General features: G+C 62.1%; 53 protein-coding genes and 2 pseudogenes (2 of these 55 running past the window's edge). 29 read left to right on the top strand and 26 right to left on the bottom strand.

The genetic code is table 11. The annotated features are described in order from the left end of the window. Window positions 1–527 carry the 5' portion of a TatD family hydrolase gene (locus tag KI242_RS22375; protein ID WP_015636549.1) on the bottom strand. It extends 280 nt beyond the left edge of the window, so 527 of the gene's 807 nt are visible here — the first part of the coding sequence; it begins with the start codon at window positions 525–527; its stop codon lies off the left edge, out of view. Window positions 528–762: 235 nt separating this feature from the next. Between KI242_RS22375 and KI242_RS22370 the strand changes: the two genes are divergently transcribed. The 3 genes from KI242_RS22370 (at window position 763) to KI242_RS22360 (ending at window position 3328) form a co-directional block, all read left to right on the top strand. Continuing rightward, window positions 763–2184, top strand: a complete 1422-nt coding sequence (locus KI242_RS22370) for a transglycosylase SLT domain-containing protein (protein WP_011062557.1) — start codon at window positions 763–765, stop codon at window positions 2182–2184. 103 nt (window positions 2185–2287) lie between these two features. Continuing rightward, on the top strand, window positions 2288–2722 hold the full coding sequence (locus tag KI242_RS22365; protein ID WP_053153111.1) for a DoxX family protein: 435 nt from the start codon (window positions 2288–2290) through the stop codon (window positions 2720–2722). Window positions 2723–3007: 285 nt separating this feature from the next. Continuing rightward, on the top strand, window positions 3008–3328 hold the full coding sequence (locus tag KI242_RS22360) for a hypothetical protein (RefSeq protein WP_011062555.1): 321 nt from the start codon (window positions 3008–3010) through the stop codon (window positions 3326–3328). 131 nt (window positions 3329–3459) lie between these two features. Here KI242_RS22360 and KI242_RS22355 read toward each other — a convergent pair whose 3' ends face one another. Next, complete coding sequence (locus KI242_RS22355) at window positions 3460–4089, bottom strand: response regulator transcription factor (protein ID WP_011062554.1); 630 nt, start codon at window positions 4087–4089, stop codon at window positions 3460–3462. Between the two features lie 292 nt (window positions 4090–4381). On the opposite strand from KI242_RS22355, the gene greB reads away from it, so the two are divergent. Next, window positions 4382–4855: a transcription elongation factor GreB gene (gene greB / locus KI242_RS22350; RefSeq protein WP_011062553.1), complete on the top strand. Its 474-nt coding sequence runs from the start codon at window positions 4382–4384 to the stop codon at window positions 4853–4855. A gap of 33 nt (window positions 4856–4888) precedes the next feature. On the opposite strand, the gene KI242_RS22345 is transcribed toward greB, so the two are convergent. Together KI242_RS22345 and KI242_RS22340 are read right to left on the bottom strand one after the other, a co-directional pair. Further along, window positions 4889–7393 (bottom strand): ABC transporter permease, encoded by a 2505-nt coding sequence (locus KI242_RS22345; protein ID WP_053159707.1) that lies wholly within the window; start codon window positions 7391–7393, stop codon window positions 4889–4891. Next, window positions 7393–8076, bottom strand: coding sequence for an ABC transporter ATP-binding protein (locus KI242_RS22340; protein ID WP_053159705.1), 684 nt, complete (start codon window positions 8074–8076; stop codon window positions 7393–7395). Before KI242_RS22340 ends, KI242_RS22345 begins: the two co-directional genes overlap by 1 nt. Before the next feature lie 10 nt (window positions 8077–8086). Between KI242_RS22340 and KI242_RS22335 the strand changes: the two genes are divergently transcribed. From KI242_RS22335 to KI242_RS22325, 3 genes are all read left to right on the top strand, one after another. Further along, window positions 8087–8692, top strand: a complete 606-nt coding sequence (locus tag KI242_RS22335; protein ID WP_019092884.1) for an arylesterase — start codon at window positions 8087–8089, stop codon at window positions 8690–8692. A 56-nt stretch (window positions 8693–8748) separates the two neighbouring features. Further along, window positions 8749–9042: a hypothetical protein gene (locus KI242_RS22330; protein WP_007931378.1), complete on the top strand. Its 294-nt coding sequence runs from the start codon at window positions 8749–8751 to the stop codon at window positions 9040–9042. A gap of 134 nt (window positions 9043–9176) precedes the next feature. Next, window positions 9177–10151: a L,D-transpeptidase family protein gene (locus KI242_RS22325; RefSeq protein WP_015636545.1), complete on the top strand. Its 975-nt coding sequence runs from the start codon at window positions 9177–9179 to the stop codon at window positions 10149–10151. A gap of 126 nt (window positions 10152–10277) precedes the next feature. Here KI242_RS22325 and oprI read toward each other — a convergent pair whose 3' ends face one another. Then, window positions 10278–10529, bottom strand: coding sequence for an outer membrane lipoprotei OprI (gene oprI / locus KI242_RS22320; RefSeq protein WP_003448337.1), 252 nt, complete (start codon window positions 10527–10529; stop codon window positions 10278–10280). Between the two features lie 641 nt (window positions 10530–11170). On the opposite strand from oprI, the gene KI242_RS22315 reads away from it, so the two are divergent. Then, a complete protein-coding gene (locus tag KI242_RS22315; RefSeq protein WP_011062548.1) occupies window positions 11171–11452 on the top strand; it encodes a GNAT family N-acetyltransferase in 282 nt (93 codons plus the stop codon). Window positions 11453–11512: 60 nt separating this feature from the next. Here KI242_RS22315 and KI242_RS22310 read toward each other — a convergent pair whose 3' ends face one another. Together KI242_RS22310 and KI242_RS22305 are read right to left on the bottom strand one after the other, a co-directional pair. Beyond that, window positions 11513–12589: a 3-deoxy-7-phosphoheptulonate synthase gene (locus KI242_RS22310; RefSeq protein ID WP_210672397.1), complete on the bottom strand. Its 1077-nt coding sequence runs from the start codon at window positions 12587–12589 to the stop codon at window positions 11513–11515. Window positions 12590–12729: 140 nt separating this feature from the next. Then, entirely contained in the window at window positions 12730–13164 is a 435-nt protein-coding gene (locus KI242_RS22305; RefSeq protein ID WP_011062546.1) for a PilZ domain-containing protein, read from the bottom strand. Here KI242_RS22305 and KI242_RS22300 point away from each other — a divergent pair. From KI242_RS22300 to cysB, 5 genes are all read left to right on the top strand, one after another. Continuing rightward, window positions 13163–13549 (top strand): thioredoxin family protein, encoded by a 387-nt coding sequence (locus KI242_RS22300; RefSeq protein ID WP_011062545.1) that lies wholly within the window; start codon window positions 13163–13165, stop codon window positions 13547–13549. The two genes, KI242_RS22305 and KI242_RS22300, sit on opposite strands and share 2 nt — an antisense overlap. Next, a complete protein-coding gene (locus tag KI242_RS22295; protein ID WP_212805583.1) occupies window positions 13549–14505 on the top strand; it encodes a putative 2-dehydropantoate 2-reductase in 957 nt (318 codons plus the stop codon). Before KI242_RS22300 ends, KI242_RS22295 begins: the two co-directional genes overlap by 1 nt. Before the next feature lie 31 nt (window positions 14506–14536). Beyond that, the gene (locus KI242_RS22290) at window positions 14537–15442 is read left to right on the top strand and encodes a 5'-nucleotidase (RefSeq protein ID WP_015636544.1); all 906 of its coding nucleotides are present in this window, start codon (window positions 14537–14539) and stop codon (window positions 15440–15442) included. Window positions 15443–15537: 95 nt separating this feature from the next. Beyond that, window positions 15538–16038, top strand: coding sequence for a universal stress protein (locus tag KI242_RS22285; protein ID WP_212805582.1), 501 nt, complete (start codon window positions 15538–15540; stop codon window positions 16036–16038). A gap of 111 nt (window positions 16039–16149) precedes the next feature. After that, on the top strand, window positions 16150–17124 hold the full coding sequence (cysB, locus tag KI242_RS22280; RefSeq protein WP_011062541.1) for an HTH-type transcriptional regulator CysB: 975 nt from the start codon (window positions 16150–16152) through the stop codon (window positions 17122–17124). Between the two features lie 12 nt (window positions 17125–17136). Here cysB and KI242_RS22275 read toward each other — a convergent pair whose 3' ends face one another. Continuing rightward, the gene (locus KI242_RS22275) at window positions 17137–17619 is read right to left on the bottom strand and encodes a GreA/GreB family elongation factor (protein ID WP_015636543.1); all 483 of its coding nucleotides are present in this window, start codon (window positions 17617–17619) and stop codon (window positions 17137–17139) included. Window positions 17620–17621: 2 nt separating this feature from the next. Further along, window positions 17622–18020, bottom strand: coding sequence for a hypothetical protein (locus KI242_RS22270; protein WP_011062539.1), 399 nt, complete (start codon window positions 18018–18020; stop codon window positions 17622–17624). Window positions 18021–18143: 123 nt separating this feature from the next. On the opposite strand from KI242_RS22270, the gene earP reads away from it, so the two are divergent. Then, window positions 18144–19277 (top strand): elongation factor P maturation arginine rhamnosyltransferase EarP, encoded by a 1134-nt coding sequence (earP, locus tag KI242_RS22265; protein WP_123472843.1) that lies wholly within the window; start codon window positions 18144–18146, stop codon window positions 19275–19277. A 48-nt stretch (window positions 19278–19325) separates the two neighbouring features. Beyond that, entirely contained in the window at window positions 19326–19898 is a 573-nt protein-coding gene (locus tag KI242_RS22260; protein ID WP_007931398.1) for an elongation factor P, read from the top strand. 71 nt (window positions 19899–19969) lie between these two features. Here the strand turns inward: KI242_RS22260 and KI242_RS22255 are convergent, their stop codons facing one another. The 3 genes from KI242_RS22255 to KI242_RS22245 all read right to left on the bottom strand — a co-directional run bounded on the left by KI242_RS22255 (window position 19970) and on the right by KI242_RS22245 (window position 22097). Further along, complete coding sequence (locus tag KI242_RS22255; RefSeq protein ID WP_072450622.1) at window positions 19970–20389, bottom strand: organic hydroperoxide resistance protein; 420 nt, start codon at window positions 20387–20389, stop codon at window positions 19970–19972. Between the two features lie 219 nt (window positions 20390–20608). Further along, a complete protein-coding gene (locus KI242_RS22250; RefSeq protein ID WP_011062536.1) occupies window positions 20609–21070 on the bottom strand; it encodes a MarR family transcriptional regulator in 462 nt (153 codons plus the stop codon). Window positions 21071–21146: 76 nt separating this feature from the next. Continuing rightward, on the bottom strand, window positions 21147–22097 hold the full coding sequence (locus KI242_RS22245; protein ID WP_011062535.1) for a LysR family transcriptional regulator: 951 nt from the start codon (window positions 22095–22097) through the stop codon (window positions 21147–21149). A gap of 105 nt (window positions 22098–22202) precedes the next feature. Here KI242_RS22245 and KI242_RS22240 point away from each other — a divergent pair, with 105 nt between their 5' ends. Then, the gene (locus KI242_RS22240; protein ID WP_011062534.1) at window positions 22203–22952 is read left to right on the top strand and encodes a sulfite exporter TauE/SafE family protein; all 750 of its coding nucleotides are present in this window, start codon (window positions 22203–22205) and stop codon (window positions 22950–22952) included. Here the strand turns inward: KI242_RS22240 and KI242_RS22235 are convergent. Next, the gene (locus tag KI242_RS22235; RefSeq protein ID WP_011062533.1) at window positions 22942–23796 is read right to left on the bottom strand and encodes a LysR substrate-binding domain-containing protein; all 855 of its coding nucleotides are present in this window, start codon (window positions 23794–23796) and stop codon (window positions 22942–22944) included. The genes KI242_RS22240 and KI242_RS22235 overlap by 11 nt on opposite strands. Before the next feature lie 72 nt (window positions 23797–23868). After that, window positions 23869–24438, bottom strand: a complete 570-nt coding sequence (locus KI242_RS22230; protein WP_011062532.1) for a peroxiredoxin — start codon at window positions 24436–24438, stop codon at window positions 23869–23871. Between the two features lie 416 nt (window positions 24439–24854). Here KI242_RS22230 and KI242_RS22225 point away from each other — a divergent pair, with 416 nt between their 5' ends. Then, window positions 24855–25022: a hypothetical protein gene (locus tag KI242_RS22225; RefSeq protein ID WP_015636538.1), complete on the top strand. Its 168-nt coding sequence runs from the start codon at window positions 24855–24857 to the stop codon at window positions 25020–25022. 96 nt (window positions 25023–25118) lie between these two features. Here KI242_RS22225 and KI242_RS22220 read toward each other — a convergent pair whose 3' ends face one another. Continuing rightward, window positions 25119–25361, bottom strand: coding sequence for a hypothetical protein (locus KI242_RS22220; RefSeq protein ID WP_123472842.1), 243 nt, complete (start codon window positions 25359–25361; stop codon window positions 25119–25121). A gap of 108 nt (window positions 25362–25469) precedes the next feature. On the opposite strand from KI242_RS22220, the gene KI242_RS22215 reads away from it, so the two are divergent. The 4 genes from KI242_RS22215 (at window position 25470) to KI242_RS22200 (ending at window position 29457) form a co-directional block, all read left to right on the top strand. After that, window positions 25470–26927 (top strand): hypothetical protein, encoded by a 1458-nt coding sequence (locus KI242_RS22215; RefSeq protein ID WP_212805581.1) that lies wholly within the window; start codon window positions 25470–25472, stop codon window positions 26925–26927. Next, the gene (locus KI242_RS22210) at window positions 26924–27826 is read left to right on the top strand and encodes a hypothetical protein (protein ID WP_053153090.1); all 903 of its coding nucleotides are present in this window, start codon (window positions 26924–26926) and stop codon (window positions 27824–27826) included. The genes KI242_RS22215 and KI242_RS22210 overlap by 4 nt, the downstream gene beginning before the upstream one ends. A gap of 130 nt (window positions 27827–27956) precedes the next feature. Next, on the top strand, window positions 27957–28178 hold the full coding sequence (locus KI242_RS22205; protein ID WP_015636535.1) for a DUF1127 domain-containing protein: 222 nt from the start codon (window positions 27957–27959) through the stop codon (window positions 28176–28178). A gap of 64 nt (window positions 28179–28242) precedes the next feature. Continuing rightward, window positions 28243–29457 carry a winged helix-turn-helix domain-containing protein gene (locus KI242_RS22200; RefSeq protein WP_015636534.1) on the top strand — a complete coding sequence of 405 codons (1215 nt, stop codon included), beginning with the start codon at window positions 28243–28245 and terminating at the stop codon, window positions 29455–29457. 67 nt (window positions 29458–29524) lie between these two features. Here the strand turns inward: KI242_RS22200 and KI242_RS22195 are convergent, their stop codons facing one another. Then, a complete protein-coding gene (locus tag KI242_RS22195) occupies window positions 29525–30871 on the bottom strand; it encodes a 3-deoxy-7-phosphoheptulonate synthase class II (RefSeq protein WP_011062528.1) in 1347 nt (448 codons plus the stop codon). A gap of 162 nt (window positions 30872–31033) precedes the next feature. Here KI242_RS22195 and KI242_RS22190 point away from each other — a divergent pair. After that, window positions 31034–31788 (top strand): annotated as a pseudogene (locus tag KI242_RS22190) (spermidine synthase). 49 nt (window positions 31789–31837) lie between these two features. Here KI242_RS22190 and KI242_RS22185 read toward each other — a convergent pair. Further along, complete coding sequence (locus KI242_RS22185; RefSeq protein WP_019092873.1) at window positions 31838–32629, bottom strand: crotonase/enoyl-CoA hydratase family protein; 792 nt, start codon at window positions 32627–32629, stop codon at window positions 31838–31840. 386 nt (window positions 32630–33015) lie between these two features. On the opposite strand from KI242_RS22185, the pseudogene KI242_RS22180 reads away from it, so the two are divergent. Next, a pseudogene (locus KI242_RS22180) lies at window positions 33016–34723 on the top strand (DEAD/DEAH box helicase). 91 nt (window positions 34724–34814) lie between these two features. Here KI242_RS22180 and KI242_RS22175 read toward each other — a convergent pair. Then, window positions 34815–35582, bottom strand: coding sequence for a class III extradiol ring-cleavage dioxygenase (locus tag KI242_RS22175; RefSeq protein WP_053159698.1), 768 nt, complete (start codon window positions 35580–35582; stop codon window positions 34815–34817). A gap of 102 nt (window positions 35583–35684) precedes the next feature. On the opposite strand from KI242_RS22175, the gene KI242_RS22170 reads away from it, so the two are divergent. Further along, window positions 35685–36353, top strand: a complete 669-nt coding sequence (locus KI242_RS22170; RefSeq protein WP_011062523.1) for a thiopurine S-methyltransferase — start codon at window positions 35685–35687, stop codon at window positions 36351–36353. Window positions 36354–36416: 63 nt separating this feature from the next. Here the strand turns inward: KI242_RS22170 and htpX are convergent, their stop codons facing one another. Together htpX and KI242_RS22160 are read right to left on the bottom strand one after the other, a co-directional pair. Next, entirely contained in the window at window positions 36417–37304 is an 888-nt protein-coding gene (gene htpX, locus KI242_RS22165) for a protease HtpX (RefSeq protein WP_015636531.1), read from the bottom strand. 301 nt (window positions 37305–37605) lie between these two features. Continuing rightward, window positions 37606–38817, bottom strand: a complete 1212-nt coding sequence (locus tag KI242_RS22160; RefSeq protein ID WP_011062521.1) for a pyridoxal phosphate-dependent aminotransferase — start codon at window positions 38815–38817, stop codon at window positions 37606–37608. Window positions 38818–39041: 224 nt separating this feature from the next. On the opposite strand from KI242_RS22160, the gene msrB reads away from it, so the two are divergent. From msrB to KI242_RS22145, 3 genes are all read left to right on the top strand, one after another. Beyond that, window positions 39042–39434 (top strand): peptide-methionine (R)-S-oxide reductase MsrB, encoded by a 393-nt coding sequence (gene msrB / locus KI242_RS22155; RefSeq protein ID WP_011062520.1) that lies wholly within the window; start codon window positions 39042–39044, stop codon window positions 39432–39434. Between the two features lie 103 nt (window positions 39435–39537). Continuing rightward, the gene (locus KI242_RS22150; RefSeq protein WP_015636530.1) at window positions 39538–40023 is read left to right on the top strand and encodes a glutathione peroxidase; all 486 of its coding nucleotides are present in this window, start codon (window positions 39538–39540) and stop codon (window positions 40021–40023) included. Then, complete coding sequence (locus KI242_RS22145) at window positions 40020–40481, top strand: MarR family transcriptional regulator (protein ID WP_053153076.1); 462 nt, start codon at window positions 40020–40022, stop codon at window positions 40479–40481. Before KI242_RS22150 ends, KI242_RS22145 begins: the two co-directional genes overlap by 4 nt. Here KI242_RS22145 and KI242_RS22140 read toward each other — a convergent pair. Continuing rightward, window positions 40465–42786 (bottom strand): response regulator, encoded by a 2322-nt coding sequence (locus KI242_RS22140; protein WP_011062517.1) that lies wholly within the window; start codon window positions 42784–42786, stop codon window positions 40465–40467. The two genes, KI242_RS22145 and KI242_RS22140, sit on opposite strands and share 17 nt — an antisense overlap. A gap of 165 nt (window positions 42787–42951) precedes the next feature. On the opposite strand from KI242_RS22140, the gene KI242_RS22135 reads away from it, so the two are divergent. After that, window positions 42952–43842: an ATP-binding protein gene (locus tag KI242_RS22135; protein ID WP_019092871.1), complete on the top strand. Its 891-nt coding sequence runs from the start codon at window positions 42952–42954 to the stop codon at window positions 43840–43842. Next, window positions 43839–44321: a GAF domain-containing protein gene (locus tag KI242_RS22130; protein ID WP_011062515.1), complete on the top strand. Its 483-nt coding sequence runs from the start codon at window positions 43839–43841 to the stop codon at window positions 44319–44321. The genes KI242_RS22135 and KI242_RS22130 overlap by 4 nt, the downstream gene beginning before the upstream one ends. A gap of 5 nt (window positions 44322–44326) precedes the next feature. On the opposite strand, the gene KI242_RS22125 is transcribed toward KI242_RS22130, so the two are convergent. The 5 genes from KI242_RS22125 to KI242_RS22105 all read right to left on the bottom strand — a co-directional run. Next, a complete protein-coding gene (locus KI242_RS22125; RefSeq protein ID WP_053159694.1) occupies window positions 44327–47275 on the bottom strand; it encodes an HD domain-containing phosphohydrolase in 2949 nt (982 codons plus the stop codon). 121 nt (window positions 47276–47396) lie between these two features. Beyond that, a complete protein-coding gene (locus KI242_RS22120; RefSeq protein WP_053159722.1) occupies window positions 47397–49139 on the bottom strand; it encodes a response regulator in 1743 nt (580 codons plus the stop codon). A gap of 43 nt (window positions 49140–49182) precedes the next feature. Next, a complete protein-coding gene (locus KI242_RS22115; protein ID WP_015636524.1) occupies window positions 49183–49809 on the bottom strand; it encodes a response regulator transcription factor in 627 nt (208 codons plus the stop codon). Between the two features lie 202 nt (window positions 49810–50011). Continuing rightward, window positions 50012–54970, bottom strand: a complete 4959-nt coding sequence (locus KI242_RS22110; RefSeq protein ID WP_212805580.1) for a hemagglutinin repeat-containing protein — start codon at window positions 54968–54970, stop codon at window positions 50012–50014. Window positions 54971–55074: 104 nt separating this feature from the next. Beyond that, on the bottom strand, window positions 55075–55111 hold the 3' portion of the coding sequence (locus KI242_RS22105) for a ShlB/FhaC/HecB family hemolysin secretion/activation protein (RefSeq protein WP_202602773.1). 1631 nt of this gene lie beyond the right edge of the window; the window shows 37 of its 1668 coding nt (coding positions 1632–1668); the start codon falls outside the window, past its right edge — the gene reads right to left on this strand; it ends in the stop codon at window positions 55075–55077.

Genomic DNA, 55111 nt, shown 5'->3' with positions numbered 1-55111 from the left:
TGCAGGTCCAGGTCGAGGTAGCTGAACAGGGCCTTTTGTTCACCGGTAAAGCAGTGGACTACAGCAGCCGGCAAGCGATCACGGAAATCCCGCAGGATATCCAGCAAGCGCTGGTTGGCGTCACGTTCGTGGAGAAACACTGGCAACTGCAACTCGACAGCCAGGGCCAGGTGTTCTTCCAGGACTTTTTCCTGTTGCGGGCGGGGAGAGAAGTCCCGGTTGAAGTCCAGGCCGCATTCGCCCACGGCGCGTACCCGTGGCTCTCCAAGTAGAGCGCGCAAGCGTCGCGGGCTGTCGGCATTCCAGTCGCTGGCGCTGTGGGGATGCAGCCCGGCGGTGGCAAACAGTCTCTGCCCGTCGGCGTCCAGTTTCTGGCACAACTCCAGGGCCTGTTCACTGCCTTCGACGCTGGTTCCGGTGAGGACCAACTGGCACACCCCAGCCTCATAAGCACGATTGAGAACGGCTTGGTGTTTTTCGGCAAAACTGGGATTGGTCAGGTTGACGCCGATATCGATGAGTTGCATGGTGCTATCTCCGCCTGCGGCCGGAAAGCATATCAGAGCTGTAGATTTATAAGAAAAACCAAGAACTACAACGAGTTATAGCTGTCTTTTGCTGCCGGACCAGAGCAACGGCCACGTTCTTCAGCGCCATTGCACGGGTCTTTCGCAGCTTGCCAGCGCTCAAGGCGCTCTGTTTCTGGCAATCAATTCTTCAAAAAACGACGAAGGGTTGAACGGTATTCTTTGCGGAGAACGGATGACCCGATCCTCGATATTGCTCGCGCTGTGCCTGTCATTGCTGCTGCCCTTGCCGGCGCTGGCGCGCTTGCCCGGGCCACTGGAAGCGCACGCCACGGGAAAAGTGCGCGACCTGGCGGAAATCCGCAGCAGCCGGGTACTCCGGGTGCTGGTCAATCAGAGCCGCAATAGCTCCGGAGAAGTCCAGGGCCAGGCCATAGGTGTCGAGTACCACCGCCTGCGCTCGTTCGAGCAGTACCTCAATGGCCATGCTCGCGACGGCCAGGAAATCAGCCTGAAGATCATTCCCAAAGCCAAGGATCAATTGCTGGGTGCATTGCAGCGGGGCGAGGGCGACCTGGTGGCGCCTGGTGAGCTGCTGGAAGCCCAGCCCGGAAATGCGGTCAGCTCCAGCGACCCGATCGTCAGTAATGTTCCCCTGCTGCTAGTCGGGATCAAGGGTGAGCGCCGTTATACACGGATCGAACAGCTGTCCGGCAAGACCCTGACCCTGACTACCGGTAGTGCGGCGGGGGACGCGGTCAGCCAGATCAATCAGAAGCTGGCCCTGCACAAGCTGGCGCCGATCAAGGTGGAGTGGGTCGACCCCAGCCTGGCGGTGGAGGATGTGCTGGAAATGGTCCAGGGCGGCATTTTTCACCTGACGGTTGTCGAGCAGCCGATTGCCGAACGCTGGAGCAAGATCCTGCCCAAATTGCGTTTGGACAGGCAGTTGAAGATCAGTGAGCCGGGTGAAGAACACTGGTTTGTCCGGCGCGATGCGTCGATGCTGCGGGCGAGTATCGACCGCTTCCTCAAGACCTATAAGGCGCCGGCGGATCAGGATGTGGCGTTCCTGCGTATCTACCGACGCCAGTATCAGGTGCACTATCCCCTGGCCCGGGCCGACCGTCAGCGTCTGGAAAAACTGCGTCCGGTTTTGCAGAAGCATGCCGGCGAACAGGGCATGGACTGGCTGAACCTGGCGGCGCTGGCGTTCAAGGAGTCAGCGTTGCAACCCCCTTCCAGAAGCGGCAGCGGCCCTACCGGGCTGATGCAGATCACGCCTTCGGCAGCGCAGCGGGTCGGGGTCAACAATATTCAGTCCGTAGATAGCAATGTGCAGGCAGGGGCCAAGTACCTGGCGATGATTCGCCGTAAATTTTTTGCCAGCCCCAAACTCAATGAGCGCGAGCGCATGGCATTTGTGCTGGCGGCCTACAACATGGGGCCGGAGCGGGTGCAGGGTATGCGCAGTGAAGCCCGGCGGCGGGGGCTCAACCCCAACCAGTGGTTCTTCCAGGTGGAGCGCATCGCCATGGAGCAAGTGGGCATGGGGGCCGTCAGCTATGTTAATAGCGTCAACAAATACTATCTGGCCTTTGATCGTGAACGAGACTCCCTGGAGCCTCCGGAGCGAAAAGTTGCGTCACGTAAATAATCTAAAAAATCGATTATTAGCTTGAGCAATTTCTGCTTTTAACATGATTAAAACTGATTAGTATGACGGCCAACTTTCCTACCTTCACACAGGACTACACAGCATGAGCACACTGACCAACAAGCTACTGGGCACTCGCGCGGGCTACGGCTTGACCGTACTGCGGATCTTCGTCGGCATCATCTTCGTGGCTCACGGCTCGCAGAAACTCTTTGGCTGGTTTGGTGGTGGCGGTCTGGCGGGAACGGCGCAGTGGATGGAGAGTATCGGTCTGGCTCCCGGCTATTTGATGGCGTTGTTATCGGGGGGCACCGAATTCTTTGCCGGTCTGGCATTGATCATTGGCCTGCTGGCGCGTCCCGCTGCATTGGGCCTGTCGTTTACCTTGCTGGTGGCGATTTTCTCGGTGCATATCAGCCATGGCCTGTTCATGGCCAACAACGGTTATGAGTTCGCTCTGGCACTGCTTGGCGGCACTGTCGCAGTTCTGATTGAGGGGGCCGGCAAGCTGTCTCTGGATGCGGTAATCGCCAAGTAAGTCGATACGCGGGCGGTGTTCCAGAGGCTCTGGATCAGCCTTCGGCAAAGTTATCCCAGGCCTGCGAATGCAGGCCTTTTTCGTAGCTGACAAATCTTGACACTGACCTGTCGGCTTCTCTAGGATGCTGCTCATGCGCCGATTTAAACAGCTACTTGCGGGGCGCCAGGTGAGTCGAAAGATCACTGATAGAAGCTATAGTCAGGCTTCGAAATACCGCTAAAGCGCTGGTTCGGTGTTGCCTCTCACCTGCCCGGCAGAAATCTGAGGCAGAGACACAATACGATGAATGCACCACGCCCCCTTGTACGTCTTGCGCCGATCACGGCGAGTCTTTCCCAGCGCAATCCGAAAATCCTCCTGGGTGGCAAGCACCAGCCCACACTATTGCGTTATCTCGACGGTTGGCCACGACGTTCCCCGGGCCCAGCGGCATTTCTGATTCAATTTGTCGAAGAAGGTGAGTCCCTGGCACGCTTTGCCAGCGACAGCTTCGATCTGGCGGTCATTCCGGCACCCAGTGCAGCGGATGCTGCTGAAGTCATCAAGCAACTGACCCGCGTCGCTCGCCAGGGGTTGATCATCCGCCGCCAGTTCAGCAGTTGACCCGCCGGTAGTGCATCACGGCTGCTGAACTGCGCCTTGTACAGATCGGAATTCCATTGAACAGAAACCGACTGGAACGTCTTCAGTCGTGGCGGTTGTCCGTCATTTGGTGGCGATTAATGGCTTGATGATCAAACAACGGCATTGCGTTTGGCCAATTCGGCCAAGGCCACCAGGTTGGAAACATTGAAACGCTTGAGTAACCGCACTTTGTAGGTGCTGACGGTCTTGTGACTGATCAACAGCGCATCGGCAATCTGCTGGTTGTTCAGACCGGTAGCCAGCAGTTTCAGCACTGTTATTTCGCGGTCGGTCAGGCGGGAAATCAACACACTCTCCTGGTTGGCGGCGTTGGTGTTCTGCTGCAGGATATTAATGGTGTCTTCCGGAAAGTAGCTGTACCCGGAAAGGATGGCCTTTACCGCATTGGCCAATTCGTGAAGGTTCTCGGTCTTGCACAGAAAGCCTGCGGCTCCGGCTTGCAGGCAGCGCAGGGCGAAGTTTTTCGAATCACTTGAGGTCAGTACCAGGGTCTTGACGTGCAGCCCGGCGGACTTGATGTGCGCGATGACCGAGAAACCATCCAGGTTGGGGATGCCCAGGTCGAGGATCAGCAGGTCCGGCAGGTGTTTGCGCACCAGTTGCACGGCATCGGCACCGTTGTCGGCTTCGGCGACGATATTGTGATGATGAGGATCCAGTACCGACCTGATGGCCAGTCTGATCAGTGGATGGTCATCGACGATAATGATGTTGCCCATGTGGTACTTTCCCTTTGTTTTTGAGGTGTTGGTAGTTATTGGCTAGCTCTGTGGGGAATGGGTATCAAGCAGTGTGGCGTGCCGATTGCCGACGCTCTTGTCGAACCTATGCCCTGGGCCGTACGGCTCGGCTGTTTGGCCCTATGATTGGCTGACCTCTCTGAAATCTAAATCGGACAAATCTGATAGTGATGTCCATAGATCGGTGGCAGATGCCGCTCATGACGTGCCGGCTTTGTCGGCTCATACAACTAATGCGCAGCATGCATAAGGCTGGAGGCTGATTAGCCAATTGAGTACCAAGCTCATCACACAGGATGGTTACGACGCTCTGAAACAAGAGCTGGACTATTTATGGCGGGAGAAGCGCCCGGATATCACGCAGAAGGTCACCTGGGCGGCCTCGCTGGGCGATCGCAGCGAGAATGCGGACTATCAGTACAACAAGAAGCTTCTGCGGGAAATCGATCGTCGGGTGCGCTACATACGCAAGCGCCTGGAAGACATGAAGGTGGTTTCCTACGCGCCGGAACAGGAGGGACGGGTGTTCTTTGGTGCTTGGGTCGAAGTCGAAAACGAGGCGGCCGAGATCAAGCGCTTTCGTATCGTCGGTTACGACGAGATCTACCTGCGCAAGGACTACATCTCCATCGACTCGCCCATGGCCAGGGCGTTACTGAAGAAGGAAGTGGGTGACGAGGCCGTTGTCCACACCCCGGCAGGTGAAACCTGCTGGTGGATCAACCAGATCGATTATGTGAAGTAGGCTCGCCGACCTGGGCAGGCGAGCCTTGGGCTTTCAACCTTCGCGCAATACATTCAGCGGGCTGGCGTTCAATGCTCGACGGGTACCGAAAACTCCCGCCCCGCCTACTAGCAGCGCCCCCACCAGAGGCAACAGTAACAGCCATGGATGCGGGTGCCAGGGCAGATCGAAAGCGAACCGGTAGAGCACCAGGCTGACCAGTTCGCACCCCAGTGCCGCCAGCAGGCCGCTGACTGCGCCCAGCAGGCCAAACTCGATCCGCCTGGCTTTCACCAGCAGTTGCCGCTCGGCCCCGAGGGCACGCAGCAGCGCCCCCTGGCGAATGCGTTCGTCCAGGGTGGCCTGGAGTCCGGAAAACAGCACTGCCATTCCTGCCGCCAGGACAAACAGCAACACATACTCCACCGCCAGGGTGACCTGGGCCAGGATGCTGCGCAGTTGTTCCAGCAGGGCTTCGACCTGAAGGATGGTCACGGCCGGGAAGGCCCGGGACAGCTCGACAATCTGCTGATCGTGACCAGGACTCAGGTAGAAGCTGGTCAAGTAGGTTGCGGGCAGATCCTTCAAGGTGCCCGGTTGGAAGATCATGAAGAAGTTCGGCTGGAAGTTGTCCCAGTTGATGCTGCGCAGGCTGGTGACCCGGGCCTCCCGGTTGGCGCCGGCGACCGTGAAGGTCAGGTGATCACCCAGCTTCAGCTTCAGGCTCTGCGCCACCTTGGCCTCGACCGAGACGCCGGGCAACCCGTCATCCGGCTGGGCTGACCACCAACTGCCCTCGATAATGCTGTTGCCGCTGGGCAGATCGGCGGCCCAGGTCAGGCTCAGATCGCGTTGTATGGCCCGATCACCGCTGGAATCCTTGCTGACGATCTCCCTTACCGGCTCGCCATTGATGCTCACCAGGCGCCCCGGAACCACGGGGTACAAGGGCGCCGAAGGGGCGGAGAGCTGCACCAGGCGCTCGCTGAAGGCCTGTTTTTCCGCCGGCAGAATGTTCAGTGCGAAGTAGTTGGGGGCATTTTTCGGCAATTGGTTTTGCCAGGTGTCCAGCAGTTCGCCCCGCAGCAGGGCAATCAGCGCCATGGACAACAGAATCAGGCCGAAAGCCAGGGATTGCCCGGCCGCAGCCAGGGGGTGACGCAGCAACTGGCCCAGGCCCAGGCGCCACGGCAGGGCGGCGCGGGCTAGCAGGCGCCGCAGGCTTTGTAACAGCAGCAGCAACAAGCCACCCAATACCAGTGCCGCCAGCAGGCCACCGCCCAGCAGGGCGAAGGTCAGCACCAGGTCCAGGCTCAAGCGCCACATGATCAGGCCCAGGGCCAACAGAGCGGCGCCGTAGATCATCCAGGTGCTGGAGGGGATTGGCAGCAGGTCGCGCCGCAGTACGCGCAGCGGCGGCACCCGTCCCAGCGCAGCCAGGGGCGGCAAGGCGAATCCGGCCAGGGCCACCAGCCCGGTACCGATGCCGGCGATGGCGGGTAGCAATCCCCCGGGTGGTACGTCGTTGGGCAGCAGGTCATGTAGCAGGTAAAACAGGCCGAGCTGAGCCAGCCATCCCAGCAACGCCCCACTGAGGCTGGCCAGCAGACCCAGAACGCCTAGCTGTACGCTGAACAGCAGCATGGTTTCCCGGCGTGAGAGGCCCAGGCAACGAAGCAGGGCACTGGCATCAAAGCGTCGCGCGGCGAAGCGATTGGCCGACAAGGCTACTGCAACCCCTGACAGCAGCACCGCTACCAGGCTGGCCATGTTCAGATAACGTTCGGCCTTGCCCAGGGCTCCACCGATCTGCTGGTTGCCATCGCGGGCATCCTGCAGCCGCTGGTTGGCGGCCAGCGCCGGCTTGATCTGTTGACGATAGGCCTCAAGCGCCGGAGCCGGTCCGCGCCACAGTTCCTTGAAGCTGACCCGGCTGCCAGGCTGGACCACGCCGGTGGCTTGCAGATCTTGCAGGTTGATCAGGACCCGGGGCGTCAGGCTGTAGAAGTTGCCGGCCCGGTCAGGCTCGTAGGTCAGTACCCTGGCCAGGCGCAAGGTTTTCATGCCGACGTCGATGCTGTCGCCGATCTTGAGGTCCAGCGCAGTCAGCAAGCGCGGTTCGACCCAGGCGTCTCCGGGCGCGGGACCGCCGCCGGGCTCTTCGACCCCATAGGGGGCTGGGGCACTCTTGAGCTGCCCCCTCAGGGGGTAGGCTTCGTCGACGGCCTTGATGCTGGAGAGCTGGATCGCATTGTCGGTGGCAATGACGCTGGAGAACTCGACTATCCGCGCATGATCCAGCCCCAGTTTCAGGCCGCTGTCGAGCTGTTCCGGGCGTGCTGGGGAGCTGCCTTCCAGCAGCAGATCGGCGCCGAGGAACTCGGTGGCGCGTAACAGCATGGCGCCGTTCAAGCGTGCACCGAAGTAGCCGATGGCCGTGCTGGCCGCAACCGCTACCAGCAAGGCGAAGAACAGTACTCGCAACTCTCCGGCACGGGCATCGCGCAACAGTTGGCGGACAGCGAGGCTGAACAGGCGCGGCAGCGGCAGACGTGCCATCAGGGCTCCAGAGGGGCGACCAGCAGGCCCGCTTCAAGACGGATCAGGCGCCGGCAACGATGGGCCAGGCGTTCATCATGGGTCACCAGCACCAGGGTGGTGCCGCTTTCCTTGTTGAGTTCGAACAGCAGGTCGCTGATGCGTTCACCGGTATGGCTGTCGAGGTTGCCGGTGGGTTCATCGGCAAACAGCACATCGGGTTCGGCAGCGAAGGCCCGGGCAATGGCTACCCGCTGTTGTTCGCCACCGGAAAGCTGGCGTGGCGAGTGGCTAAGGCGCTGGCCAAGGCCAACCCGCTGCAGCAGTTCGGCGGCCCGCTCGCGGGCATCGCGACGGCCGTCCAGCTCCAGGGGCAGCATGACGTTTTCCAGGGCATTGAGGCTGTCGAGCAATTGGAAGGACTGAAAGACAAACCCTACATGCTCGGCCCGGATACGGGCCCGCTGATCCTCGTCCAGCTGGCTCAGGGCCTGGCCGGCGAGGGTGACTTCGCCGCTGCTGGGCAGGTCGAGCCCCGCCAGCAAGCCGAGCAGGGTCGATTTGCCGGAGCCGGAGGCGCCGACGATGGCCAGGCTGTCGCCCTGGTTCAGCTCGAGGCTGAGTTCATGCAGAATGGTCAGTTCACCTTCCGCGCTGGGAACCACTTTGCTAAGGTTCCGCGCAGTGAGAATGCTTGCGCCCATGGAGAATCCGATGCGTGTATGGTTTTTGAGTGCCGGCCTGGCCTTGATGTGCATGGCCCAGAACGCAGCGGCGGGTACGGTCCTGATCGTTGGCGATAGTATCAGTGCGGCTTTCGGCCTGGATACCCGTCAGGGCTGGGTAGCCCTGCTGGAAAAGAGGCTCAAGGACCAGGGTTTTAACGACAGGGTAGTCAATGCCTCGGTCAGTGGTGACACCAGTGCCGGGGGCCAGGCGCGGCTGCCGGCGCTGCTTGCAGAGCATAAGCCTGAAGTGGTGATTCTCGAGTTGGGGGGTAACGATGGCTTGCGCGGCCAGCCGCCCCGGCAATTGCAACAAAATCTTGCTTCGATGATCGACAGCTCCCAGGCCCAGGGTGCCAAGGTGCTGCTTTTAGGCATGCAATTGCCGCCCAACTATGGCGTGCGCTATACCCAGGCCTTTTCCCAGGTCTACAGCCAGTTGGCCAGCGAGAAAAAGGTGGCCTTGGTGCCGTTTTTTCTTGACGGGGTCGGGGGGCATCCCGAACTGATGCAGGCAGACGGTCTGCACCCTGCGGCAGCGGCCCAGGGCAAGTTGCTGGAAAATGTCTGGCCGACGCTAAAACCGCTGCTTTGACGCTTTTCTAGTGACAGTGTTTCGGCTAATGTGGCGCCCCCGATTTGGAGCCCCCGATGCCGCGTCCCGCCTGGTCCCTGTTTGCCTATCAACTGATCGAGCCTGATGAGCAGCTTGACCTGTTCGCCTGCCAGGAAGTTCGGGTGCATCTGGTGACGCGTCAACTGGAGTTGGGCGGCTCTGCCGACCGCACCTTGTGCGGCACTTTGTTGCCCGCGCAACCGCGCTGGTCGAGCGTGGATCGGACGATTTTCCAGGACCAGCGACTCTGCCCGTTGTGCCGGGCGATTCTGGAGTCGCAAAAACGTGGCACTCCGCCAATCTGGCCTGAGCTGCGTTTCGAGTTGTAGGCGGTCGCCAGCAGGCCGTTTCGACAGGGAATTCATGTGTCTGCGCTTGTCTCCCCGGCCTGGCTGCCGAAGCCGGAGGGCGGGGTGTACAATCGTGTTTCTTTCATTCGTTGTTCATGCGAAGGATTATCCGGATGTTGCCCCGCCTCCCTGTCGTCACCCGCTGCCTGACACTCGCCGCCTTGTGTGTGGCCGGTCCTGTTGCCGCATTGGAATTGCCTCTACCGCCGCCGGGTGAAGACATCGTCGGCCAGGTACAGGTGATCAAGGCCAAGTACGAGGATACCTTCGCCGACCTGGGCACGACCTACGACCTGGGTTACCTGGAAATGGTCGCGGCCAACCCGGGGGTCGATCCCTGGCTGCCGGGGGCGGGCACCGAGGTGATCCTGCCTACGCGTTTCATTCTGCCGCCCGGGCCGCGCGAAGGCATCGTGATCAACCTGGCCGAGTATCGACTGTACTACTACCCCAAGGGTCGGAACGTGGTCTACACCTTCCCGCTGGGTATTGGCCGTGAAGGCTGGGGGTCACCGATCGCGCACACCAGCATTACCGCGAAAACCCCGAATCCGACCTGGACGCCCCCGGCGTCGATCAAGGCCGAGCATGCCGCCGACGGTGACCCCTTGCCGAACGTGGTACCTGCCGGGCCGGACAACCCCTTGGGACCATTCAAGTTCACACTTGGCACGCCGGGTTACCTGATTCACGGTTCGAACAAGAAGTTCGGTATCGGCATGCGCACCAGCCACGGTTGTTTCCGCATGCTCAACAACAACGTGCTGGAAATGGCCGGCATGGTGCCGGTGGGAACTTCGGTGCGCATCATCAACGATCCGTACAAGTTCGGTATCAGCGGCGGGAAAGTCTACCTGGAAGCTCATACGCCGTTGGATGACAAAGGCAATCCTTCGGTGGTCGACAAGCACACTGCAGTGATCAATGCCTTGCTCAAGCGTGAGGACCTGGCTAACAACCTGCGCATGAACTGGGATGTGGTGCGGGATGTAGTGGCAGCCGAAGATGGCTTGCCGGTGGAGATCGCCGTGCCGACGACAGCGCCTGTGACAACAATGTCCAACGCGACCTACGATTTGCAGCAGTAAGCGCTTAAGTGCAACCCGCCGATACCTGCTGGTAGCGGCGGGTTTTTTATTGCCGGTGAAGAACTCCGGGCAATAAAAAAGCCGATCCAAAAAATGGATCGGCTCGATAACAATCCCGAGGGACTATTACTTGCGGCTAGCTTTTTCCAGCATACGCAGAGCGCGCTCGTTAGCTTCGTCAGCAGTCTGTTGTGCTTTTTGAGCAGCAGCCAGAGCTTCATCAGCTTTACGATAGGCTTCGTCTGCACGAGCCTGAGCACGAGCTGCTGCGTCTTCAGTAGCAGTCAGACGAGCTTCGGTTTCTTTGGATACGCTGCTGCAACCGGTAGCCAGAACTGCGGCCAGAGCCAGAGCAGAGAATTTCAGAACGTTGTTCATCGTGTTCCCCTTCAAGGACTTTCTATTAGTAGCTATCACCTCAGAGTGAGGAAATAGCCGGCGTACATACTACCCATTACTTGTAGTAAGTAAACTGACGTAGCGCAAGAAGCAAAAAAAATTCTAGGCGCTGTTTCTTTTTCGAGCAACTTTTTAGCGGGTTGTATAAAAAATATTCAGCGGCGAAGCTCCGGGGCCGAATGCTGCTTGTTTGCCAGCATCGTTATCGGAGTTTCCGGGCGCTGTTTCAGAGCCTAGGCTAAAGTCGGTCTATATTGTGTCGACTGCACTTTTCTTCAGAATTTGTTCAGCCCTGAACCTATGTTTAAGCATCTTGTGGGTGACTTTAAGAGGCGTCGCTCGTCTTATGTTTCAGCATCCGGCGATGTACCGTCTCAAGACGTTTAGGTATCGATCCCGACTAAGGCTCGTACTCAGCCTCAACAAGGTTTTGCGCCGATCTGTGACGAGTGTGGCTTGAGCATTTGTGCCAATGGCGCCTATATTTTGTAACGTGCTGATGGCGCAAGAGTGAGAGCTTCTACGGGCGGCCGACAGGCACGAGGTGGCGTAAGTTGTTCCTTCGCCGGAAAAACATCGGTAAGGTAGGGGTCAGCATTCCAGACCCGCAAGGAGTAGTGATGAGCGAGGCGTTGTCCATCCACCATGACCAGGCTGGTCATCAGTTCGAGACCAATGTGGACGGTCATCGTGCCTACCTGACCTATATGGACCTGGGTAAGCAGACCCTGGATATCTATCGCACTTTCGTGCCCAACGCACTGCGTGGGCGCGGTATTGCCGCGGCGCTGACCGAGCAGGCGCTGGAGTACGCCGAACGCATGGGCTACACAGTGATTCCGTCCTGCTCGTACGTAGAGCGCTATATGGAGCGTCATCAGCGTCACGCAGCAAAGCTCTGACCGGGGCGACCATGAAAAACGCCGGGCTTGGCCCGGCGTTTTTGTGTCTGCAGGAAAGGATCAGCTGCGATCGCGTTTCGGCAAGACGTCCTTGAGCTTGGCGTGCATGCCGCGCAGGGTCTTCTCGGTACTTTCCCAGTCGATGCAGGCATCGGTGATCGATACGCCGTACTGAAGTTCCGACAGGTTCTTCGGAATCGCCTGGCAACCCCAGTTCAAGTGACTTTCCACCATCAGGCCGATGATCGACTGGTTGCCCTCGAGGATCTGGTTAGCCACGTTTTCCATGACCAGCGGCTGCAGTGCCGGGTCCTTGTTGGAGTTGGCGTGGCTACAGTCGATCATGATGTTTGGCTTGATCGTGGCCTTGCTCAGGGCCTGCTCGCAGACGGCGACGCTGACCGAGTCATAGTTGGGCTTGCCGTTGCCGCCGCGCAGTACTACGTGGCCGTAGGCGTTGCCTTTGGTGGTGACGATCGACACGCCGCCCTGGGGGTTGATCCCCAGGAAACGGTGAGGGCTGGAAACCGACTGCAAGGCGTTGATTGCCACAGTCAGGCCACCGTCGGTGCCGTTCTTGAAGCCCACGGCCGAGGACAGGCCCGAAGCCATTTCGCGGTGAGTCTGGGATTCGGTGGTACGTGCACCAATGGCCGACCAGCTGATCAGGTCCTGCAAGTATTGCGGGGAGATCGGGTCTAGGGCTTCAGTGGCAGTAGGCAGGCCCATTTCAGCCAGGTCCAGCAGCAATTGGCGACCAATGTGCAGGCCGTCCTGGATCTTGAACGAGTCGTCCAGGTAAGGGTCGTTGATCAGGCCTTTCCAGCCGACGGTGGTCCGCGGTTTCTCGAAATAAACGCGCATCACCAGGTACAGGGTGTCGGAGACTTCAGCCGCCAGTGCCTTGAGCCGCTCGGCGTACTCGTGGGCTGCCTTGATGTCGTGGATCGAGCAGGGCCCAATGACGATGAACAGGCGGTGATCAGTGCCGTCGAGGATATTGCGGATCACTTCGCGACCCTTGGTCACGGTGCGCAAGGCGGTGTCGCTCAGCGGGATGTCTCGTTTGAGTTGATCAGGGGTGATCAGGGTCTCGTTGGAGGCGACGTTAAGGTCGTTGATCGGTAAATCAGCCATCGTGTTACTCGTCAGGTCACGGGTGCCGGCCGCCAGCGATCCCCGCGCGGCGGAGCACAGCGGATTTGAGCGCGTCGGGGAGCGGAACCTTAGCGCGTTAGCCGGTGACTCTACAATGGGCAGGTGGCGGTTTTATTGGGCTATGGCTGCACAAAAGCCTGGTGCACCCGGTCTTCGGAATAGTCTTCTGCGTGCTGCTCGACCCAATCCAGCGCCAGCGCCTCAATGCATTGCTGTTCGCTCTGAGGTTCATGCAGGCGACAGTAGCGGGCGATCTGGCACACCTGCTCACCCATGCGCGCGCCGAACAGCGTTTGTTCGTCGACGAAAGCGATGCCCACCAGGTAGCCACGCTTGCGTTTCAGGCACCAGGCGACATAGCCGTTGTAACGGGCGTTATCCCCCAACGTTGGCATGTACACCTCCAGCGCGGTACCGCGGCGCCAGGCACGGTGGTAATTGCACGCCATGCCACCGAGGCTGATAGTGTGCAACCGCTGGCGTGAAATACAGGCGTGCTTGCGCAAGGTCAGTTCAACCGGAACATCATCAGGATGAGGCAGAAAACGTCCCATGACCGCAGACTCCGAGTGTCGTCCATTTGACATTGTTTCCCCCAGTATAGTGCTCGAATTGGAACTGACCGATTTCGATATCGACCAGCAATTACTGGGCCTGGGCGGCGTTTCCCTGGTTGTTTTCACCAGTGTCGGCTGTTCCAGTTGCCGTTGGGCCCGGGCGCGGTTGCCGGAGTTGGAGCTACCCATCGACCGTCTTTGCTGGGTCGATGCGGGCGATAATGGCGGTGCGGTTCAGCGCTATCAGGTGTTCCACTTGCCGGCTTTGTTCGTGGTCCGCGACGGTGAGTTTCATGGAGCGCTACAGTCGCGCCTGACGCAGCAGGATCTCAGCGAGAGCCTGCGTCAGGCGCTTAATCGAATACCAGAGGAGTTGCCTTGATGGGTGCAGGCCGTAAACCGCGTGTAGGCATTATCGGGACCGGAGCGATCGGAGGTTTTTACGGGGTGATGCTGGCACGTGCCGGTTTCGACGTGCACTTTTTATTGCGCAGCGAATATCCGGCAGTGCTCGAGCATGGGCTGCAAGTCAACAGCAGCCAGCACGGCAAGCTGGCGTTGAAGCCGGCGCAGGCCTACGCCAATGCCGAACAGATGCCGCCTTGCGACTGGCTGCTGGTGGGCGCCAAGACCACCAGCAACCTTGATCTGGCGCCGGCGATCATTCAGGCCGCGGCCACCGATGCCAAGGTTCTGGTACTGCAGAATGGGCTGGATGTCGAAGACGACCTGCGCGCGGTGCTTCCCGATTCGCTACATCTTCTGGGCGGCTTGTGCTTTATCTGTGTGCACCGCGCCGGGCCCGGGCAGATCGAGCACCAGGCGCTTGGCGCGGTAAACCTGGGTTACCACAGTGGCCCGGCCAGTGCCGATGCGACCCTGAGCCAGGCGATTGTCGAGGAGGGCGCCGCGCTGTTTCGCGAGGCGGGGCTCGACTCTCAGGCCATGGGCAACCTGCAGCAGGCGCGCTGGCAGAAGCTGGTGTGGAATGTCCCGTATAACGGCCTGTCGGTTCTGCTCCGAGCCAGTACCACGCCACTGATGGCCGACCCCGCCAGCCGCGAGCTGATCCAGGACCTGATGCAGGAAGTGCTGCAGGGGGCGGCGGCTTGCGGGCATGTCATCCCTGCGGCCTATGCGCAGCAACTGTTCAAGTCCACCGAGCACATGCCGGATTACTGGCCCAGCATGTACCATGATTTCCTGCACCAGCGTCCTCTGGAGCTGGCAGCTATCTATGCTGCACCCTTGGCGGCAGCGCGGGCCGCAGGTTGTGAGCTGCCGAAGATCCAGGCGTTGTACCAGGCCTTGAGTTTCATCGACCGGCACCACGCCTGAGTTGGGCTTATTACCTTTAAGGGGATGAAATATGGCAAAGGGCCTGGATGGCAAGCTGGTGGTGGCGATCTCGTCGCGGGCGCTGTTCGACCTGGGCGACAGCCACAAGGTCTATCTGGCCCAGGGGGTCGAGGCCTATCGGCAATACCAGATCGAACATGAAGAGGAAGTCCTCGAGCCCGGTGATGCCTTCCCTCTGGTCAAGAAACTCCTCAGCCTGAATGCCAGCCTGGGCCGAGCCCGGGTCGAGGTGGTGCTGGTCTCGCGCAACAGTGCCGACACCGGGTTGCGTGTGTTCAACTCGATCGAGCACTACGGCCTGGGCATTTCCCGAGCAGCCTTCGTCGGCGGCCGCAGCCCTTATCCCTATCTGGCGGCCTTTGGCAGCGACCTGTTTCTCTCCACCCATGCCGATGATGTGCGCAGTGCACTAGAGGCCGGCTTTGCTGCGGCAACCATTCTGTCCGGCGGCACCCGGCGCGCTGAAAATGGCGAACTGCGCATCGCGTTCGACGGTGATGCGGTGCTGTTTTCCGATGACTCGGAGCGTATCTACCAGTCCGGCGGCCTGGAGGCATTCCAGGCCAGTGAGCGGCAGTCGGCACGAGAACCGTTGCCGGGCGGGCCGTTCAAGGGGTTCCTGGCGGCACTCAACCTGCTGCAGGGAGAGTTTTCCGATGAGGCCAGTCCGATCCGTACCGCCTTGGTGACAGCCCGTTCCGCGCCGGCCCATGAGCGGGTAATCCGCACTTTGCGCGAGTGGAACATCCGCCTGGACGAATCGCTGTTCCTTGGCGGGCTGGAAAAAGCCGCCTTCCTCGAAGCCTTTGCAGCCGACGTGTTCTTCGACGACCAGGCCGGTCACTGCGAGCTGGCTCGCGAAGTGGTCGCCACCGGTCACGTGCCGCACGGCGTAAGCAACGAAACCAAGGCTTGAATCCTAAAATCCGTGGTTTTTCCTCGGACCTCCCACAGTTCCAGGCACTGCTAAGCTGAATCAATCTCCGCCATCTTGGCAGTTGAGGAGGTCATATGATTCGTTCGATGCTGTATGCCACTGACCTCGGTCTGTATGCGCCCTTTGTGATGCAACATGCCCTGGAGCTGGCTCGAACGTTCAATGCCGACTTACATGTAGTGCACGCCGTGGAGCCCATGGGCCTGTTCGCCGAATCAGTGTTGCAGAGCTACCTGGATGAGCAGTCGTTGAGTGAGTTTCACCGCCAGGGCCTGAATACAGTGATGGCCAATATAGAGCAACGGGTGCTGGACAGTTTTCGCGAGGAGCTGGGGGAGGGGATGCAGGACCTGACCTTGATCCAGTCGGTGCGGGTGCTTCAGGGGGACCCGTCCCAGGTGATTCTGGAGCAGGCGGGGAAACTCTCTGTGGATTTGCTGATCGTAGGAAGTCACAGCCATGGGGTGGGGGCGCAAACGCCTTTGGGGCGTACCGCAACGCGAGTTCTGCAACTGGCCAAAGTCCCGGTTTACCTGGTGCCTCTGGTGCAGCGTCGACGTCAGGGCGATACCTGAGGATGGAATGGAAAATTCTGAATAAAAGTTCTAGATTTATTCTCCTGACCATTAATATAGTTATATACCGTCGCTGATACCCGTGGCGTCTACCTGCTTTGAGGGATTGATATGAAGCTTCAACAATTGCGCTACATCTGGGAAGTGGCGCACCACGACCTCAACGTCTCCGCTACCGCGCAAAGCCTTTACACATCGCAACCGGGTATCAGCAAGCAGATCCGTCTGCTCGAGGACGAACTCGGGGTCGAGGTCTTTGCCCGCAGTGGCAAGCATCTGACCCGCGTGACCCCGGCCGGCGAGCGCATCATCACCACCGCCGGCGAGATCCTGCGCAAGGTCGAAAGCATCAAGCAGATCGCCCAGGAGTTCTCCAACGAGAAGAAGGGCACCCTGTCCATCGCCACTACTCACACCCAGGCGCGCTACGCCTTGCCACCGGTGATCAGCAGCTTTATCAAGCAGTACCCGGATGTGGCCTTGCACATGCATCAGGGTTCGCCGATGCAGATTGCCGAAATGGCCGCTGACGGCACTGTGGATTTCGCCATCGCTACCGAGGCCCTGGAGTTGTTCGGTGACCTGGTGATGATGCCGTGCTATCGCTGGAACCGCTGCGTGGTAGTGCCTCAGGGCCACCCGCTGACCAAGCTGCCGAAGTTGACCTTGGAAACCCTGGCCGAGTACCCGATCGTCACTTACGTGTTCGGTTTTACCGGTCGTTCCAAGTTGGACGAAGCCTTCAGCCATCGCGGCCTGACGCCCAAGGTGGTATTCACCGCTGCCGACGCCGACGTGATCAAGACCTATGTGCGCCTGGGCCTGGGCGTGGGCATCGTGGCCAAGATGGCGGTCGACACCAAGCTCGACAGCGACCTGGTGGTGCTGGATGCCAGTGAACTGTTCGAATCGAGCATCACCAAGATCGGTTTCCGTCGCGGCACTTTCCTGCGTGGCTTCATGTGCGATTTCATCGAGAAGTTCGCCCCGCACCTGACCCGCGAAGTCATGGCCAAGGCCATTGCCTGCCATAACAAGCAGGAACTGGAAGAGCTGTTCGACGGCGTCGAATTGCCGGTCCACTGATCCCCAGCCTGCCTAGCGGACCTCGGTGACAGTGAACTGTTGCCGGGCGCCCGCCACCACGATCTCCACCTCATCGTCCTCGAACTTGCCCAGCAGGCTGTTGCCCAGGGGCGAGCGGGGGGTGATGACGGTCACTAGTTGCCCCACCACGTAGACCTTCAGGCCCGCGCCATCCGGGCCGAGAAACAGCCACTGTTCGTGGCCGTTTTCATCTTCCAGCCCCAACAGCGCACCGATCTGAATCCCCTTCTGCGGGTCATGAGGGCGCAGGCTCAGGTTCTGCCAGAGGCCCAGGGCCTGGCGGATTTCCTCGACCCGTCGAGCCTGGCCGGCGGCCAGGTAGGAAGCTTCCAGCCCCAGGGTGTCGTACTTGTTCTCGGCGATATTTTCTTCGTGGGTGGCGGTTTCGTAAGCGGTTTGTGCCGCTCGCACCGCGACCTCCAGGTCGTCCCGGAGCTGTTGCAGAATCAGTTGGCAGACAGACTGTTTATTCATGGTCAATTACAGAATTGCAGGACGTTGGCCCGGCTTTTTTCGCTCGGCGCGGTCTGGTCCTGCTGCAACCAGAACTGGCATTTGGGGTTGGACAGGTTGCGCAGGTTGCTGCGGGCGTTGTCCAGGGATTGCAGTTCCTCGTTCTTGCGCAGGTTTTCCTGGTACTGCTCGAACATTCGGTTCTGTGGCTCAGGTGGCGCGGCCACCGGTGGTTTTGCCAACTGCTGCACCGCTTGTGCGACCGGAGCCAATTGCTGGCTGAAAAGGTAGTGCGAGGCCAGCCAGCAGGTCAGGGCGATCGCCAGGAAACCCAGCCACAGGCCCAGGGCAATGCTGGCGGTGAGCGCCAGGAAGTTGAAACTGATGCGCAAGGAGCGACGTGCGGTGGGACGATGGGACATGGCTGCCTCCTGGCGGGCGGTGTTGGGCAAGGGCCGATTGTCGCACGAAGATAATCGCGGTTGGCTCTTCTGCGCAGGAGCATTTATGCGGACAATCGGCGCCTTTGCCAATCGGGGAGTGGAATGAAAGCCTCCTGGGATATTTTCTGCAGCGTGGTCGACAACTACGGCGACATCGGCGTGACCTGGCGCCTGGCCCGGCAACTGGTGGCCGAGCATCAATGTGCGGTGCAGCTGTGGGTCGATGATTTGCGCGCTTTCGAAAAGATCTGCCCGCAGATCGATAGCCAAAAGGCCAGCCAGATTCAGGATGGCGTCCAGGTGCGGCACTGGCCCGCCCAGTGGCCGGACGAGGCGGCGGCCGATGTGGTGATCGCGGCTTTCGCCTGCCAGTTGCCCCACGCCTACATGGACGCCATGGCCGACCGTGCGCGTGCGCCACTGTGGCTGAACCTGGACTACCTGAGCGCCGAGGACTGGGTCGGCGGGTGCCATGGCCTGCCTTCCGTGAAGTTTCGCGGGGTGCAGAAGTACTTCTTCTTTCCTGGATTCCAGGCCGATACCGGCGGCTTGCTGCGCGAGGCCGGGCTGCTCGAGCAGCGCCGGGATTTCCAGGGCAGGCCCCAGGCCCGGCTGGATTTCCTGAAATCCCTGGGCGTATCGCCTGTTGCCGGCAGTCGCTTGATCTCGCTGTTCGCCTACGAAAATGCCGGGGTTGCCAGTTGGTTGCAGGCCCTGGCCGACGACGGGCAGCCGACTCATCTGCTGGTGCCCGAGGGCCGCGTGCTGGCCGATGTGCAGCGCTGGCTGGGAGAGGAACCGCTGGCGCCGGGCTGTCCCCAGGTACGCCAGTCGCTGACCGTTCAGGTGTTGCCCTTCGTGCGCCAGGAGGATTACGACCGGCTGCTCTGGTGCTGCGACTTCAACGCGGTGCGCGGGGAGGACTCCTTCGTTCGGGCGCAATGGGCCGGGCGTCCGATGCTCTGGCACATCTATCGCCAGGATGAAGACATCCACCTGGACAAGCTCGAAGCTTTTCTCGGCCTCTATACCCGCACCCTTTCCCCGGGGGCCAAGGCTGCAGTGCTGGCCCTGTGGCAGGCCTGGAACAGCGAAGCATCGATGGCCGAACCCTGGAAAAACCTGCTGCAATACTGGCCGGAAGTCGCCGCGCACGCCGAGCAATGGTGTCTGGAACAAGGCTCCCAGCCCGATCTTGCTGCGGCGCTGGTGCAGTTTTACCTAAATTGGATATGATACGCGGCCTAGATTTTTGTAAATCCCATCCAAATTCGGATATTCGCAATGAAAACTGGTAAAGAACTCAAACCCGGTACCGTGATCCGTATCGACAACGATCCTTGGCTGGTTCAGAAAGCTGAATTCACCAAGTCCGGTCGTAACAGCGCGATCATGAAGACCAAGCTGAAGAACCTGCTGACCGGTTACAAGACCGAAACCGTTTACGGTGCGGACGACAAACTGGACGACGTGATCCTGGATCGCAAAGAAGCGACCCTGTCGTTCATCAGCGGCGACACCTACACGTTCATGGACACCACTGACTACACCATGTACGAGCTGAACGCCGAAGACATCGAAGCGGTTCTGCCGTTCATCGAAGAAGGCATGACCGACGTTTGCGAAGCCGTGTTCTTCGAAGACCGTCTGGTTTCCGTTGACCTGCCGACCACCATCGTGCGCCAGGTTGACTACACCGAAGGTTCCGCTCGCGGCGACACTTCGGGCAAGGTGATGAAGCCTGCCAAACTGAAAAACGGTACCGAGCTGAGCGTTGCGGACTTCATCGAAATCGGTGACATGATCGAGATCGATACCCGCGAAGGCGGTTCCTACAAAGGCCGCGCCAAGGTTTAAACCTGGCTCGCCCCTGTAGACGAAAAAGCCCGACCTTGAGTCGGGCTTTTTTATGCCTGGAATTTGCCGTTTCAGACCGAAACGTGCAGGCGCACATCCACATTGCCACGGGTGGCATTGGAGTAGGGGCAGACCTGATGCGCGGCATCCACCAGGCTTTGCGCTTCGTCCTGGGCCAGGCCGGGCAGGCTCACATGCAGGTCGATATCCAGGCCGAAGCCGCCGGGGATCTGGCCGATGCCGACATGGGCAGTGATCGAAGCGTCGTCCGGGATCTTGCGCTTGCTCTGGCTGGCGACGAACTTCAGGGCACCGATAAAGCAGGCCGAGTAACCGGCTGCGAACAGCTGTTCAGGGTTGGTCGCCTGGCCACCGGCACCACCGAGTTCCTTGGGGGTGGCCAGTTTGACGTCGAGGATCTGGTCATTGGAAACAGCGCGGCCATCACGGCCACCGGTGGCGGTTGCAACGGCGGTGTAGAGAGTTTGCATGGTGGAAGCCTCGTGGTAGGTGATTTTCGCGCTAATTATTTGCGCGCTAAGTAAGTGCGAAATAAATGTATCTCGCTAATATTTTGCGCGCAAGATAAATTTTGCTGAAAACCCCTCCATTAACCTTGAGTTATGGGCAACTCATTGATTCTGAAAAGATATTTTTTTCGGTTGAGAAGCTAGCCCCAGCCGTAGGGGGGCTGGCTTGCCAGCAAAGCGTCAAAGACTGTCCTGCAGATGCCCGCGCAACACCTGCAAATCTTCCTGCAACTGACGCAATTGCTCCACGCTCCGGCCGCTGGCCCCGAGGATGCACTGGGGAATGTCCCGGGCTTGCTCGCGCAGCACCCGGCCCTGTTCCGTCAGTTGGACAATCACCACCCGCTCATCTTCCCGACTGCGGGTGCGGCTGAGCAGACCTTCGGCCTCCAGGCGCTTGAGCAGCGGAGTCAGGGAGCCGGGGTCTGTCAGCAGGCGCTGGCTGATCTCGCCGACCGTCAGCCCGTCCCGTTCCCAGAGCACCAGCATCGCCAGGTACTGCGGGTAGGTCAGCCCCAGCTTCTGCAGCAGAGGCTTGTAGACCTTGGTCAGCATCAGCGAGGTGGAGTGCAGGGCAAAGCACACCTGGTTGTCCAGCAGGAGTTGATCGCAGGAGTCCAGGGGGGAGCGTTCGGTGGTCATGTTGGCGGCCTTGATAATTAATGGTCATGAATCTAGCGGGCGAGTCTTTAATGCGCCAGATAATTTTCCTCAGGTCTCAGCCCATCGCGCTTTGCAATGCCAGGTCCCAGGGCGGAACCGGGCTGAAGCGGCTTTTCAGGTACTCCAGCAGCAGGCGGCTACGGGCATTGGGGTGCTGTTCCATGCGCAAGGCGTAGATGCCGGCGGTTTCCGGCTTGGGCAGGCCGCCTTCGCAGAACAGCGGCACCAGTTCGCCGCGCAGCAGGTATTCACTCACCAGCCAGGTGGGCAGGTGGGCAATGCCCAGCCCGGCCAAGGCCCCGGAAAGCAGGGCTTCAGCGTTGTTGGCACCAAGGCGTATACGCTGCGGACGATGGCTCTGCACCTGGCCGTCAAGCTCGAAGCGCCAGGCGAACAACGGCGCCAGGCCATCCCAGTCGAGGCCGTCGTGCTGGCTGAGTTCGGCGGGGTGGCTGGGGGTGCCGCGGCTTTTCAGGTAGGAGGGGCTGGCACAGGCGATACGCACGATGCTGGCCAGGGAGGTGGCGACCATCCGCGTGTCCACGCGCTGGCCGGCGCGCAGCACCAGGTCGACCTTGCCTAGGTGGGAGCCCTGCATGTCGACAAAGCTGTCGATCAGGTGCAACTGCACATCCAGCCCGGGGTAGAGCACCAGGAAATCGGCAATGGCCGGCGCCAAGTGGCGGCGCCCGAAGGCAGCGGGGGCGTCGATGCGGATCAGGCCCTCCGGGGCATGGCTCAGGGAAACTGCCTCGGCCCGAGCCAGTTGCAGCTCGGCAACGATACGCCGGGCCCGTTCGGCAAAGGCCTGGCCGGCGGCGGTGGCGACCACGGCGTGGGTGGTACGCATGAACAGAGTGGTGCCCACGGCGTTTTCCAGGCTGTCGATGCGCCGGGCCACGGCGGAGGGCGTCAGCGGATGGCGGCGTGCCGCTGCGGAAAAGCTGCCCGCCTCCAGCACATCAAGAAACAGACCCAGTTGTTCGGTCAGTGTATTGGGATTCATGATCAGCTCGCTTATGCGAAAACGGCAAAGCCATTGTGCGTTGCTATGCGTTTCCGTGCCAGGGCCGACTGCGTAGCATGCAGCTCTCAGGTGAGGAGAGCGGTTGTGATCGAGTTGATGATGTATCTGTTGTTGGGCGCGGCGTTGGGTACGGTGGGCGGGCTGTTCGGTATTGGCGGTGGCTTGATCGCGATTCCGGTGCTCGGCGTGCTGTTTGGCCTGGACCAGCAGATTGCCCAGGGCACGGCGCTGGTCATGGTTGTACCCAATGTGCTACTCGCGCTGTGGCGCTATCACCAGCGCAACCGCATAGAGGCGCGCCACGCCTTGCCCCTGGCCCTGATGGGGTTCAGTTTCGCCTGGCTGGGCTCGATCTGGGCGGTGGGCATCGATGCACAGAAGATGCGCATCGGCTTTGTCGCCTTTCTTCTGGTGCTGTCGGCCTACAACCTGCTGCGCATGTTCATGGCCAGTGCCCCGGCCAGCAGCGAGATGCGTTACCCCTGGCCTTGGCTCGGGGTATTGGGCGCCGCTTCCGGGGCCATGGGCGGGCTGTTCGGGGTGGGGGGCGCAGTGGTTGCCACGCCGGTACTGACCAGTGTCTTCGGCACCACCCAGGTGGTAGCACAGGGTTTGTCCCTGGCGCTGGCGCTACCCAGCACCGGGGTCACCCTGGTGACCTATGGCTTTCACCATCAGGTGGACTGGGCGATCGGTCTGCCGCTGGCAGCCGGTGGCTTGCTGAGCATCAGTTGGGGGGTGAAGGTCGCCCACGCCTTGCCCGAGCGGCTGTTGCGCGGCCTGTTCTGCGGCTTCCTGGTGGTGTGTGCGGTGATGCTGGCGTTTAAAGTTTGAAGCCTTCGACGATGTGTTCGGCCAGGCATTCGGTGATGGGCGAGGGCTGGTTGAGGTTGCGCAGCAGCATGATGCTGGCCTCGGGCAGCTCCGGCAGCCCTTCGTTCTCGCCGAGGATGCGCAGGTCCGGCGTGATCAGGCTTTCCAGCTGCGCGGTGATCGCCAGCCCGGCGCTGACCACCGCCATGATTGCCGACAGGCTGGAGCTGTTGTAGGCAATGCGATAGTCGAGGCCGATGGCATCCAGGGCGTTGCAGGCCCACAGCCGGCAAAAGCAGTCGCTGTTGAACATCGCCAGCGGCAGTGGCGTCTGTTCATGGGGCGTGAAGCACTGGGCCACGGCCCAGACGAAGCGCTCCTTGCGCAGGAGTTGGCCGATCTCGTTGCCCGGCTCTCGGGTGACGATGGTCAGGTCCAGGTCCTGGCGTTGCAGCAGTTGCTTGGACGATTCGCAATGCACTTCGATCTGGATCAGCGGGTAGCTCTGGGCGAAGCGCGACAGAATCCCCGGTAGAAAACGCATCACATAGTCATCCGGCGTGCCGATGCGCACCAGCCCCACCATGTGCGGTTCGCGCAGGGTATTGAACACTTCGCTATGCAGTTTCAGGATGCGCCGGGCATAGCCCAGCAGTACCTGGCCCTCGGCGGTCAGCTTGACCTGGCGTCCGTCGCGCTGGAACAGCTGGCGTTGCAGCACGTCCTCTTCCAGGCGCTTCATCTGCATGCTCACCGCCGATTGGGTGCGGTTGACCCGTTCTCCAGCCCGGGTAAAACCGCCTTCATCGGCGATGGCGACGAAGGTGCGCAGCACTTCGGTGTCGATGCTGGGGAACTGGGACATTGATCAAATCCTGAGATGCATGGGGCAGGAAGCATTCCTGGGCCTGATCTTATTCCTCGAAAGGCCACGGCGTCATCCCTGGCGTTGCGCTTGCAGCCAGGCCAGCACCTGCCGGGCGTTCTGGTCCGGTGGAAACACCGGGTAGAACACCTTTTCGATCTGCCCGGCCTTGAGAATCAGAGTCAGGCGTTTCAGGAAGCGGGTGGCGTTCAATTCGAACATCGGCAGCCCCAGGGCTTCGGTCAATTGCCCCTGTGCATCGGAGAGCAGGGCAAAGGGCAGGTGCAGCCGCTCGACGGCTTCACGTTGATAGTCGCTGTCCTGGCTCGAGAGGCCGAACAGGTTCGCCGCCCCGGCGGCCGCGAGTTCCTCGGCCAGGTCGCGAAAGCCGCAGGACTGCGGGGTACAGCCGCGGGCGCCGGGGGTCATGTCCCAGCCCTCCAGCAGCGGCAAATCCGGTCGTCCCATGCGCGGGTAGACATAGAGCACCGTTATGCCGGGCAGCGTCGACAGGTCGACCCCTTCGCCCGAGGTGGAGGGCAACCGCAGCCCGGGCAAGTGCAGGCCTTGCAAGTGACGGGCTGCGCCATCGTCCTGGGGGGGCGGGATACGCGACCAGTCCACGCTCAGCATGTCTCTCATGACGCTTCCTCCTGATCAGTAGTGCTGGGCAATCGCAATAGGGATAGCTGGATAACAGAGTGTCGATAGTGCTCCTTCAGTTCAAGTAGTACTGCGGATAAATGATGTTCGATCCAGCAATTAATGCTCGTGGCTTTTATTGGTTTTGTCTTTGGCTTTAGTTGTGCTGTGTTATTGGCGATAAGCCTTATCGGTGCTGGCTATAAGTTTTCAAAAAAAGGTCTGGAGTGTTGGCTATAAGTTGTCGTTTGCTAATTTCGCTGCGCGATAAAAATCAATGAATATGCCCTGGGCCGATTAATGGTCAACTTTGTGGTTGTTTGGGTTTGCCTAAAGAAACATCCGCTACTAGTGTTGCGCTTGCCATGTACAGATGGTCTGTACTGGGATTGCGACCAACTTTGGAGGGTCCTTTCATGAACGTGAAAGCGGAACACACTGAGCCAACCACTGCCGAGCTGACACAGCTCAAGACCAAGCTCAAAGCCGGCAAGCTGGCGCCGGAAGACCTCAAGGCGCTGGTGGGCCTGGTGGAACGTACGGAGAAGGCGGCGAAGCAACTTAGGGCAGCCATCGTCGAGTAAATGACGCTAACGCTTTGGAGGGCAGGATCAGAAATGGACCTCACTACTCGAACTACTCATATCGATATATCTGAACCGTTGCGTAGCCCTCCATTTTTAGCGCGCAGCACTATCGGCAGTCACTCGGTACTGCTGCTGGGAAGTCTGGAAGCGCCTATCTCTACACTTAGTGATAATGCTTTTATTGTCGAGCGCATTGCCCAGAGTCTCAACTTGTCGGCGCTGGGCGCCCAGTTCAATGCGGAAGAAGTTATTTTTCTGCTGAACGAGCAATATACCGCTGCGGAAGAGTTTGTTTATGGTCACCCCATCTGGCGAAAGATAAGAGAGGGTGATCAAGCTGCGCTCTACGCTTATATCCTGGAAACCCGGCACTACCTGGCTGCCGCGGCCTCGAGGATGTGCCCCTCGGTCAGCCCGGGCATAGGGTTGTCGCCGATCTCCCTGATGCTGTCCAGGCATGCGCTGGAGGAGTGGGATCATGCGCAGTTCTTCAATGAGGCCCTGGAGCTGATCGGCTGTTCCGGCGACATGGTCAGGCTGGCCCGGCCTTTGCCCGCAACCCTGGAGTGGATTCACCTGTCCCGGCAGATCGCGGCCATGGGCGAGCTGGTGTCGGCGGCCTGCTCCGGTTTCATGGAGCACTCCTCGGTGGAGCAGGAGGCGGTGCTGGGTTGGCATGAGTTGCTGGTGGGCCACAACCTGTTGAGCCGCAAGGCGACAGACAAGGTGCTGGGGCATTTTTCCACCGACATCCAGTATGGGCATTCGGATAACTGGAAGAAGGCCGTGCGCACCCAGGACTGCTATCCCGCGCCGGTGGTGGCCACGGTGCTCAATGCAGTCTGCAGCCTCAGCGAAATGATCTACCGCTGGCTGACTGCGCTGGAGCAGGGATGTGCCAGCTCCATTGTCACCGCGGCCCAACTGGTGGCCGAGGAGGGGCTGGACCAACTGTTGCACGCCGCTGATTCGCCCCTGGACGTGGAAATTTTCCAGGGCCTGCCGGTCTGGCCGTCCAGTGTGATGAGCCTGGTCAACGGTGAGCGTTCCGGCGATGACAACCCTGCCGATACCGTCGTTGCGTCCTGCTATGCCCTGGGGCCGCGAATGACGCAACTGGTCATGAGCCCGGCGCCTTTTGGCGCACTGATCACCCAGGTGCATGAGCAGTTGCTCAATGGGCAGAGCTCCAGCGCCGAGAGTGTGGCGGCCATCGAACAGATGACCACCGACTGGCTGGTATCGGTGGACGGCCACGGCCTGTGGCAACAGATGACCGGGGGCTGCGCGGATGAGCTGATCATCGGCTACATGCTGGAGAACTATCATTACCTGGCCTCGGCGACCCGACATGTCAGCCCGGCCATTGCCGCCTGTGCGGATGCGCGGATCCGCGAGAACCTGTTGCAGCACCTGCAGGATGAGCTGACCCACTGCGACATCCTCAAGCCCAGGCTGCGCGAACTGGGAGTCCGGCGCCCGGAAGCGATGCGACCCTTGCCGACCACCACTGCCTTTGTCGGTTATCTCAGCGACCTGGCACGGCATGACTGGAAGGGCTACCTGATCGGTTCGACCTACCTGCAAAAAAGCCTGAGCGAATGCCGTGGCGATGATCGTCACCTGCGTTTCTACTCGCAGGTGTCCGCCAACAACCCGCGCTGCGCAGCGTTGCTGGGGGCCATGGCAGCCCATGACGAACTGGATGACGAGCTGGGCCACGATCAGCGGCCGTCGCTCAACATCGAGTATCTGCTGGCGCGGGGCGACGTGGGCGGTGACTCGGTGGCGCGTGCGGCCATGCTGCCGTCACTGGCCTGGAGCTTTCTGGATGGCATCCGCCAGCACTATTGCACCGGCAAGGACGCGGTGCTGCAGCGCCAGGCCTGGAGCGCAACATGAACCAGCCCTATTTCCAGAACCTGGAGCCCCTGGCGCAGTTGCAGGAACTGTTGTTCGAGCGTGATGACTTCGAGGCCCTGGCCAGGCGCTTGCCAGAACCCAGGATGGCTCTGGAAAAGTGGCGCGATGTGTTGCATGGCGAGCTCCTGTCGCTGTTTCGCTGGGGGCTGATTCGCGCCAGGGAGAGCCTGGATGACCAGGGGGCGGGCCAGGGCTATGGCCAGGAAGTCCTGTGCCTGCTGCCCTATTACGGCTTTTGTCTGCATGCAATCCGCCGCGCCGCGCCCTTTGCCTTGATGGGCATACCCACCACGGTGTCGGTGCGTCACGACCGTTATCAGGAGGCCAGTGCAGTGATTGGCGAGTTGGCGGCCGTGCTTGGCGTAAAGGATTGGCTGCGGGTCAGTGAGGAATCCTCGGCAGAGTTGGTGCGGCAGTTTCATGGGCGCGATGGCCTGATCGTGCTCACCGGCAAGCAGTCTACCTACACCAGCCTGCGAAACCACTACCCGGACGCGCGGATCATTGCTGCAACCGGCTGTTGCGGGGTGGTCCTGTCGGTGGAGGAGCAGCCGGCACGCGTCATCGAGGAACAGCGCCAGGAACACCGGTTGCCGGTCAGTTGCAGCAACCATGGCTACACCGTCCTTGCCGAAGCCCTGACCCCGCAGGCGGCGGTGCTGGCCATCAACGGCGCCCGGCCCGCGGTCAGCAGCACGGTGCAAGAGTTGCTCGGGCAACTGCACCCGTCCATTGTCCTGACTCCCCCTTCGGCTCTGCCGTTGCCCGATGATCTTGGCGGCTACAGCCTGCTGGCCTGTGAAGAGTCGGCGGCGGCCAGCCTCGATGGTTTCGGTCGCGACCCACTGGGCGGCTGGCCGGGGGATTACCGGATCTGAAAGCGGTCCCTGGAAACACCGGTGGGGAACCAAGGCATCAAACCCTGAGATGTATTGCATAAGAAACATTCGTTGGATTGATCCTTGTTCGGGGAAGAGACTGTGCTCATCCCCACTGGAGGACAGGATCATGAAAGCGCAAAAGGGTTATCTGCTGGTTCACAAACTGCCAATTCAGGCGTTGTCGTTACGTGCACTATGGCACCAGGTGGTCCGCTGGCACGAGTTGGCGCAGGAGCGCCGGATGCTTGCCGGCCTGAGCGATTCGGCCCTGCATGACCTGGGGTTGAGCCGGGCGGATGTGGAGCATGAAGCGGTCCGCCCGTTCTGGGACGACCCGATGCACAAATAACCCGGTGGCCACTACACAAGCCGGTCCAGGGTGCGCTAGCGTGCGGGCAGACCAGGAGACGCTCATGCCCGCACTACCTTCTTTCTCGCTCAAGCAGGCCCGCCGGCTGGCGCTGGCTGCCCAAGGCTTCGGCGGGCGCCAGCCGCCGGCATCGATCAAGGCCTCCCGACTCAATCAGCAGATCGAGCGCCTGGGCCTGTTGCAGATCGATTCGGTCAACGCCCTGGTGCGCGCCCATTACTTGCCGCTGTTTTCCCGTCTTGGCAGTTATCCACAGCAGCTGCTCGATCAGGCCGCCTGGAGCCAGGGGCGCCAGCGCACCTTGTTCGAGTACTGGGGGCATGAGGCCTCGCTGCTGCCGATGTCCATGTACCCCTTGATGCGCTGGCGCATGCAGCGCGCACGCCAGGGGCAGGGTATCTACTCGCAACTGGCGCGTTTCGGCCAGGAACGCCAGGCCACTCTGCGCCGGGTGCTGGCGGCCGTGGAGCAGCAGGGCGCGCTGGGGGCCGGCAGCCTCTCCACCCGCGAAGAGCGGGCCGGCCCCTGGTGGGACTGGAGCGAAGAAAAGCATGCCCTGGAATGGCTGTTCGCTGCCGGTGAGGTGACAGTGTCCGGCCGCCGCGGTTTCGAGCGTCTGTATGACTTGCCGGAACGAGTGATCCCGGCGGCGATCCTCCAGCAGATGCCGTTGGAGGAAGCCCAGGCCCAGCGCCGGTTGCTGCTGCAGGCGGCCGGGGCACTGGGGGTAGCCACGGAAAAGGACCTGCGGGACTACTTTCGCCTCGATCCCGGCGATAGTCGCGCGCGGCTTGCCGAGTTGTGCGAGTCCGGCGAACTGCTGGGCTGTGAGGTCCAGGGCTGGAAGCAAAGTGCCTATTGCCTGCCCGAGGCGCGGGTGCCGCGCAAGGTCGAAGCCAGCGCGCTGTTGTCACCTTTCGATTCCCTGATCTGGGAGCGTAGCCGTACCGAGCGGCTGTTCGATTTCCGCTACCGCCTGGAGATCTACACGCCTGAGCACAAGCGGGTCTATGGCTATTACGTGCTGCCGTTCCTGCACAACGAGCGGATTGCCGCCCGGGTCGACCTGCGGGCGGAGCGGGCCCAGGGGCGTCTGGCGGTGCACGCGGTGCATGAGGAGCCATTCGGTCTGGACGACGAGGGTGTCCGGGCATTGGCCCTGCAATTGCGAAAGATGGCCGACTGGCTGGGGTTGGAACAGATTCAGCTCAATTGCCAGCGTGATGGCGCGCGACGCCTGCGTGAGGTGCTGGGGTGAAGAGCTTCGCGGGCCAGCCCGCTCCTACACAGCCCTTGCAGGAGCGGGCTAGCCGGCGAAAGCGCTCTTAGCGCTTGACCTGCTTCAAGGTCTCGGCAATCAGGAAGGCCAGTTCCAGAGACTGGTCGGCATTCATCCGCGGGTCGCAATGGGTGTGGTAACGGTCCGACAAACCATCCTCGGTAATCGGCCGGGCACCGCCGATGCATTCGGTGACGTTCTGCCCGGTCATCTCGATATGGATGCCACCGGCATAGCTGCCTTCGGCCTGGTGGACCTGGAAGAACTGCTTGACCTCGGTGAGGATCTGCGCGAAATCCCGGGTCTTGTAGCCGCTGCTGGCCTTGATGGTGTTGCCGTGCATCGGGTCCGAGCTCCACAGCACCTGCTTGCCTTCGCTTTCCACCGCGCGAATCAGCTGTGGCAGGTGATCGCCGACCTTGTTGGCGCCCATGCGCACGATCAGGTTGAGGCGGCCGGGATCGTTTTCCGGGTTGAGGATATCGATCAGGCGGATCAGTTCGTCGGTGTTCATGCTCGGGCCGACCTTGACCCCGATCGGGTTGTTCACCCCGCGCAGGAACTCCACGTGGGCGCCGTCCAGTTGCCGGGTGCGATCGCCGATCCACAGCATGTGCGCCGAGCAGTCGTAGTAGTCGTTGGTCAGGCTGTCGCGGCGCACGAAGGCTTCTTCATAGTTGAGCAGCAACGCTTCGTGGGCGGTGAAGAAGCTGGTTTCGCGCAGTTGCGGCGCGCTGTCCAGGCCGCAGGCACGCATGAAGGCCAGGGTTTCGTCGATGCGGTCTGCCAGTTGGCTGTACTTCTCGGCCAGGGCCGAGTTGGCGATGAAGTCCAGGTTCCACTTGTGCACCTGGTGCAGGTCGGCGAAACCGCCCTGGGCGAAGGCTCGCAGCAGGTTGAGGGTGGCGGTGGCCTGGTGGTAGGACTGCAGCAGGCGGTCGGGGTCCGGCACCCGGCTTTTTTCATCGAAACCGATGCCGTTGACGATGTCGCCGCGATAGGCCGGCAAGGTCACGCCATTGATGGTTTCGTCGTTGGCCGAGCGCGGCTTGGCGAACTGGCCGGCCATGCGCCCGACCTTGACCACCGGGCAGCCGGCGGCAAAGGTCATGACGATGGCCATCTGCAGCAGCACCTTGAAGGTGTCGCGAATCTTCGCCGCGGAGAATTCGGCGAAGCTCTCGGCACAATCGCCACCCTGCAACAGGAATGCCCGGCCCTGGGTGACTTCGGCAAACTGGCGACGCAACTCCCGGGCTTCACCGGCAAACACCAGCGGTGGATAACTGGCCAGGCTTTGCTCGACCTGCAGCAGGTGCGCGGCATCGGGGTAGTGGGGTTGTTGCTGGATCGGCAGGGCGCGCCAGCTGTCGGGGCTCCAGGGTTGGCTCATCGCGGACTCGAGTGCTTTAACGGTGGGAGGGGCATGTTAGCAGCAAATTAGTGCGTGACCTGCTCCTCTCGCTTGGCCGACAATCGCGCCTTTCCCGCTCGCTGCCGAGCGGTTGGTTTATCGCGCCGGCAAGGTTCTGTGCCCGCGCGGCTAGGAGATGAAATGACTGAGGAGCGCGTCGAGCGCCTGCTCGCCGAAGTGCATGACGAATTCGGCATGATCCGGGTCCTGGAAGTGGCGGACTATCGTTTTCTAGAATTTGGCGATGCCATCGAGCAAAGCTGTGTGTTCACGGCGGACCCCAGTTGGCTGGAGTACGACTACACCCGGGCCATGCTGATCGGTGCCCTGTGCCATGAGGCGCCGGAGAGCGCGTTGTTTCTCGGGCTGGGCGCCGGCACCCTGACCCAGGCTTGCCTGAAGTTCCTGCCCCTAGAAGATGTGGAAGCCATCGAACTGCGACCGGACGTGCCGCGCCTGGCTATCGAGTACCTGGGGCTGGACGACGATCCGCGTCTATATATAAGAGTCGGCGATGCCCTGGAGCTGCTGGACAGTGCTGAATCCGCCGACCTGATCTTCGTCGACCTGTACACCGACGTCGGCCCCGGCGTCGGGCATCTGGCCTGGGGTTTCTGGAGAACTGCCAGAAGCGCCTCAACCCCGGCGGCTGGCTGGTGATCAACCAGTGGGCCACCGATGATGGCAAGCCCTTGGGCGCCGCCCTGTTGCGCGGGCTCTATCACCGCCATTACTGGGAGTTGCCGGTGAAGGAGGGCAACGTGATTCTGATCGTGCCGTCCGACCTCGACCAGGAGCTGGACCTGCCAGGCCTGAATGCCCGCGCCCAAGCCCTGGCCCCACGCTTGGGCTACTCCCTGCAACCCTTGATCAAGGCGATCCGCCCGGCCACATAAGCCCTTGCTGGCGCCGGCTGGCCGGCGAAGCCGATCTGCCGGCCCCTGTTCAGCAGCCCTTGAACACCCCGGGCCGTTTTTCGATCATCGCCCGCACGCCCTCTTTGGCGTCCTCACTGTTCATCAGTTTGTGCACCAGCGGCGCTAGCCCCTGGGCGGCCGCCGTTTCCCCTTCGAGCCTGGCCTGGCGTGCCGACATCAGGGTCGCCTGCACCCCCAGCGGTGCCTGGCGGGCAATCCGTTCGGCCAGTTCGATGGCCCGGGGCAGCAGGTCTTCGCTGGCCATGACCTCCTGCACCAGGCCCAGGCGCAGGGCTTCATGGGCATCGAATTCGTCCCCGGTCAGCAACCAGCGCATGGCATTGCCCCAGCCGGCCAGTTGATGCAGGCGCAGGGTCGCGCCGCCGAAAGGGAAGATTCCGCGTTGCACCTCCATTTGCGCGAAGCGGGTATTGCTGGCGCAGAGATTGATGTCGGAGGCCAGCATCAGCTCGATGCCGATGGTCAGGCAGTAGCCTTGTACGGCGACGATCACCGGCTTGTTCACCTGTGGGCCGCTGAACACGCCCCAGGGGTCGCAGCCACCGGCTGGTGCTTGCCAGCCCTGGGCCAGGGCGGCGCCGACATTGGCCAGGTCCAGGCCTGCGGTGAAGTGCTCGCCGTGGCCGAACACCACCGCCACTCGCGCCTCGCTGCTGGCTTCGAACTCGCCGTAGGCCAGGCTCAACTGGTTGAGCAGCTCGAGGTCGAAGGCATTGCGCTTGGCCACCCGGTCCAGGCCGATAAGGAACAGGTGACCACGTAGTTCACGGCTGACACGGCTGGCACTGGGCTGATTCATGAGCGCTGTCCTGGGAAGAAAGAGGGGAGGTTGGCGCGGGCGGTTTCGTGCACAAAGGTGAACCGTTTAAGCGCGATGACCAACAGCGCCGGGCCTGAGCAAAATAGCGCGCCGCCGAAGTCTGCGCAAAGCCCATGACAATCGGGTGTTCAGCGGATTTTTCCGATAAAAAAAACTCCCTTTTTTGAGTAATTCCGGTATAGTGCGCGCCGGCCTTTAGCCGGGCCACGTTTAGGTAATGCAATTCCCCGAAGTCAGCTTCGGCTGCTTGTCCGCTGCGCGGACTATCCTTGACGATCCATTCATCCAATCGTTTTCGCAAATCCCCGCCGACAAAGCTGCCAGGGTGACTCTTGAGTCTTACACGGCATGCGCAGCTTTGGAGCATGGGTCTTTGCGGATGCACTTAGAGGCAGACCCATGACCCAGGAAATCGGCGGCTTCGCCGCTCTTGAACTTCATCCCAATATTGTCGCTGCAGTAGTCGCTACCGGCTATGAAGAGCCTTCGGCTATTCAGCAGCAGTCGATCCCGATCATCCTTGCCGGTCACGATATGATTGGTCAGGCGCAAACCGGTACCGGTAAGACCGCTGCCTTTGCCCTGCCTATCCTGCACCGCATTGATCCGTCCAAGCGCGAGCCGCAAGCTCTGATCCTGGCCCCAACCCGTGAGTTGGCGCTGCAAGTAGCAACCGCTTTCGAAACCTACGCCAAGCAAATGCCGGGCGTGACTGTTGTGGCCGTCTACGGCGGTGCGCCGATGGGCCCACAACTGAAAGCAATCCGTAATGGCGCACAGATCGTTGTCGCCACTCCGGGCCGTCTGTGCGACCACCTGCGTCGCGACGAAAAAGTCCTGGCCACCGTGAACCACCTGGTTCTCGACGAAGCCGACGAGATGCTCAAGCTGGGCTTCATGGATGACCTGGAAGTGATCTTCAAGGCCATGCCGGAGACCCGCCAGACCGTACTGTTCTCGGCCACCCTGCCGCAGTCGATCCGGGCCATCGCCGAGCGTCACCTGAAGGACCCGAAACACGTCAAGATCCAGAGCAAGACCCAGACCGTCACCGCGATCGAGCAGGCTCACCTGCTGGTTCACGCCGACCAGAAGACCTCTGCCGTTCTGAGCCTGCTGGAAGTTGAAGATTTCGACGCCCTGATCATGTTCGTGCGCACCAAGCAAGCGACCCTGGACCTGGCCAGTGCCCTGGAAGCCAAAGGCTACAAAGCTGCTGCGCTGAACGGCGACATCGCCCAGAACCAGCGTGAGCGCGTGATCGACTCCCTCAAGGATGGCCGCCTGGACATCGTTGTGGCGACCGACGTAGCCGCCCGTGGTCTGGACGTACCGCGCATCACCCACGTATTCAACGTGGACATGCCTTACGACCCGGAATCCTACGTGCACCGTATCGGCCGTACCGGCCGTGCCGGTCGCGAAGGCCGCGCGCTGCTGCTGGTGACTCCACGTGAGCGCCGCATGCTGCAAGTGATCGAGCGTGTAACCGGTCAGAAGGTTGCCGAAGTTCGCCTGCCGGACGCCCAAGCCGTTCTCGATGCCCGCATCAAGAAGCTGACCAACAGCCTGTCGCCGCTGGTGGCTGATGCTGAAGCGACCCACGGTGATCTGCTCGATCGCCTGACCGCCGACATCGGTTGCAGCCCGCGTGCCCTGGCCGCAGCCCTGCTGCGCAAGGCTACCAACGGTCAAGCGCTGAACCTGGCCGCGATCGAGAAAGAGCGTCCACTGGTGCCCAACAGCGCTCCACGTGGCGATCGTCCTGAGCGTTCCGGTGACCGTCCTGATCGTGGTGACCGTGAGCGTCGCGCGCCAATGCCTCTGGGCGAAGGTCGTGCACGCTGCCGCACCGCGCTGGGTGCCCGTGACGGCATCGCTGCCAAGAACCTTCTGGGCGCGATCCTCAATGAAGGCGGCCTGGCCCGTGAAGCTATCGGCCGCATCCAGGTGCGTGACAGCTTCAGCCTGGTCGAGCTGCCGGAGGACGGTCTGGACCGTCTGCTGACCAAGCTCAAGGACACTCGCGTTGCCGGCAAGCAGCTGAAGCTGCGTCGCTATCGCGAAGATTGATCGGCCCCTGGGCTGATTGATCAGGCATAAAAAATCCCCGACTGGTTCGGGGATTTTTTTTGCCTGTCATTTGCCTTGGAGCTGGCGGCCATCAGCCAAATCGGTAGATGTCCATGCCCAGGGCGCCCAGGGTGAAGCCCTGGTGGGCCACGCTGAATTCGCCACCGGCGCCCCGGGCGAAATACAGCGGCAGCAGGTGTTCATCACTGGGGTGGCTGCGCACGGCATTCGGTGCCTGCTGGCGGTAGTCATGCAGGGCCGCCTGGTCATCGGCCGCCAGCTTGTCGATCATCCAGTCGCGAAAGGCCTTGGCCCAGGGTTCGACGCTTTCCGGGCCAGCGTGCCAGTCCAGGTCCCGCAGGTTGTGGGTGATGCTGCCGGAGCCGATCAGCAGCACGCCCTGTTCCCGCAGGCCCGCGAGGGCATGGCCGATACGGGTCTGCAGGGCCGGGCCCAGGCGGCTGGGCAGCGACAGCTGGACCACCGGGATGTCCGCCTGCGGGTACATCAGCGACAGCGGTACCCAGGTGCCGTGGTCGAAGGGGCGCTGGCTGTCCAGTTGGGCGGGCAGGCCTTCGGCCTGGAGCAGCTCCACTACCTGGGCTGCCAGTTCCGGATCGCCCGGGGCCGGGTATTGCACGGCAAACAGCGCGGCGGGGAAGCCGCCAAAGTCGTGCCAGGTTTCCGGGTGCGGGTTGCAACTGACCCGCAGATCGGAGCTTTCCCAGTGGGCCGAGACCACCAGGATCGCCCTGGGCCGTGGCAGCTCGGCTGCCAGGCGAGCCAGGGCCGGGCCGCTGGCGCCGGGTTCCAGCGCCAGCATGGGAGAGCCGTGGGAGATGAACAGGCTGGGAAGCATGAAGAGGCTCCTGAAGGTTAAGATGCGCCATCTTCAATCAGATCAATGATCTAAATCTAATATAAGTTTTAGCGCTTTTTTATCGAATTTTAAGGACTTCTCATGCAAGCGGACTTTTGGCAAAAGCGCTGGGAGCGCGATCAGATCGGCTTTCACCTGGCCGAGGTCAACCCTTACCTGCAGCAGTACTGGCCGGCCTTGGGCCTGGCGGCGCAAAGCCGCGTGCTGGTGCCCTTGTGCGGCAAGAGCCTGGACCTGATCTGGCTTGCTGACCAAGGGTTCGAGGTGCTGGGCATCGAACTGGCGGAAAAGGCGGTGGAGGATTTCTTTCGTGAGCACCAGTTGCAGCCGCAAATCAGCCAGCACGGGGTGTTCAAGGTCTACGCCCACGGGCCCATTGAGCTCTGGTGCGGTGATTTCTTTGCCCTGACCGCCGAGGACACCGCTGATTGCACGGCCCTGTATGACCGTGCAGCCATGATTGCCTTGCCCTCGCCCATGCGACAGCGCTATGCCGCTCACCTCAATGGCCTGTTGCCGAATGGCAGCAAGGGGCTGCTGATCACCATGGATTACGCCCAGGAGCAGTTGGACGGCCCGCCATTTGCGGTGCTCGACGATGAGGTCCGGCAACGTCTGGGGGGCGTCTGGCAACTGCAGGTAGAAACGGAGCGCGACATTCTTGGCGAGAGCTGGAAGTTTCTCCAGGGTGGCGTGACCCGGCTGGTGGAGAGGGTCTATCGCCTGAGCAAGCAGGGTGCCGCGAGATAGGTTTTTGGCGGCCAAGCAAAAGGGCGACTTGCGTCGCCCTTTTGGGTATTGCCTTGCACTGGATCAGCCGCGACGACGCAGGGCCTCGATACGCTCTTCCAGCGGAGGGTGGCTCATGAACATGCGAGCCAGGCCCTGCTTGATGCCACCGTTGATGCCGAAGGCATTCAGGGTGTCGGGCATGTGCACCGGCAGGCCCTGTTCCGAACGCAGGCGCTGCAGCGCGCCGATCATCGCGTTGGTGCCGGCCAGACGGGCGCCGGCTTCGTCGGCGCGGTATTCGCGTTTGCGCGAGAACCACATAACGATGGCGCTGGCCAGGATACCCAGAACCAGTTCGGCGAAGATGGTCGCCACGTAGTAGGCGATGCCCTGGCCTTCTTCGTTCTTGAAGATCACCTTGTCGACGAAGTTGCCGATGATCCGTGCGAAGAACATCACGAAAGTGTTCACCACACCCTGGATCAGTGCCAGGGTCACCATGTCACCGTTGGCGACGTGGCCGATCTCGTGGGCCAGCACGGCTTTCACTTCATCGGGCGAAAAACGTTCCAGAAGGCCCTGGCTGACGGCTACCAGCGCATCATTCTTGTTCCAGCCGGTGGCAAAGGCGTTGGCCTCATAGGCTGGGAAAATACCCACTTCGGGCATCTTGATGCCCGCTTCGCGGGACAGTTGCTCGACGGTCTGCAGCAACCATTGCTCATGGCGGGTGCGCGGTTGGGTGATGATCTGCGTGCTGGTGCTCATCTTCGCCATCCACTTGGAGATGAACAGCGAGAACAGCGAACCGGCAAAACCGAAGACCGCACAGAAAATCAGCAGCTGATTGAGGTTCAGATCAACCCCATTGGCCGCCATGAACCCGTTGAAGCCGAAAAGGCTCAGGGTGATGCTGGCAATCAGCACGACCGCAAGGTTAGTGGCCAAAAACAGCAGGATTCGCATCATGGTTGTAGAAATCTCCTCAAGCTAAAGATGTAGCGTACTGCGGGGTATATAAGGTGCGGCAACCGCCTATTCAATACGGCTTCTATTTCAAACTGTGTCGCACAGGCCGGGTCTAGACGCTTGTAGTTCAATGCCATGAGCCAACGCCAGGGCGGCCGCCACCCGGCTGCGGTGCAGAGGTGTGACAGTGGGCAGGACGGAAAGTGCAAGCTTATAGAAGGGGAGTGGAGCAGGGCAGTGAAGATGTGTTGCTGAATTAATCGCAGTGCGACCAGAGAAGGATCGCACTGCGATTTTTCCGTTACTGGCGGTAGGACTTGAGGAAGCTGCCGATCCGACCAATGGCCTGCTCCAGGTCATCCACCCGCGGCAGGGTCACGACGCGGAAGTGATCCGGCCATGGCCAGTTGAAGGCCGTGCCTTGCACCACCAGGAGCTTTTCCGAGAGCAGCAGGTCGAGGACGAACTTCTCGTCGTTGTGGATCGGGCAGATCTTCGGGTCGATCCGCGGGAAGGCATACAGCGCGCCCATGGGCTTGACGCAACTGACTCCGGGAATGTCGTTGAGCAGTTCCCAGGTACGGTTGCGCTGTTCCAGCAGGCGGCCCGGGGGCAGCACCAGGTCGTTGATGCTCTGGTAGCCGCCCAGTGCGGTCTGGATGGCGTGCTGGCTGGGCACGTTGGCGCACAGGCGCATGTTGGCCAGCATGTCGATGCCTTCGATGTAGCTCTGGGCGTGCTGCTTGGGACCGGAAATGGCCACCCAACCGGAACGGAAACCGGCTACCCGATAGGACTTGGACAGGCCGTTGAAGGTCAGGCACAGCAGGTCCGGGGCCAGCGAGGCGGTGCAGATGTGCACGGCGTCATCGTAGAGGATCTTGTCGTAGATCTCGTCCGAGAACACCACCAGGTTGTGCTGGCGGGCCAGCTCCAGCATGCCCAGCAGCACTTCCCTGGGGTAGACGGCGCCGGTGGGGTTGTTCGGGTTGATGATCACCAGGGCCTTGGTGTTCGGGGTGATCTTGGCCTTGATGTCGGCCAGGTCCGGCCACCAGTTGGCCTGCTCGTCGCACAGGTAGTGCACCGGGTTGCCGCCGGCCAGGCTCACCGCGGCGGTCCACAGCGGGTAGTCGGGGGCCGGCACCAGCACTTCGTCGCCGTTGTTGAGCAGGGCCTGCATGGCCATCACGATCAGCTCGGAAACACCGTTGCCCAGGTAGATGTCTTCGATACCGATGCCTTCCACCTGCTTCTGCTGGTAGTACTGCATCACCGCCTTGCGGGCACTGAACAGGCCCTTGGAGTCGCTGTAGCCCTGGGCAGTGGGCAGGTTGCGGATCACGTCCTGGAGGATTTCGTCCGGCGCTTCGAAACCAAAGGGCGCCGGGTTGCCGATATTCAGCTTGAGGATGCGGTGGCCTTCCTCTTCCAGACGTTTGGCGTGCTTGAGCACTGGGCCGCGTATGTCATAACAGACGTTGGCGAGCTTGTTCGATTTGCTGACCTGCATGGCGATGTGTTCCCGAAAATGAACGATCCAGGCGGAGGATGAACTACCGTACTGGGAATCCTGCCGTGTCACACCGGCCTGTAACCCGCACCGGCTGCGGCAAAATCCGTTTGAATGGGTGTAACGCGGCTGCCAGACTGGCGTCTGACGAGGCGCAATCATACGTGCCGCCCGATCCGTGGAAAAGACACAGATCGGGCTTTTTCCGTTGCAGAGGAAGGACCATGGAAAAGCTGGAAAAAACCCTGGAAGAATGGCGGTCGATGCTCGACCCGGAGCAGTACAACGTCTGCCGGCTCAAGGGCACCGAACGGCCCTTCTCGGGCAAGTACAACGGCACCAAGACCGATGGGGTTTATCACTGCATCTGCTGCAATGAGCCGCTGTTCGATTCCAAGGCCAAGTTCGATTCCGGGTGTGGCTGGCCGAGTTTCTACGAGCCCATTGCCGACAGCGCCATGGTGGAGATCCGTGACATGAGCCACGGCATGATCCGTACCGAAGTGGTCTGCGCCAAGTGCGACGCGCACCTGGGCCACGTGTTCCCGGACGGCCCGCCGCCCACCGGCCTACGTTACTGCATCAACTCGGTGTGCCTGGACCTGGTGCCGCGCTGACCGGTTGGCGATTCTTCGGAATCGCCTTTTTTCAATTAAATTGCATGCAATTTAATTGAGCGCTATTTTGCTGCCTCTTACTTCCACACATGGAGTTGCCGTCATGACCGACTCACTGCTGACCATTCCCTGCACCACCATCAAGGGTGAACAAAAGACCCTGGCGGACTTCGCCGGCAAGGCCGTGCTGGTGGTCAACACTGCCAGCAAGTGCGGCTTCACCCCGCAATACAAGGGGCTCGAAGAGCTGTGGCAGACCTACAAGGACCAGGGGCTGGTGGTATTGGGCTTTCCCTGCAACCAGTTCGGCAAGCAGGAACCAGGCAACGAAGGGGCGATCTCCGAGTTCTGCGAGCTCAACTACGGTGTGAGTTTCCCGCTGTTCAAGAAGATCGAGGTCAATGGCGCCGGGGCCCATCCACTGTTCGCTCAGTTGAAAAAGCGCGCACCCGGCGTGCTCGGCTCCCAAGGCATCAAGTGGAACTTCACCAAGTTCCTGATCGGCCAGGACGGCAAGCTGGTCAAGCGTTTCGCTCCGGCAACCAAACCCCAGGACCTGAGCCGCGAGATCGAAGCCCTGCTCAAATGAACGACCTGTCCATGGATTCACTGAAACTCGATTCCCAGCTGTGCTTCAAGCTGTACGCCGCCTCGCGGGCGGTGGTCCGTGGCTACAAGCCGATGCTCGACCGCCTGGGCCTGACCTACCCGCAGTACCTGGTGATGCTGGTGCTGTGGGAATGGCAGGCAACGCCTCCGTCCCTGCCGACGGTCAAGGCCCTGGGCGAGCGCCTGGCCCTGGATTCCGGGACCCTGACCCCGTTGCTCAAGCGTCTGGAGCAGTTGCAACTGGTGCAACGCCAGCGGTCCGGGCGCGACGAGCGCGAGGTGCACTTGAGCTTGAGCGAGCGCGGCCTGGCGCTGCGTGAGCAGGTGCCGCCGCTGAAGGCGGCGCTGCTGTGCGACAGCGGGATCGATCTGGATAACCTCGATCAGTTGCGCGCCGGCCTGGATCAACTGCTGCAGCAGATCAAAGCTTTGTCGTAGTCGGCACCCAGAGGTCGAGCAGGGCGATCAATTCTTCGCGACGGAACGGTTTGGCCAGGTAGTCGCTCATGCCGGCGGCGCGGCAGCGTTCACGCTCCTCGGGCATGGCGTTGGCAGTCAGGGCGATGATCGGCAGATCCGGCCAGCGCCCGCTGCGCCGGATCTGCCGGCTGGCTTCGTAGCCATCCATGACCGGCATGTTGCAGTCCATCAGCACCAGATCGAAACGATGCAGCTCCAACTGGTTGAGGGCTTCGGCGCCATGGGCGGCCACGGTCACCGCGCAGCCGAGCTTGCTCAGCATGCCCTTGGCCACCAGTTGGTTCACCGGGTTGTCCTCCACCAGCAGAATGTCCGCCCGGCGCCGTTGCACCGGCATTTCCAGCTGGGCGTCGTTGAGGGTGATGGTTTCCCCCAGCAACGAGCGTCGCAGGGTCTGATACAACGCATTGCGCGCCAGGGGCCGGGCCTGCTGTTGCAGTGGCGCCAGGGCGTTGGCCTCTTCGCTGGGCAGGAAGCTGCCATAGGCGGTCACCAGCAGGATTGGCGCGCGGATCGCCGGGCGCAGGCCGAACAGGCATTCCGGGCAGTCGGTGATCAGCAGGTCGGGGTCGAGGCCGGCCAGGGAATCCTCGATATCACAGCGCTGATAGCTCAGGCCCCAACTGGGCAGCAGGCTGGCCAGCAGCTCGGCGAGGCCGCTGCCGGCCTCGGTGATGGCGATGATCTTCCCGGCCAGCGCCGGCGGCGGGGCGGCCGGAGTGTGGCAGGGCAGCGGCAGGTCGGCGCAGAACTGGCTGCCGAAGCCGACTTCCGAACTGATGCTCAGGCGGCCGTCCATGGCTTCGCAGAGGTTGTAGGTCAGGGCCAGGCCCAGGCCGGTGCCGCCGTATTGGCGAGTGATGCCGGCGCCGGCCTGGGTATAGGGCTGGAAGATGCGCACCTGGGCTTCCTGGGCGATGCCGATGCCGGTGTCGCAGATCTCGATGCGCACCCCGTCGCCCAGGGTGCTCAGGCGCACATCGACGCGGCCGAAACGGGTGAACTTGAGGGCGTTGGACAGCAGGTTGCTGACGATCTGCCGCACTCGGGTCGGGTCCCCCAGTACCAGGGCGGGGAAGTCCGGGGCGATCAGGCAGGCCAGCTCCACGCTGGCCGCGGCGTTTTGCGACAGCAGGTTGGCGGTGTCCTCCACCAGTACCCCGAGATCGAAGGGAATGCGCTCCAGCTCCAGTTGCCCGGCGTCGAACTTGGACATGTCGAGAATATCGTTGAGCAATTCCACCAGCACCTTGCCGGAGTCGTGGGCAATCGACAGCTGCTGGCGCTGCTCGGGGTTCAGCGGGCTGTCCAGGGACAGCGCGATCATCCCCAGCAGGCCATTGAGCGGGGTGCGAATCTCGTGACTCATGTTGGCCAGAAACGCCGCCCGCGCCTGGGCCATGTCCAGGGCAGTGCGCCGGGCGATCTCCAGTTCCTCGTTGGACTGGCTGAGCCGGGCATTGCTGGCCTTGAGCTCGGTGGTGCGGGCCGAGACGATGTTCTCCAGCTGCCCGAGGTATTCGGTCAGGCGGTTCTCGGCGTTGCGCCGCTGCTGGATCTCGGTGGCCATGATGTCGAACTGCTGGTTGGCCACCTTGACCAGCACCCCGACTTCGTCGTTCTCGTGGCCATGGGGAAAGTCCAGCTTGGCCTGTTTCGGGCTGCGCGGGTCGCGGCTGCTGAGCTCGCGGATCACCCGCACCAAGGGCTTGGTCAGCATCACGTAGAACAGCGCCAGGAGAATCCCGGTGAGGATCAGGCTGCGGGCGAACCCGTTGATCAGGGTGACTTCGGCACGCCGCAGGAAACGGCTGCCGAAGGCGTAGGTATCCACATCCAGGTGCAGGGTGCCGAGGGACTCCTCCGGCAGGTGGCTCAGATACAGGCGATCCTCGAACTGGCGATCGGCGCCGAACAGGAAGTCGCTGATGGCCCGATAGCGGCTCTGTTGCGGTGGCCGTTCGACGTTGGCCAGCAGGGTATTGTTGTTGTCGATCAATTGCGCGCGAATGATCGCCGGGGAGCGCAGCAGGCCCAGGGTCAATTCCTGGGCCAGCTCGGCGTCGATGTTGTAGGCGATGCGCGAGGCCGGATTGTGGCTGATTTCCAGCAGCGATTGGATTTCACGATTGATGGAGGCGTCTTCGCTGGCATAATCGATGCCGATTTGCAGCAGACTGAGCGCGGTCCCCAGAATGAAACCCACCAGCACGGTGAGCCGGGCCTGTTTATAGGACAGGCGGTTGGTGAACTTGATATCCATGGGGGGTTGAACCACTTTCGTTTCCCTTCGCTGCGCAAGCATAGCTGATCATTTTTGGTTGCCGGGCTGGCCGGGCAGCAGCTGATAAAGCGATAGACCCCTTGATCGGGATTGCGTTTGCTCTGTGTGCCGCATCATTACCTTGAACGTGCCTGAGGAAAAGTCGTGGATGCTCGATTGAATGCATTTCTTGAACGTGCCGATGCGGTTCTGGCGCGGATTGAACCCTTGTTGCCCACCCTGCGCCAGCCCATCGACTGGAATCAGTGCCTGGCGGCCCGCTGGCAGCGTGAAGGGCGCAGCGGTTTCCTGCTGCCGCTGGAAGTCAGCCTGGACATGCGCCTGAGCGACCTGATCGGGGTCGACAAGCAGCGTGAGCAACTGGCGCGCAACACCCAGCAGTTCCTTGACGGCCTGCCAGCCAACCATGCCCTGCTCTGGGGTTCGCGTGGCACTGGCAAGTCTTCCCTGGTACGGGCCCTGCTGGCCGAGCACGCCAAGGGCGGCCTGCGGCTGATCGAGATCGAGCGTGACCACCTGGCGGACCTGCCGCGGGTGGTGGAACAGCTGGTCAAGCTGCCCCAGCGTTTCGTGCTGTTCTGCGACGACCTCTCGTTCGAGGCCGGCGAGGGCGATTACCGGGTGCTCAAGAGCGTGCTCGACGGCTCCCTGGAGCAGGCCCCGGAGAACGTGCTGCTGTACGCCACCTCGAACCGCCGGCACCTGGTGCCGGAAAAGGAAAGCGACAACGAGAACTGGAAGCGCGTCGACGGCGAGCTGCATCCCAGTGAAGCCGTGGAAGACAAGATCGCCCTGTCGGACCGTTTCGGCCTGTGGCTGTCGTTCTATCCCTTCACCCAGGAGCACTTCCTCAACGTGGTGGAGCACTGGATCGGCGAACTGGCGCGCAAGGCCGGCCTCGACTGGCAGCGTGACGAAGAACTTGACATCCTCGCGGTACGCTGGGCCACCGGCCGGGGCAACCGCAATGGCCGTTGTGCCTATCAATTTGCCCGCTATTGGGTGGGCCTGCAGTTGTTGGAGCAAAAAGCATGATCGATTTGCAAAGCGCCGGCCAAGGCCTGGACGGTTACGGGCTGCTGTGCGCGCAGTTGGAGTCGCTGCTGGCCGATGAGCGTGATTTCATCGCCAACGCCGCGCAGTTCTCAGCCTTCCTCTATAGCCAGCTGGAGGACCTGAACTGGGCGGGGTTCTACCTCAACCGCAACCAGGAGCTGGTGCTCGGGCCGTTCCAGGGGCAGATCGCCTGCGTGCGGATTCCGTTTGGCCGCGGCGTCTGCGGTACCGCGGCGGCGACTCTGCAGACCCAGCGGGTGGAAGATGTGCACGCCTTTGCCGGGCACATTGCCTGTGACAGCGCCTCCAACAGCGAGCTGGTGGTGCCGCTGGTCAAGGACGGCCGGTTGATCGGCGTGCTCGACCTGGACAGCCCGAAGCTGGCGCGCTTCGGTGTTGCCGACCAGGCGGGAATCGAGCAACTGGCGGCGATCTTTCTGCGCCTGAGCGACTGCTGAAGCCCTCAGGTGCTCAAGCCCGCCTTCTTGAGCAGTGAATCCTGGTCCACCGGGTCGACCTGTTGCGGCGTCAGGAAACGCTCCGCGTAGCGCTGGTAGATCCGCTGCTGGATGAACAGCTCGAACAGCTCGGGATCGATATGGGCATCGCGGCACATCATGGCCATGATGTTCAGCGCCTCGCTCAGGGTCTTGCCCCTTTTGTAGGGGCGGTCTGCCGCCGTCAGGGCCTCGAAGATGTCGGCGATGGCCATCATCCGCGCGGGCAGGCTCATCTGTTCGCGCTTGAGCTGCTTGGGGTAGCCGGTGCCGTCCATCTTCTCGTGGTGGCCGCCGGCGATCTCCGCCACGTTCTGCAAGTGGCTGGGGAAGGGCAGGTGCTCGAGCATGATGATGGTCTGCACGATGTGGTGGTTGATCACATAGCGTTCTTCGGCCGTCAGCGTGCCCCGGGCAATGCTCAGGTTGTACAGCTCACCACGGTTGTACTTGTGGCTGGGCACCTGCAGTTTGAAGCCCCAGGGGTTGTCCGCCGCCATGACTTCCGTGGCGCTGCGCTCCAGCAGGTGTTCGGGCTTGTCCGCCAGTAGCGGTTCCAGCACCGGCAGGCTCGGCGCCGGGGTGCGTTCCTGGCGCTGGTTCTCCTCCCAGGAAACCCCCAGGCGATCGTCCAGGGTCCGGCTCCAGGTGCGTTGGGCGATGCGCTGCAGGCGTTGCTGATCGGCCTCGGCCATGAATTCGGTGCCCATGTTGCAGCGGGCGACAAAGGCGAAGTCATCGTCCAGGGCCAGCAGCCGGGCCTCGCGCTCGGCGGCAAGAGGCTGTTCGTCGCCGCCCAGGGCCAGAGCGCGCCAGTAGTCGATCCAGGCGTCGCGCTTGAGCACCTCGAAGCGGGTGCGGATTTCGTGGATGCGGTTGTTCAGGGTTTCCAGCTTGGTGGCTTTGTCCACCACGTATTCCGGGGTGGTGACCTTGCCGCAGTCGTGCAGCCAGGCGGCGATGTGCAAGGCTTCCCACTCGTCCTCGCCGGGCTGGTAGGCAGCGAATCGCGGGTCCTGGCTGGCGGCGGCCGCCTCGGCCAGCATCAGGGTCAAGGCCGGTACCCGCTGGCAGTGGCCGCCGGTGTAGGGGCTCTTGGCATCGATGGCCCCGGCCAGCAACTGGATAAAGGCATCCAGCAACTGTTTCTGCTTGTTCTGCAGGCGCTGGCTCTCGATGCACAGGGCGGCGGTGGCGGACACGGCCTGGATAAAGGCGATGCGGTCCGGGCTGAGTTTGTCCAGGTCGGCCTCGGCGCCGCTGTCCACCAGGAACAGCAGGAGCATGCCTATGGTTTCGTTGTGCCGGTTGCGCAGGCGGATGCCCACCAGGTGCGCACTGGGGCTGTCGAGGGCCAGCAACACGCTCTGCAGGTCCGCGGCCTGATCGAATCCCAGGGTGGTGACCACGCTGTCGTTGTGGGTCAGTTGGCTCAGCCACTCGGGAGTCCGGCTGTCCGCCAGTTCCCGGGAGCCGATGGGGAACTGCGTCATGTCCTGGGGCTGGCCATCGATGATCAGCCCATGGGGCTCCAGGCGCGTGCCCTTGCTTTCACAGAGGTAGATCAGGCCGGCCTGGGCCTGGGCGATCTTCACGGTCTCGAACAGCACCCGTTGCAGCAGCGGGTCGAAACGGGTTTCGGCGGACAGGCTGGCGTTGATCTCGAAAAAGCTCGCCAGGGTGTCTTTCATCCGCGCCATCGAGATGCTCAGTTGATCAACCTCCAACACCGGTGAACGCCGGGAAACCGGATAGTCGAAATCGAAACTGCGGATCGCGTCGGCCTCCTGCACCAGGGCGTGTAGCGGCCGTACCAGGACCCGGGAGATCAGCCAACCAAGGGGCAGGCACAGCAGCAGGGTGGTGAGGGTAATCAGCGCGCCTTGCCAGCGCAGGCGATAGGCGTCGGCCAGAAGTTCGTCCTCGGGCACCAGCAGCGCCAGCTGCAAGCCGCCGGGGCCACCCTCGGCGATATGGCCGCTGGCGACAATCCAGCTGCGCCCCTGGGCCTGCAGATGGCCGCCTTCGGTCTGGCCACGCATCAGGGCAGCGAGCGCCGGGCTCAGGTCGTTCGCCTTGACCAGCCGCGCACTGCGTTGTTCCGGCAGCAGCTTCTGGCTGTCCGGGTAGGCCACGACGTTGCCCTGGTCATCCAGCAGGGCAACCTCGGTGGAGGGTGTGACGCGGTGCTTGGCCAGGGTCGAGGACAGCTGTTCCAGGGTCAGGTCGGCGGCGATCACGGCCATCTTGCCGCTGTGCCGGGCCAGGGTGGTGCCGACGTTCTGGGTGGAAAAGAACACATAGGGGCGGGTAGTGATCTGGTCGGCGTCGCCCCGGGCGCTGGAGAACCAGTCGCGGTTACGTGGGTCGTAGCGCTCGTCGGGGTGCTCCAGGCGGTCGATCAATACCAGCGCGGGGTCATAGAACAGCGATTGGGAATGGACTTGGCCGGTGCGGGAGTCGCGTTCGATGCTCCACACCTCGTAGGCGCTGTTCTGCGGGGCCTGGCGCCTTTCGCGGATCTGCGGATTGCGCAGTGGCCGCACCATGAAGAAATCGCCATTGGCGTAGCCCAGGTACAGCGAAGCCAGGTCCGGGTTGTCCAGCAGGGCCTGGCTGAAAGGCCGCAGCAGGGTCAGCCGGTCTTCCAGGTTCGCCGCCTGGGCCGCCGGCGCGCCCGCCAGCAGGCTGAGCAGATGGCGCATGGGATCGTAGGTGGCCTTGACGTCGCTGCGTACATCCAGCTCGATGCGCTGGAAAAGCTTTTCACTGCTGTCGAGGATCAGCCGCGTGGTCTGCTGGTAGTTGTAGAGGCCCAGCACCACACCCGTCAGGAGCAACAGCAAGGTGAACATTGCACTGATATGGATATGCAGAGGAAAGCGGCGTTGTGCTAAGGCAGGGGGGCTCAGCATTCCAATTCACTCCAAAGGCACACGAGGCATGGCTCAGGACCCAAGCATAGTTAAGGCTGGCATCGCCTGCCTTGGCTTTACCGGGGGACCGAGGGGGTCGAGGAAACCGTTGCTACGGGTTTCATGGGTGTGGCTGACGGCGAGGCAATACTGGCCTTTTGCTATTTTCCTGGCAAGAGGCAGGCTGGGTTGCTTTGAGGGGCGGCGCAGGTTGCGATTGAGCCTGGCCTTCGAGGTGTCGGTGCAAGGATTGGGCAAGGCGTATCAGGGCCAGGTCCAGGGCGCGCACAGCGGTGCTGATGACGGTAGCCCCGGCCCGTTCCAGGCAAGCCCGTTCCAGGTTTTCACAGCAGTTCTGCAAGGGGGTGGCCCGGACCATTAGCGCCGAGCCCCTGATCTTGTGGGCCAGCTCCAGCAGGGCGGTGAAATCGTCGGGCAGGATCCTCCCCAGCAGGTGGCGATCCTCACGGCAACACTGCGACAGTTTTTCCAGCATGCTCCGCACAAGCTGCGGCTTGCCGTGGGTCAGGGTGAACAAGGCCTCGATGCTGAAACTGTCAGGCCTTGGCAGGGGGCGCAGCGTCGCCAGACGCGAGCCCAGCAACTCCAGCCCCAAGGGCTTGCACAGGCAATCGTGCATGCCGGCATCCAGGCCACGCTGATGCGTCTGCGGGTCGTTGCTGGCGCTGCAGCCGATCAGGTTGACCGCCGGCCCGGAGCCTTCGCTGCGGCGTATGGCCTCGGCCAGTTGGTAGCCATTCATCAAGGGCATGTTGCAGTCGACGATCAGCAGGTCGAAGTCGCCCTCGTGCCATAGCTGATAGGCCTGCAACCCGTTCCCGGCGCAGGTGACCCGGTGCCCGAGGTGCTCCAGTTGCCCTTGCAGCAAGGTCAGGCTGGCAGGGTGATCGTCTGCCAGCAGCACATCCAGCGGCAGTTGGGCAGCAGCCGGCGTGGCGGCGACGGGCCTGGGGGCGACGGCCGTGCGGCCGGGCAAGGTCAGCCTGACCTGCACTTCGCATCCGGGGCCCGTGCGGCCGTGCAGGCTCAGGCTGCCCCCCATCTGCAGGCACAGCTGATGGCTGATGGGCAGGCCGAGGCCACTGCTGTCCCGTGGCGACTGGCTGGTCGGTTCCACCTGGGCGAAGGGCTGCAACAGGCGCTGGCGCTCCTGTGGGGGAATGCCGATGCCGGTGTCCAGCACCCGCAGCAGCAGGTCGAAGTGCCCGGGGCGCGCCGCCGGCAGCAATTGCAGCTTGACCTGCACCTTGCCCTGTCGGGTGAACTTGAGGGCATTGCTCAACAGGTTGGTCAGGATCTGCTTGAAACGCAGGCCATCTACCAGTACCTGGGGTTCGGGGGACGGGGCCTGGAACTCCAGGCTCAGGTCCAGGTTCTTCTGCCGGGCCAGGGCCTGGAACACCCCCAGCACTGCCTCGGTGCTGTGGCTCAGGCAGGTCCAGGCCGGGTTCAGTTGAAGTTGCCCGGACTCGATCCGGCTGATGTCCAGCAGGTCGCCGAGCAGCTCCCGCAGGTCACTGGCGGCACCCAGGGCCAGCTCCAGGGAACCACGGTTGGCTGAGCCGTCCTCGGTGCGTTGCAGCACCAGTTCCAGGAGGCCGATGAAGGCGTTCAGTGGTGTGCGGATCTCATGGCCAAGGTGGCCGAGGAACTGGCCTTTCAGGCGGTTGGCCCGCTCGGCCTGCTGCAGGCTGGTGCCCAGGGTTGCCACCGTCTGTTGCAGCGCCTGGACCTGTTGCCGGTGTTGGCGCAGTTGCCGGTACAGGCAGGCCAGGCCCAGCCCGGCCGCCATCGACAGCAACAGCAGGGCAGCGACGCCCATCGGCAGCAGGGCCGGGGTCATGGCCAGGGTACCCGGCACATCGGGGAAGGGGCTGGCTGGCGGTTCATATCAATGCGTTACGCTTGGCCATGTCCACCAGTTCACTCATCGAGGTGGTCGCCAGTTTCTGCATGATGCGTTTCTTGTAGGTGCTGACGGTCTTGTTGCTGAGAAACATGCCGGCGGCAATTTCCTTGTTGGTCTGGCCCATGGCGAACAGCTGCAGGACCATCAATTCCCGGTCATTGAGTGAGTTGAACTGCGCCAACTCCAGTGGCGAGCCAAAAGTGATGCGGTCAACCTGCAGAGCCTGGCTGGGGAAGTAGTTGTAGCCGCTGCAGATTGCCTTGATGGCGCTGAGCAGCTCGCTCATGTCCTCCTGTTTGCAGACGTAGCCGCAAGCCCCGGCGCGCATGCAGCGGTTGGCGAACAGGGCAGCGGACTGGGCGGTCAGGACCAGGATCCGCGAGCGCCTCGGCATATTGCCGAGGCGCTCCAGCAGCTCCAGCCCGTCCAGCTTGGGAATGCAGATATCGAGGATGACCAGGTCCGGTTCGCAATCACGGACCATCTGCAGTGCATCGACGCCGTTATCGGTTTCACCAACGATCGAATACCCCTCGTGCTCCAGCAGGATACGAATGGCCATGCGTACCACGGGATGATCATCAATGATTAGTACCGAGCCCATACAGGCCTCCAGCCGACCAATAGAAAGCCCGAACGTTAGCCCAGCTGGTGGAGGGGAAAAGTGGCGAAAGAGCGGTTAGGCGCAATCTAGGAAGCGTCTTACAAAGAATAAGGGGAGGGATTACAGGCAGTTGGCATCTAATGGAAGTTCAACAGGGTGGGGCACCCAGGCCGCCCTCCCAGGAAGGAGGGCGGCCGTGACCTCATGGCGTTTTCTGATCGATACCGGCTTGCAGCAGCTGGCTGTTGCTGTGGCCGCCGACACGCAGCGGGCCGAGGTTGAACACCTGGTCCTTGCTGGTGGCCTCGTCCTGTTTGCGGGTCAGCTCGCTACCGGCGCCCAGGGCCAGGTTGACCGGTGACTTGGAAAGGTTGAGCCCGGCGTCGACGCGGTAGTCCGAGCCGGCCAGGGCGTTGCTGGTGACCTTGGAGCCCCCCAGGTCGACCCGACCCTCGCTGGCACCGATGCGTGCACCGGTGAGCGTGGTTTCGCCGCTGACCCGCAGATTCACCCCTTGCTGGCCACGGATGCCCGAGGCCTGCTCCACACTGTCCTTGCCAGCATGGCTGAAGCCCAGGTTCAAGGTCGGGGTGTAGGAGGTGTTGCCGCTCTTGTCGCCGAACAGTACGCCTTCTGCGGTGTTGGCCACCTTGCTGCCGGTGGTGTTCTTCTCGCTGACCGAGTAGCTGTCGCTGGTTTTCGGCCAGAAACGTTCCTTGAGGCTGGAGAAGCCATTGCCCACGGCGTCGGCCTTGTCGGCCAGGTAGCTCTTGGCCTTGTCCACACCGTTGCCAAAGGCGCCACGGGGCTCGGGGTTGACGTCGTAGCTGCCGCTGCGGCTGAGCTTCTCGCCCAGGCGTTCCTTGGCGTTGTTGGCCTGGGCGACCACGCTGTCCTTGGCCGAGCCGAGTTTGTCGACGCCCTTGTCGACGGCGTTCTCCAGTTTCTCACGGTGCTTGTCGAAGCCTTTCTCGGCCTTGGCCTTCAGGTCGTCCTTGAGTGGGCCGGCCGGCTTGGCCAGCTTGTCCACCAGCCCGGGCTGGTTCTTCGCCACCTCCAGCTTGGCGTCGATATTGACCTGGGTGCTGCGCAGGCGGTCCTGGCGGCTTTCGATGTCGAGGCGGCCACCGATGGCTCCGTCGACCCGTTGCGCGTCGATGTTGGCCCCAGCCAGATGCACGTTGCCGGCGCTGTTGAGGACCACCTGGTCGGCCTTGATCAGGCTGTTGTGCTGGGTAGTGCTCTGGCGCTGGTCGACGTCGATCTTGGCCCGGGCGTTGATCCCGCGGTCGATTTTCGGCGAGTCGTGCTCGCTGGCATCGGCCAGGGTGGTCTTGCCCATGCTGCCACCGGCGCCCAGGGTCAGGCCCCAGTTGTCATGGGCCTGGGTAGAGTGCGCCGACTCCTGGAAGATGCCGCCCTGGGCCGCATCCAGGACGACCTTGCCGGCATCGATCCGGGTGCCCTGCAAGTGAATCGCGTCGTCGCCTGTGGCGGCGCTGCCCAGCAGGACCTGGCCCTGGCTGTAGAGTTGCGCGCCGCGCTGGCTCTGGTCGTTTTCAGAGACCCGGCCAATGTTGAAGTTGGCGCTGAGGTTGACGCTCTTGCCGCTGCTTTGCTCGCTGCTGGTTTTACTGGCACCGGCAGTGAGCCCGCCACCCAGGTTGCTGCCCCGGCTGGTGTGGGTGTCCACGGCGGCTTGCAGGTCCAGCTTGCCGCCAGCGCCCAGGCGGATATCGCCGGTAGGCCGTGCCGCGTTGCCGATCTGCGTGCCTTGCAGCGTCAGGTTGGCGCCGCTGTCGAGCTGCACCGGGCCCTGGCCCTGGATGCTGGCAACCCGCGCCTGGCTGTCCTGCTGCTCCAGGCTCTTGTGGTCCAGCTGGACACCGGCACCCAGGTTGAGGTTGCTGCCGTTGCTGCCCGGGGTGGTGCCCAGGGTCAGCGAGGCGTCGCCACGCAGGCTGGAGTTGCTGCTGCTCTGGCGGTCATTGGCCTGGTTCAGCGCCAGTTCACCGCCGCTCTTGAGCTTCACGCCACCCTGGCCGCCATTGAACTGGCTGCCTTCGAAGCGCCCGTCGCCGGCCAGCTGGATGTCCACGCCCTGGCTGGCGTTGTAGCTGCCGACCTGGGCCTGGTCCTTGCTGCTGGTGACGGTACTGCTGCCACCGGCGCCGCTGCCGCGGATGTTCAGGTCCTCGCCGGTATTGGTGTAGACCCGCACGCCTGCCTTGGCATCCAGGGCCTGTTCGCTGCTGCTGGTGCTGTTGCTGGCGGCGCTGGCCAGCAGGCTGTCGGCGCTGATTTTCACCGCGCCATCAGTGGCACGGTACTGGGTGCCCTGGTCCTGCAGTTGGCCTTTGACCTTGACCTCGACCTGGCCACCGCTCAACTGGCTGACCACCGCGGTGCCGCTGCTGCTGTCCAGCTGGCGGTTCTGGTGGCTGACGTCCACGTCCAGCCCGACGTTGGGCTGTTCCAGGGCATCGAGTACTCCCGGTTGATGGAACTTGCGCTGGGCCACGCCCTGGATGGCCTTCTCGATCGGCCGCGTGACGCCCTTGTATTCGACGTTGGCGCCGACATCCACTGCCCAGTTGTTGTCCTGGTGGTGGCTGGTTTCGCTGTTGCGGGCGGCCTTGTTCACCACCTCGCCGGCGTTGACCTGCAAGGTACCGCCAGTCTTGACCTGGGCCCCTTCGGTGGTCAGGCGGTTGCCGGCGTTGATGGTCAGGTTGCCGCTGGCGCCGATGTTGCTGGTTTGCGCGGTGCTCTTGCTGCTGCTGTCCTGGCTGCTGTTGTGCGCCACTTCCACGCCGTTGCCGGCCCGGTCCAGGCCGCCGGTGTAATAGAAGCCGCCGCCGGTGGTGGTGCTGTCGCTGTGCTTCTCGGTTGTGTTGTCCGCGGCCAGCAACTGCACATGCTTGCCACTCAGGCTGGCATCGCCGGCCGTGGCCGCAAGGTCGCTGCCTTGCACCTTGAGATCTTCGCCGGCAGTGACCGCCAGGGTGCCGCCGGTGAGGCTGGAGGCCTGTTGCCGGGTGCTGTCGCTGCTGTCGTTGCGTTGTTCATCCTGGTAGCGCACCCCGGCCCGGTATTGGCCGATGCCCGGTGCATTTTCCTTGGCGTAGGCGTCGAAGCCGCGCTTCTGGGTGCTGCTGCTGTCGTGCTGGGTGTCTTCGGCGGCCGCGACCTTGATCGTGCCCTTGGCGCTGGCGTCCAGTGCCCCTGCTGCGGCGACCTGGGAGCCGCTGACGGTCAGGTCCTCGGCGCTCTGCAACTTGAGGTTGCTGTCCGAGCGCAACTGGCTGCCGACCGTGGTGCTGCCCTTGTTCTGCTGGCGGCTCTCGTCCTTGGCAATGCCGAAGAACTTGCTGTCCTTGCTGTGGTTGTTGCTGTGGGACGTGTCCCGCACGCCGTCGATGGTCAGCGCGCCCTTGTCACTGATGACGCTGGCCTCGGTGCCGCCGCGGGCCTGGCTGCCGCTGATGCGTACGCTGTCGGCGCGCACGATCAGCTTGCCGTCGGCGTTGACCTTGCTGCCCTGGTTCTGGGTCTTGCCCTGGTCGCCGTCGGCGTTCTTGCCGAAGAAGCCACCGCCCACCAGGTCGCCGGAGTAGCGCTGGTTGCTCTGGCTCTGCTGGCGGCTGGCGCTGGTGATGTCGACGTCCTTGGCGCTCAGCAGGATGTCGCCCTGGCTGTGCAGCTCGGCGCCCTGCAGTTGCAGTGTCTGCTGGCTGGTCAGTTCCAGCTGCTTGCCGCTCTTGAGCTGGCTGGTGACGGTGCGCTGCTCGCTGCTGGCGTTGTCCCAGTTTTCCTTCCACAGGTGCTTGCGATGCTGGCCCTGGTCACGCTGGGTGTGGGTCTCGGTGGCGGCGGTCAGGCGCAGGTCGCCGCCGCTTTGGGCGCTCAGGCGATTGCCGGCCTCGACGCTGCTGCCCTGGATCTGGGTGCTGGCGCCGGAATTCAGCTCGGCATCCTGCCGGGCGACGACCTTGTTACCGTGCTGGCGGCTGTCGCTGTCGGTGTGGGTACTGTCGTAGGTTTCCCAGGTGATGCCGATGGTGCTGTTTTCCCATTGCTGGCGTTTTTCCTGGAGCTTGCGGCTTTCGATGCTGCTCAGGGTCAGGTTGCGCCCGGCATCGAGCTTGACGTTGCGGCCACTGACATCGGTGGCGGCCAGGGTCAGGTCCTTGGCTCCGTGCAGCTCGATGTCGCCCTGGCTGCTGACCCCGGCACGGATCGCGTCGAGGCTGTTGTCCACGGCCTGGCCACGGATGTCCAGGTCACCGGCGGAACTCAGCTTGACCCCGTCGCGGCCGTCCACCTGGACGGCGCCGACACGCACCCCGGCACCTTCGGCGGTGCTGACGATATTGATCCGCCCGGCCTGCATGGCACCGAACAGGCTGGCGTCGATGCGCTGCTCCTGGGTGCGGCTTGCCGGATCGACGTTACGCACCTGGCCGCTGGGGTAGTCCAGCTGGTTGCGACCGACGGTGACATTCAACTGGTCCCGGGCCTTGAGGGCGCCCTGGCTGTCGATGCGCGGGGCGATCAGATTGATCGAACCCTCGGCGTTGCGCAGGCCACCGCCCTGGATAGCCAACTGGCCGTGGGCATCCTGGGTGTTGAGCCCTTGCAGCTTGCCGTCTTGGAGTTCCGGGCGGCCCACCACCAGGCTGGCATTGGGGGTGTTGATGAAGCTGCCGCCATTGACCGAGATGCCATTGGGGTTGGCCAGCACGAAGTCGGCGGCACGGCCGAAGATCTCCTGGGCACCATTGAGTTGCGAGGCATTGCGGCTGATCACTTCGTTGAGGATCACGCTGGCCGCCTGGCCGTGGAACTGCTGGTTGGCCGCCAGTTGCCCGGCCAGCTGCGACTGCCCGGCCTGCAAGGCGTTGTTCAGTACCACGCCCTGTTGCCCGACGTTGTAGTCCAGGAACTGGTTGTGGGACAGGCCGCCGGCATTGGGCGCGACGATGTTGACGATGGGTACGCCACCCTGGTTTTGCAGCTGGGGGATGCCGCCGGGCCCCTCGGCCACGGTGATCCCGCCGGCCAGGGCCAGGGGCAGATGGGAGACCAGCAGCAGGCCGGCGATGGTCCAGCGCAATGTGCCCTGGGGCGAAAGGTGGAACCTGTGAGTGTTGTCAGGCATGAGAACCTCGTTCTGAGTGGGGTGAGCCGGGCGTTGCTTTCTAAGGGGGCAACGGCGCGTGATGCTCAGGTTCGTCGGTTGATTCAGGCTAATCGGCGGTCGGGTCAAATCTGCAGGCTGAACCTGGCCAGCCAGACTTCC

This window comes from Pseudomonas sp. Eqa60 (genome assembly GCF_018326405.1).
Taxonomy (GTDB): Bacteria; Pseudomonadota; Gammaproteobacteria; order Pseudomonadales; family Pseudomonadaceae; genus Aquipseudomonas; species Aquipseudomonas protegens.
The sequence above is the reverse complement of the archived record's forward strand: the minus strand, read 5'-3'. Positions and strand labels throughout refer to the sequence as shown.

Bases quoted from the DNA above. Each gene is read 5' to 3' on its own strand.
- KI242_RS22370 (WP_011062557.1), top strand. From the start codon at position 763: ATGACCCGATCCTCGATATTGCTCGCGCTGTGCCTGTCATTGCTGCTG.
- KI242_RS22365 (WP_053153111.1), top strand. From the start codon at position 2,288: ATGAGCACACTGACCAACAAGCTACTGGGCACTCGCGCGGGCTACGGC.
- KI242_RS22360 (WP_011062555.1), top strand. From the start codon at position 3,008: ATGAATGCACCACGCCCCCTTGTACGTCTTGCGCCGATCACGGCGAGT.
- KI242_RS22355 (WP_011062554.1), bottom strand. From the start codon at position 4,089: ATGGGCAACATCATTATCGTCGATGACCATCCACTGATCAGACTGGCC.
- KI242_RS22345 (WP_053159707.1), bottom strand. From the start codon at position 7,393: ATGGCACGTCTGCCGCTGCCGCGCCTGTTCAGCCTCGCTGTCCGCCAA.
- KI242_RS22340 (WP_053159705.1), bottom strand. From the start codon at position 8,076: ATGGGCGCAAGCATTCTCACTGCGCGGAACCTTAGCAAAGTGGTTCCC.
- KI242_RS22335 (WP_019092884.1), top strand. From the start codon at position 8,087: ATGCGTGTATGGTTTTTGAGTGCCGGCCTGGCCTTGATGTGCATGGCC.
- KI242_RS22330 (WP_007931378.1), top strand. From the start codon at position 8,749: ATGCCGCGTCCCGCCTGGTCCCTGTTTGCCTATCAACTGATCGAGCCT.
- KI242_RS22325 (WP_015636545.1), top strand. From the start codon at position 9,177: ATGTTGCCCCGCCTCCCTGTCGTCACCCGCTGCCTGACACTCGCCGCC.
- oprI (WP_003448337.1), bottom strand. From the start codon at position 10,529: ATGAACAACGTTCTGAAATTCTCTGCTCTGGCTCTGGCCGCAGTTCTG.
- KI242_RS22315 (WP_011062548.1), top strand. From the start codon at position 11,171: ATGAGCGAGGCGTTGTCCATCCACCATGACCAGGCTGGTCATCAGTTC.
- KI242_RS22310 (WP_210672397.1), bottom strand. From the start codon at position 12,589: ATGGCTGATTTACCGATCAACGACCTTAACGTCGCCTCCAACGAGACC.
- KI242_RS22300 (WP_011062545.1), top strand. From the start codon at position 13,163: ATGACCGCAGACTCCGAGTGTCGTCCATTTGACATTGTTTCCCCCAGT.
- KI242_RS22305 (WP_011062546.1), bottom strand. From the start codon at position 13,164: ATGGGACGTTTTCTGCCTCATCCTGATGATGTTCCGGTTGAACTGACC.
- KI242_RS22295 (WP_212805583.1), top strand. From the start codon at position 13,549: ATGGGTGCAGGCCGTAAACCGCGTGTAGGCATTATCGGGACCGGAGCG.
- KI242_RS22290 (WP_015636544.1), top strand. From the start codon at position 14,537: ATGGCAAAGGGCCTGGATGGCAAGCTGGTGGTGGCGATCTCGTCGCGG.
- KI242_RS22285 (WP_212805582.1), top strand. From the start codon at position 15,538: ATGATTCGTTCGATGCTGTATGCCACTGACCTCGGTCTGTATGCGCCC.
- cysB (WP_011062541.1), top strand. From the start codon at position 16,150: ATGAAGCTTCAACAATTGCGCTACATCTGGGAAGTGGCGCACCACGAC.
- KI242_RS22275 (WP_015636543.1), bottom strand. From the start codon at position 17,619: ATGAATAAACAGTCTGTCTGCCAACTGATTCTGCAACAGCTCCGGGAC.
- KI242_RS22270 (WP_011062539.1), bottom strand. From the start codon at position 18,020: ATGTCCCATCGTCCCACCGCACGTCGCTCCTTGCGCATCAGTTTCAAC.
- earP (WP_123472843.1), top strand. From the start codon at position 18,144: ATGAAAGCCTCCTGGGATATTTTCTGCAGCGTGGTCGACAACTACGGC.
- KI242_RS22260 (WP_007931398.1), top strand. From the start codon at position 19,326: ATGAAAACTGGTAAAGAACTCAAACCCGGTACCGTGATCCGTATCGAC.
- KI242_RS22255 (WP_072450622.1), bottom strand. From the start codon at position 20,389: ATGCAAACTCTCTACACCGCCGTTGCAACCGCCACCGGTGGCCGTGAT.
- KI242_RS22250 (WP_011062536.1), bottom strand. From the start codon at position 21,070: ATGACCACCGAACGCTCCCCCCTGGACTCCTGCGATCAACTCCTGCTG.
- KI242_RS22245 (WP_011062535.1), bottom strand. From the start codon at position 22,097: ATGAATCCCAATACACTGACCGAACAACTGGGTCTGTTTCTTGATGTG.
- KI242_RS22235 (WP_011062533.1), bottom strand. From the start codon at position 23,796: ATGTCCCAGTTCCCCAGCATCGACACCGAAGTGCTGCGCACCTTCGTC.
- KI242_RS22230 (WP_011062532.1), bottom strand. From the start codon at position 24,438: ATGAGAGACATGCTGAGCGTGGACTGGTCGCGTATCCCGCCCCCCCAG.
- KI242_RS22225 (WP_015636538.1), top strand. From the start codon at position 24,855: ATGAACGTGAAAGCGGAACACACTGAGCCAACCACTGCCGAGCTGACA.
- KI242_RS22215 (WP_212805581.1), top strand. From the start codon at position 25,470: ATGCTGTCCAGGCATGCGCTGGAGGAGTGGGATCATGCGCAGTTCTTC.
- KI242_RS22210 (WP_053153090.1), top strand. From the start codon at position 26,924: ATGAACCAGCCCTATTTCCAGAACCTGGAGCCCCTGGCGCAGTTGCAG.
- KI242_RS22205 (WP_015636535.1), top strand. From the start codon at position 27,957: ATGAAAGCGCAAAAGGGTTATCTGCTGGTTCACAAACTGCCAATTCAG.
- KI242_RS22200 (WP_015636534.1), top strand. From the start codon at position 28,243: ATGCCCGCACTACCTTCTTTCTCGCTCAAGCAGGCCCGCCGGCTGGCG.
- KI242_RS22195 (WP_011062528.1), bottom strand. From the start codon at position 30,871: ATGAGCCAACCCTGGAGCCCCGACAGCTGGCGCGCCCTGCCGATCCAG.
- KI242_RS22185 (WP_019092873.1), bottom strand. From the start codon at position 32,629: ATGAATCAGCCCAGTGCCAGCCGTGTCAGCCGTGAACTACGTGGTCAC.
- KI242_RS22175 (WP_053159698.1), bottom strand. From the start codon at position 35,582: ATGCTTCCCAGCCTGTTCATCTCCCACGGCTCTCCCATGCTGGCGCTG.
- KI242_RS22170 (WP_011062523.1), top strand. From the start codon at position 35,685: ATGCAAGCGGACTTTTGGCAAAAGCGCTGGGAGCGCGATCAGATCGGC.
- htpX (WP_015636531.1), bottom strand. From the start codon at position 37,304: ATGATGCGAATCCTGCTGTTTTTGGCCACTAACCTTGCGGTCGTGCTG.
- KI242_RS22160 (WP_011062521.1), bottom strand. From the start codon at position 38,817: ATGCAGGTCAGCAAATCGAACAAGCTCGCCAACGTCTGTTATGACATA.
- msrB (WP_011062520.1), top strand. From the start codon at position 39,042: ATGGAAAAGCTGGAAAAAACCCTGGAAGAATGGCGGTCGATGCTCGAC.
- KI242_RS22150 (WP_015636530.1), top strand. From the start codon at position 39,538: ATGACCGACTCACTGCTGACCATTCCCTGCACCACCATCAAGGGTGAA.
- KI242_RS22145 (WP_053153076.1), top strand. From the start codon at position 40,020: ATGAACGACCTGTCCATGGATTCACTGAAACTCGATTCCCAGCTGTGC.
- KI242_RS22140 (WP_011062517.1), bottom strand. From the start codon at position 42,786: ATGGATATCAAGTTCACCAACCGCCTGTCCTATAAACAGGCCCGGCTC.
- KI242_RS22130 (WP_011062515.1), top strand. From the start codon at position 43,839: ATGATCGATTTGCAAAGCGCCGGCCAAGGCCTGGACGGTTACGGGCTG.
- KI242_RS22125 (WP_053159694.1), bottom strand. From the start codon at position 47,275: ATGCTGAGCCCCCCTGCCTTAGCACAACGCCGCTTTCCTCTGCATATC.
- KI242_RS22120 (WP_053159722.1), bottom strand. From the start codon at position 49,139: ATGACCCCGGCCCTGCTGCCGATGGGCGTCGCTGCCCTGCTGTTGCTG.
- KI242_RS22115 (WP_015636524.1), bottom strand. From the start codon at position 49,809: ATGGGCTCGGTACTAATCATTGATGATCATCCCGTGGTACGCATGGCC.
- KI242_RS22110 (WP_212805580.1), bottom strand. From the start codon at position 54,970: ATGCCTGACAACACTCACAGGTTCCACCTTTCGCCCCAGGGCACATTG.